Below are 56955 nucleotides of genomic sequence, written 5' to 3'. Positions count from 1 at the left end.
GTCGCTGGGCAACGGCGTGTACGACCTGGTGCTGCTGGACCTCGGCCTGCCGAAAAAAGACGGCATCGACGTGCTCAACGCGTACCGCAAAAGCGGCGGGGCGGCGCCCGTCATCATCCTGACCGCGCGCGACGCGGTCGACGAGCGGATTCGCGGCCTCGACGCCGGCGCCGACGACTACCTGATCAAACCGTTCGACCTCGACGAACTGGCCGCGCGTATCCGCGCCTTGCTGCGTCGGCGCACCGGTCAGAAGCAGCCGGTCTACGCGCACGGCGAACTCACGCTCGACCCTGCCGCGCACGAAGTCACCAAGGCGGGCGAACTGCTGCCGCTGGTGCCGCGCGAATTCGCGCTGCTGCAGGCACTGATCGAAGAACCCACGCGCGTGTTCACCAAGGCCGAGCTCGAGGAGAAGCTGTACGGCTGGGGCGAGGAAGTGGGCAGCAACACCATCGAAGTTCACGTGCACAGCTTGCGGCGCAAGATCGGCGCGGACCAGGTCGTGACGGTGCGCGGCGTGGGCTACCGTCTGAAGAGGTGCTGATGACGTCGATTCGCCGCTGGCTGCTGGGTTGGCTGATCTTCGGCATGGCGGCGGCCTCGGGCATGGCCGGCTACGGCATTTTTCACACCGCGCGCGAGGAAGCCAGCGAACTGTTCGACTACGAACTGCGCACGGTCGCGCTGTCTTTACCGTCGAATCTGAGCGGCACGGGCGACGGCGAACATCGGCCGCCCGATCTCGGCGATCTGGCCGACGACCGTATCGTCATCGAAATCTGGGACCGCACCGGCGCGCTGATTTATCACTCGATGCAGGCGCCGGTGTTCGCGCGCCTGCCCGCGGGGTTCAACACCGTGGAGCGCGGCGAGTATCACTGGCGCACGTTCGGCGTGGCGCAGCCGGAGCGCTATATCCAGGTGGCGCAGCCGGTTTCCGTGCGTGAGGATCTCGCGCTGCGCCTCGCGTTGCATACGCTGTGGCCGCTCGCCGTGCTGGTGCCGGTAACGATCGTGCTGGTGCTGCTGGTGGTGGCGCGTGGGCTGGCGCCGATCGGCGGCCTGTCGCGCGCGGTGTCCACCCGTTCGATCGACTCGCTGGAGCCCTTGCATCTCGACGGCGCCGTGCCGGTCGAAATGAAGCCGCTGGTCGAGGCGCTCAACGATCTGCTGCATCGACTGCACATCGCGTCGCAGGCGCAGCGCACGTTTATCGCCGACGCCGCGCACGAATTGCGCTCGCCGCTCGCGGCGCTCAAGCTGCAATTGCAGGCGGCCTCGCGCGACGGCTCGCTGAAGGGCGAAGGGCAGACGCTCGAACGCCTCGAAGGGCGCGTCAACCGGATCATTCACCTCGTGCAGCAACTGTTGACGCTGGCGCGCGAGGACGCGCAGCCGGTGACGTCGCGCGCGCCGGTCAGCTTGCGGCGGATCGGCGAGCAGGCGGTGGGCGATTGCTCGCTGCTCGCCGAGGCGAAGGAGATCGATCTCGGTCTCGAATGCGAGGGCGCGCGTTCGGCGACCGACCCCTATACCGTGCTGGCCGAGCCGCACGGCATGAGCGTGCTGCTGGCCAATCTGATCAACAACGCGATTCGTCATACGCCGCGTGGCGGGCGCGTCGACGTGATCCTGAAGCGCGCGGGCGAGCAGGTGGGGCTCGACGTGGTGGATAGCGGCACGGGCATTCCCGAAGCCGAGCTGGAACGGGTGTTCGACCGCTTTTACCGGGGCGAGGAGGCGCAGGGCGAGGGCAGCGGGCTGGGGCTCGCGATCGTGTCGCGGATCGCCGGGCGGCATCAGCTCGAACTGTCGTTGCGCAACAATCCGGGTCGCGCGGGCCTGTGCGTGACCGTGTCCGGCCTGCCTGCGCACGAGGGCGAAATCGCCGCGCCGGCGCGGCGATGAGGGTGCCGGACCGACCTGTCCGCAGGCCGTGTGTACCAACCGCTGAGCGTTGTCACGAGCGGGTTTCCACACGCTGCTACAATCTCGTCTTTCTCGATCGATTGTGCGCTATGGGTTTCGAACAACTTGCCGAACTGAAGAAGCAACTGGCCGCGGCGCGAGCCGAAGCGGCGCCTGCCGCCAAGCCGGATGCAAAGCGTGGTTCCAGGCCTGGCGCGAAGCCCGCTGCCCAGGCTGGCGAACGGCATCACGCGAAGCCTGCGCAGCCGCCGCGCCGTCACGCGCCCGACGCTGCGCCGAACGCCAATGCGGAGGCGAACGCCCAGGCGCCGGCGCGCGCGCGGCCGTCCGCGCACGCCAGGCCGGCGGATGCGAAGCCGGTGGACCCGGTGGTGAAATCGATCGGCCGTCTGCAGAAGCGTTTTCCGAATGCGTTCCCGAAGAACCCGGCGCCGAAGCTGCCGCTGAAAGTGGGCATTTTCGAGGACCTCGTGGTCCACTCGAAAGAGCTGTCGCTGAGCGAAGCCGAATTGCGCGACGCGATCAAGACGTGGTGCCGTGGCAGCCGCTACTGGAAGTGTCTCGTCGAAGGCGCGGCACGGGTGGATCTGACGGGCGGTGAAGCCGGCACGGTGAGCGCGCAGGAAGCGGCGGGCGCGCAGCGCCTGCAAGCGCATCGCGCGAATCGCGGGGCGCAGAAGGCGGCGGCAGCGGCTGCGGCCGAAGTTAGCGCCGACAGCGCGCCGCCAGCCGGCGCGGCAGACACAGCGGTCCATCACGAACCGGTTGCCGAAGCGGCGGAACCGGCCGCCGAACCGACACCCGCAGCCGAGCCGACGCCCGCAGCCGACACCCCGCCGGCCACGCCAGCTGCATAAAAAGCTCACGCCACCCCGCCTAGGGGTGGCTGTGCTCCCGCGCCGCGGCCGCCAGCCGGCCGCGCACGAAGCCGACGTGCTCCCGCAGCACATAAAACGCATCCGCATAAGCAAGCGGCATACGCAGCCGGTTCAGCGACGCCTCGATTTGATCCAGCTCAACGAATAGACGTTGTCGTTCCGCATCGGTCAAATCGGCGAGCGCGCCGCGTTCAATCGCAATCAGCGACCCGTAATACCGATAGATGCGCGAGCGCACCCGCCACCGGTACAGCGCCGGAATCAGCCGCATCGCGGGGAACAACAGCACGGCCATCGGCAGCAGCAACACCAGCGTGCGGTCGCCGATACTCGCCAGCCAGAACGGCAGCGTGCGGTATAGAAAGCTCTTGCCGGTCTTGTAGTAGCGCTGCGCGTCTTCGCTGATCTGATATTCGCGCGCCACCGGATTCGGAAACTCTCCCGCGTGTTGCAACAGCCCCGGCATGCCGTGCACTTCCTGCGCGGCTTCGATCAGCAGATCGGAGATCGCCGGATGCAGGCTGGTGCGCGCCACCAGTTCCACCGTCGGGCTGATCAGATGCACGGTCTCGGGCGGAATCCGGTGTTTCAGATCCAGCACGCCGGGTGGCAGATCGATCTCGTCCAGATACGGGAAGAGACGCGTATAGGCGGCAGCCTCGTCGAAATTCATCACCGAGACGCCGGGCACTTTCAGCAGGCGCAGCATCAGCCCACGGGTGGCCGAATCGCCGTTCAGAATCGCCGCGTCGACCTCGCCCGCCACCAGTTGGGTGGCGGCTTGCATGCCGTCGCTCGGCACCAGCACCGTGCTGCCGCCGGGTTCAATGCCGTTCGCGTCCAGCAGTTTGAGCGCCAGCATGCGTGTGCCGCTACCTTCGCGACCCACCGCGATCCGCTTGCCTTCCAGTTGTGAAAGCTCGCTCACGCCGGAGCCGCGATAGAACACCACCACCGGAATGTAGAACACGCTGCCGAGCGACATCAGCGAGGACGTGTCGGAGCCGTCGGCGACGCCGCCCTGCACGAGCGCGACGTCGACATGCTGCTTCGGGTCCAGCAGACGCCGCAGGTTCTGCACCGAGCCGTCCGACTCCAGCACGTTCAGCTTGATGCCGTTGCGGGCGAGGATTTTCCGGTACTGATCGGCGGCGACGACGAACGAACTGTCGTGCGGACCCGCGCTCATCGTGATGGTTTTCGGCGGCGCCGGATCGATCAGCCAGACGCCCAGCGTCACCAGCAGGATGATGAGCGCGGCCACGATCACGTAGGAGAGCGTGTGATCGCGCCACTCGGCATGCGGGTGATCGTCGGGAAAGGACGGGGAAGGCGGGCGCTGCGCTTTCATGAACACTCCGTGCCGGGAGCCGGGATGACCGCATTGTCCCCTGTCTGTCAGGGGTTTGCCGTCGGCAGTTTGCTCTATTGACCGGGTGGCCGGAAGAACCTGCCGGGGGGGGCAAATATCCGGCATCACGGCGCCTGGGGAGGTCGGCCGACGGGGGAGGCCATGGCATAATTCGCGATAGCTTGTCATCGTGTCGTCGGGCGTATCTTGAGTCGTTTCTATCGGAAGATCGGCAGTTGGCTGGGATTGTTGGCGATCCTGATGGCCACGCTCGCGCCGACGATCTCGCATACGCTCGCCGCGCGCGGCGCAGCGGCAGGCAGGATGCCCGAGCATTGCATGATGGCATCGATGGCGTCCATGCCGATGGCTTCAATGCATGCCATGTCGTCCACGCAGCACGCCTCCGCCCCAATCGACCCCAGCCAACACCCGCCGCACACGTCGATGTCCGACGGCGACGCCTGCGGCTACTGCAGCCTGCTGGCTCACATGCCGGCCGTACCGAGTGTCGGGACGCTCTTCACGGTCGCCGTGCGGGCTCGCCAGCACACCATCGCCACCCGCTTCGAGAGCGTTCGCCGCGTCGAGCCGCTCACATTCGCGCAGCCCCGCGCGCCGCCGTTCAACGCCTGATTCAAGTCATCACGTCGCGATGCGTCCAGACGCAGCGCGACGGCCGCCGCACGTCGGTTCGACGCTGCGCGCCGGCCTCGTCACGACCCATGAAACAGGATGAACCATGCCGACCCCCACCACGCGCAAAACACGCGCAACGCGCCAACCGCGCAGCGGTCGCCCGCTGCGCGCCGCCTCGCTCATCGCGGCCGCCACGAGCGTTCTGCTCGGTGCACCGTCGCCAGCTCACGCCCATGCCATTGCCGGCGACCGTGTCTTTCCGGCGACCATGGCCGTCGACGATCCCGGCGTCGGCGATGAAGCCGACTTCCAGTACGGCCACCAACGCGTGCCCGGCGACAACGGCGATCAGAGCATCAACACCTTCAACGTCGAGTACGACAAGCTGATCACGCCGCGCCTCGCGGTGTCCGTCAACGGTAGTTACGTGATGCAGAACAATCCGACCGCGCGCGGCTTCGACAATTTCGGGGTCGGCCTGAAGTACATGCTGTACGTCAACGACGCCCACGAGTTCATGACCTCGGTCGGGGTGGATGCGGACCTCGGCGGCACCGGCAGCCGCGCGATCGGCGACAACTTCTCGACCATTTCGCCGACCGTCTACGCGGGCAAGGGCATGGGCGATCTGCCCGACGCGCTGGCGTATCTGCGCCCGATCGCGATCACCGGCGAGGCGGGTCCGGCCCTCACCACCGGCGCGGGGCAACCGAACGCGTTCAACTACGGCTTCACGTTCCAGTACAGCCTGCCGTACCTCCAGCAGCACGTACACGATGTCGGCCTGCCGCAGCCGCTGTCGAATCTGATTCCGCTGGTGGAGGTCCCGCTGTCGCGCAGCCAGGGGCAAACCACCGGCACGGTCAATCCGGGTTTCATCTGGATCAACCGTTACGGTCAGTTCGGTGTGGAAGCGCAGATCCCGATCAACCGCGCCAGCGGATCGCATGTGGGCATTCTGGTGCAGGCCCACGTGTTCCTCGACGACGTCGCGCCGACCACGATCGGCAAACCGCTGTTTCAGTAACCTCGATAACTTCAGTCACGCAGGAGAAGCACGATGAAAAACGATCGACTGCCAGGCGCATACAAAACCGCGAAATTGACCACGCTCGTGGCCGGCCTCGCATTTGCAAGCGCTGCGTTTGCGCATGTGTTTCCGCAGAAGCAGGAACCAGGCGCGGGCGCGACGGTGGCCTCGCCCGCGCAGGTGCGGGTGATTTTCGACGGCCCGCTGGAGCCGGCCTTCAGTTCGCTGACGGTCACCGACGCGGCCGGCAAGCAGGTCAACACGGCGAAGTCCGCGGTCGACGCGCAGCAGGCTGCGGCGATCGCGGTGCCGTTGCCGACGCTCGCCGCCGGTCACTACACGGTGCACTGGGTGGCGGTGGCCGACGACGGCCATCGCACGCACGGCGACTACGGCTTCAATGTGAAGTAAGCGGCCGCGGTAAAGCGCTGCGGCGTCGTTCGCGCGATGCCGCGGCGCACGATGGTCCGGGGCCTCGCGAAGCGTGCGAAACGTACTATTATCAAAAGACACGTGAAGCACGGCGAAGGCGCGTGCGGATGCCGCCGCGTGCCAGTCGATCCCTGTGGCGCGCCGACCGGCAGGGTCGGTTCGCATACGGGTCGGCGGCCTCGGAGGACATATCGTGAACGCGGTCGAAAGCGTGGTCCAGACGGTGCTGTACGACGGCTTTCTGCCGGAGTCATCGCGGCGGGGCGCGTTGAAAAACCGTCAGCGCTGGCCCCTTGGCGGCGTGTACCCGCGCGCCTATGCCGAGGTTTCCGGCAACGATCCCTGGGTGGCGCAAAGCGAATGCCTGCTGCGCGGTAGCGAGCAGACGCGCGTGGCGGTGCGGCCGGCCTTCTTGCAGATCGTCGAGCGGATTGCGCCGGCGGCGGAAAACGCGGCGCCACGGCCCGCGTCGGGCGAACCCGGGTGGCGCGCGGTGCCCGTGCCCGATCTCGACGGACGGCGCGATATGCCGCGACAGGACGCGCTCGAACGTCATATCGCGGTGCCTGTGCTGTTGCTCGGCGACATGCTGGCATCCGCGCGGGAGATTGCCTTTTCGTTCGACGCTTCCGGCGAACTGGCACCGCTCGCGGACCGGCTGGGCGCCGTGCATGGCGCGGTGTTGCAAGGGCGGGTCGAATTGAGCGTATCGCGCGTGGCCGACAGTATTTACCGGCTGAGGGCTCGCATCGTCAACGAAACGCGGCTCGATCACGTTCGCGGCATGTCGCACGATACGGCGTCGCTGCATGCGCTGATGGCGTGTCACACGGTGCTCACGATCGAGCGCGGCACGTGGCTCTCGTCGCGCTATCCGCCGGACGAACTGGCCGCATGCTCGGCCGCGTGTCGCAACATCGGCGTCTGGCCGGTGCTGATCGGCGACGAGCAACGCCGCGACACGATGCTTGCCGCGCCGGTTGCGCTCGACGACTTCCCCCGTCTCGAACCGGACCGCGCCGGCGCGCTGTACGACGCGCGGCCGTCGCTTGCGTGTGTGCGGGTGGCGGGCGGCGAGGTCCACGTCGGCGATCAGGTGCGTCTGCGGCCGCGCGGCCGTGCGGATATCTTCGATATCGCGCTGAGCGGCATGATCGCGACCGTCGAATCGATCGAACGCGATGCCGACGATCATGTGCACGTCGCCGTGATGTTCGACGATGGCCCGGCCAAAGACGTTCGCATGCCGCACATGCCCGGGCAGCGCTTCTTCTTCGGCGCGGATGAAATCGAACCGCTTGAACCGGCTCCCGGCGGCAAGCGAGCTCACACGTCATCGGCAATCCGCACCTTCTAGACGACGGGCGCTGCAGGGCGTTGGCTTGGTCCACCTTGTGACGCGAACGTCGCCTCAGCCCTTTCTGAACAGTTCGCGCGCAAGCGAACAGAGCAGCGTGGTCGCCGGCGATTCGTCCTGCAGGCGGCGGCTCATGATGATGGGCGAGACCACGTTGGCCGCCGGAATCGGTCGATACACCACGCCATGCGCGCGCAAGCCTTCCACGCTTTCCGGCACGAGACACACGCCCACCTGCGCGGCCACCAGGCCCAGAGCGGTCTGCAGTTCACGCACCTCGTGAATCGCTTTCGGCTCCAGCGCGTGATCGTGCAGCGCGGAGAGTTGCTGGTCCGCGTAGCTCGGCCGCGGCGTGCTCGGATAGACGATCAGGGTTTCCGCCGCGAGCGCGGCGAGCGTCACCGCCTTCTTCTGCCTCGCAAGCGGATGGCCCTGCGGCAGCGCGGCGATCATCCGTTCCTCGACGAGTACCTCGCGCGCCAGTTGCGTGTCGTCGAACCGCAGACGGCCGAAGCCCACGTCGATCCGGCCGCCCTTGAGCGCGCCGAGCTGCTCGATCGTAAACATTTCGATCAGCGACAACTCGATATGCGGCGCGGCCTCGCGAAACGCGCGGATCACGGCGGGCAGCGCGCCGTATAGCGTCGACGGCACGAAACCAATCACGATGCGTTCGGCCAGTTGCGCGAGACGCCGGGTGAGCGGCGCGAGTTCGTCGGCGTCGTCGACGAGGCGTTTGGCTTGGGCGTAGAAAATCCGTCCGGCTTCCGTGAGCCGCAACGGCCGCGCGCCGCGTTCGAACAGCGGCAGCCCGACGCTTTCCTCGATCTGCTGGATCTGGCGGCTAAGCGGCGGCTGCGTCATATGCAGACGATTCGCCGCCCGCGTGATGTTCATTTCTTCCGCGACCGCGATGAAGTAACGCAACTGACGAAGTTCCATGCCGGTCCCTGAGGGAGAGGAGCGCCGCATGACCCACCGTCGCCGCCTATCCATCACAATGTGATGGATGTGCGCGCTGCCGGGTGCCGTCACGCGTGCCTGAATTTCAACCGCTACACACGCGACAGCGACACCTTGTTGCGCCCGCTTGCCTTGGCGTCGTAGAGCGCCTCGTCGGCGGCCTTGATTACGGCGGTGACTTCGTCATCGCGCTCCGGTTCGCAGCTAACCGCGCCGATACTCGCCGTCACGCGTCCATATTCACTGCCGGCGTGCTCGATCGCGCATTCGGAAATGGCGTTGCGAATCCGCTCCGCGATCTCCGTTGCGCCTTCCGGCGGCGTATCGGGCAGCACGACGATGAATTCCTCGCCGCCGTAACGCGCGGCGGTATCCGCCGGCCGCCGGATGCTGTCGGTAATGCAGCGCGCCACGGCGGCCAGCGCGTCGTCGCCGGCCTGGTGGCCGTAGGTATCGTTGTACGACTTGAAGCGGTCGATATCGACGAACAGCAGCGACACCATGCAGCGGTTGCGTTTGGCGCGGCGCCATTCCGTGTCGAGAATCTCGCCGAGACTGCGGCGATTGTTCAACCCCGTTAGACCGTCGGTGCGCGCCAGCAGGCGTAATTCCGACTCCGCGCGCATGCGCCGCCGCAACTGGATGCCGAGTAGCGAGGTCAAGCCAATGAACACCGAGCCGAACACGACCATCAGCGAACCGATCGTCAGCGCTCGGCGGCGCCAGTTCGCGTAGATGTCGTCTTCCGCGGCGGCAGCCATGATGATGAGCGGCGTGGTGGGAAAGTTGCGGAACCAGTAGAGGCGCCGAACGCCGTCGATCGACGCGGTGTCCTCGAAACTGCCTTCGTTGGCGGCCATGAAATGACGGAAGGTGCTGGCGTTACGGATATCGCGACCGACGATCTTGTGATCGTAAGGCTGGCGCATCACCATCACGCCGTCCTTGCCGATCAGCGACAGCGAGCCGTGCGGCCCGAGCGAAAGCCCCGCGAACAGCGCGTGGAAATATTCGAGGTTGACCGCGAGCAGCACGATACCGCCGAACGAGCCGTCCGGATTCGAAATGCGCCGGGTCAGCGCGATGCTCGGCGAACCGCCTCTCAAACGCGACTCGTAAGGATCGCTGACATAGGTGCCGATATGCGGATTGTCGCGGTGAATCGTGAAGTATTTTCTGTCGGAGAAATTGCCCTGGCGCGGCACGTCGCTGCCGGAATCGATCAGGATAGTGCCGTGCGCATCGAGCACGAGGATCGAGCCCAGATATTTGGCACTGGCCGCGCGGTCGAACAACACCTCGCGGCGCATTCTCGGCGACAGCGCCATGACCTCCGGGTCCTTGACGTTGTCGACCACGGCTTGCAGCGACAGATCGTAGAGTTCGAAATTGCGCTCGATGTCGCGCTCGGCGATCAGCGCGATATCGCGCAACGTGTCGCGCGTGTGATCGAGCGTGTCCTGGCGGCTCTGGTAAAGCACGATTCCGCATAACCCGACCATCACGATCGCGATCACCGCGCCGCATGCCGCCACGAGCAGCGACGACGACGCGAATTTCCGCGTGACGAGCTCCCGGAAGCTCGCAAGCAGATCGTTTTCCGTTCTTATCATCTTTATCGGACCACGCAAGCCCGGCTTTGGCGACGCCGGGTCGATCGTCAGGAGGACACTGCTGCGGCAGGGTCTGCCGGGCATCCCGCTTCACTGATGCGGTGCTCATGGTATCAGGCTTAAACCGCCTGTTCGCGTTTGTTTAAGGCGGTCGTCGGCTAACGGTAAACGTGCTCCTGAATCATCTAACAAGTTCAGGGTATACATCGATTAAAGGGCAAAAGTTCGTGATATAGCATTTTGTTCGGGGTTGTCTGGCGCACGCGCATGCACACGGATTTTGTGGGTGTGGTGGAGCCCGGCACCGGCGCTTTCCTGGCCAGCGCCGTCATGCACACAGCGAGTTATTCCATAACTGAACGACTGGAGACTGACATGGCGGACGAACAGGGCGACAAGCACGACCACGGCGACGTACAACCTACACGCCGCGGACTGCTGCAAGGCGCGGGCCTCGGCGCGGCGCTGGCGCTGCTTGGCGGCGGATTGACCGCGACCCAGACGGCGCGGGCGGCCGAAGGCGGACCGTTTCCGGATCACAAGCGCTGGAAGATCGTTTTCGTCAATCACGTCACGACGAATCCTTTCTTCGTGCCGACGCAATACGGCATTCAGGACGCCACGGCGTTACTCGGCATGGACTACCAATGGACCGGTTCCGCGAATGCGGATATCGCCGAAATGGTGAACGCGGTCAACGCGGCCATTGCCGGCAAGGCGGACGCGATCGCCGTGCCGATCGTCGACCCGAAAGCCTTCGACAAACCGATCCAGGCCGCGCTCGACGCCGGCATTCCGGTGTTCGCCTATAACGCCGATGCGCCGCAAGGCACCTCCAATCCACGACTCGCGTATATCGGCCAGGATCTGTATCTGTCCGGGTATCAGATGGGCGAGCGTATTGCGAGCCTGATCGATAGCGGCATGGTCGCGCTCTTTATCGCCACGCCGGGACAACTGAACATTCAGCCGCGACTCGACGGCGCGGTTGCCGCGATCAAAAAATCCGGCAAGAAGATCGACGTGCAGACCATCGCGACCGGCGCCACAGTCAACGAAGAACTCTCCAAGATCAAATCCTTCTATCTGGGACATCAGGACTTGAAGGGTATGTTCGCCGTCGACGCGGGCAGCACGCAAGGCGTGGCCGAAGTGATGAAGGCGTCGAATCTGCCGTCCAAGGGCGTGCATGGCGGCGGCTTCGATCTGTTGCCGCGCACGGTCGAGCTGATCCACGACGGCTTTCTCGACTTCACGATCGACCAGCAGCCGTACGTGCAAGGTTTCTACACCGTGGTACAGGCCTTCGTGTTTCTCGCGTCCGGCGGGTTGGTGGGGCCGGCGAACGTGAACACGGGTCTGAAATTCGTCACCAAGGGCACGGTCGATCCGTATCTGAGCACCGCGACGCGTTACGAAGGCAAGAGCACCAAGCCGCAGATCGTGCCGCATACCGGCGGGATCAAAGGGTGACGTCGTCCGCGACGGACGCCTCGGCTTCGCGCGAACGCCGGCGCTTCGGGTCGAGGCGCATCTGGCGTTCCAGCGAGATACGCATTCTCGCGGTGGCGCTGATTCTGTGCGCCTATTTCGAAACCGCGAATCATGACTTCCTGCTGACCGGCGCGAGCCTGGAAAACCTGTCGCAATTCATCGCGCCGGTGGCGCTCATCGCGTTCGGCGAAATCATGCTGATGATAGGCGGCGAGATCGATCTGTCCGCCGGCATGGTGTTCGCGTTCGCGCCGTTCATCATGCACTTCGCGGCCGAAGCCGGTCTGCCGGTGTGGGCCGCATTGCTTGCCGGTCTGCTGGCGGCGTCGCTGGTGGGGTTGATCAACGGTGCGGTGACGGTGTATCTGCGCATTCCTTCGTTCGTCACCACGCTCGGTACGCTCTTTTTCGTCAACGGCTTCACGTTGACGATCTCGCGCGGCACGCCGGTATCGCCGCCGGACAGTGCGAATTTCGCGGCCTTCATGGGCGCGTGGGGCTACAGCGAAATCATCTGGACGGTCGCGATCGCGGCCATCATGCATGTGCTGTTACGTCATACCCGTTGGGGCTTGCACACCATTGCCGGCGGCGCGAATCCGCTCGGCGCGAGCGAGGCCGGCATTCACGTTCGGCGCCTGAAACTGGGCAACTTCGTGATCGCGGCGGTGCTCGCGGGCTTCACGGGGATTCTCGAAGGCTTCCGGATTACCTCGATCGATCCGCAGGCGGGTGGCAACCAGATCATGTTCCTCGCGGTCGCCGCGGCGGTGATCGGCGGCACGCCGTTGGCCGGTGGCTCGGGCACGATCATCGGCGGTCTGATCGGCGCGGCCGTGCTGGGAATTCTCAACGACGGCTTCACGCTGATCGGCATCAATGCGTTTACGTTCAACATGATTCTCGGCGCCGCGATTCTGGCCGCGATGATTTTCAATATCCACGTGGTTCGGCTCGCGCGCAAAGGAGACTTGTGATGGCGACGCCGCCCGAAGTGCCACCCGAAGCGCTGCGCGGCGAGGACATCGTCAAGCGTTTCGGCGCGGTCACGGCACTCGACGGCGTGGGCCTGACGCTCAGGCAGGGCGAAATACTCGGCGTGCTGGGCGACAACGGCGCGGGCAAGTCGACACTGATCAAGATTCTGACCGGTTTTCACCAGCAGACCAGCGGCAAACTCTTCGTGCATGGCGAGGAAACGCTGCTTCGCTCGGTCGACCACGCGCGCTCGCTGGGGATTGAATGCGTGTATCAGGACCTCGCGCTGGCGAACTCGCTGAGCATCTATCACAACATGTTTCTGAATCGCGAGATCATCCACCGGGGTCCGTTCCGGCTGTTGAACAATCGCGCAATGCGCGCGCGTGCCGCCGAATGTCTCGACGAGATCGGCGTGCACGTGCCTTCGGTGGATCTGCCGGTCGAGCAGCTTTCCGGTGGGCAGCGCCAGGCGATCGCGGTGGCGCGCGCGGTCAATTCCAATGCACGGATTCTGCTGCTCGACGAACCGCTCGCGGCCATGGGCGCGCGCGAGGCCGGGCTGATCATCGACCTGATTTTACGGTTGAAGGAGAAGGGCGGCCTCTCGATCGTCATGATCATGCACAACTACGCGCAGACGCTCGATATCGCCGATCGCGTGATGCTGATGCAGCGCGGCCGCGTGACCTATCAGCGGGAAGCGGCCAGCACGTCGGTGGCGGAACTGATGGAGATCGTGCGGCGCGAGTATCGGGAAATGCGCGGCACTGCGCAGTGATTCCGGCTTGCGGGTGGTGCCAAACGCAGTTCTAAACGCTGCGCCAACGTGGCGTCATTCCGTCATCCCGTCATTCGGCCTGAAACGCTCTCTCGTCAGACGCTTCGCCTTCCATACCGCCAAGGTATGAAAGTAGTCGGAATCGGTGTTGGACGGCTGCACGGATTTGTTTCTACCATGGTGTCCTCAGTTGCACGATTCAGGAGGACAACGCATGACAACCGCACCCGTGAAGATCGACAGCGTGGAGACGATCCTCGTCGACGTGCCGACGATTCGCCCGCACCGCCTCTCGGTCGCGACGATGAATTGCCAGACCCTCGTGCTGGTGCGCGTTCGTTGCGCGGACGGGATCGTCGGCGTCGGTGAGGGCACGACCATTGGCGGCCTCGCGTATGGTGAGGAGAGCCCCGAGAGCATCAAGATCAATCTCGACACCTATTTCGCGCCCCTGCTCAAGGGGCTGGACGCCACGCGCCCAGGCGCCGCGATGGCAACCGTGCGCACGCTGTTTCAGGGCAACCGCTTTGCGAAATCCGCGCTCGAAACCGCGTTGTTCGACGCGCAGGCGCAGCGCCTCGGCGTGCCTTTGTCGGAACTGTTCGGCGGCCGCGTGCGGGATGCCGTCGAAGTGGCATGGACGCTCGCGAGCGGCGACACGCAGCGCGATATCGACGAAGCCGCGCGCGTCTACGAGGCCAAACGGCATCGCATTTTCAAACTGAAGATCGGCGCGCGCGCGTTGGCCGACGACGTCGCGCATGTCGTCGCGATCGGGCGCGCGCTCGAAGGCCGCGGCGAAGTGCGGGTCGACGTGAATCAGGCATGGAGCGAAACCGAGGCGATCTGGGCCGCGCGCCGTTTCGCCGACGCAGGCGTGACGCTGATCGAGCAGCCGATCGCGGCACACAACCGCGCCGGCCTCAAACGCCTGACCGATCTCGCCATCGTGCCGATCATGGCCGACGAAGCGCTGCACGGTCCCGCCGATGCCTTCGCTCTCGCAAGCGCGCGAGCCGCCGACGTCTTCGCGGTGAAGATCGCGCAGTCGGGCGGTCTGGCCGGCGCGGCGCAAGTCGCCGCGATCGCATCGGCCGCGCATCTCGACCTCTACGGCGGCACCATGCTCGAAGGCGCGGTGGGCACGATGGCCTCCGCACAACTCTTCAGCACGTTTGACGAACTGAAGTGGGGCACCGAACTGTTCGGCCCCTTGCTGCTCACCGAAGAAATTCTCACCGAACCGCTGCGCTACGAGAACTTCGCGCTGCATCTGCCCGATGGTCCCGGTCTCGGCATCGCGCTCGACTGGGACAAGATCGAGCGCCTGCGGCGCGCTACGTATTAGCGCCCCGGCCGGCGCGACCCGCACCCGTCCGCACGGAAGGCTCACCCGCTAGCCATCCCGACCATCAAACGAAGGAGATACCCCATGAACCCGCAAGCCATCGACGCCCTGCTGCAAAAGATCAACGACAGCGCCACCCGCGAGGGCAATCCGCGCGCGAAGCAGATCGTCCACCGGATCGTGCGCGATCTGTTCCATACGATCGAAGACCTCGACGTGCAGCCCGACGAATTCTGGACCGCACTGAACTATCTCGGCGAAGCCGGCAAGAGCGGCGAACTGGGTCTGCTAGCCGCGGGTCTCGGCTTCGAGCATTTTCTCGATCTGCGTCTGGATGAAGCCGAGGCGAAGGCGGGTATCGAGGGCGGCACGCCACGCACGATCGAAGGTCCGTTGTATGTGGCGGGTGCGCCGCTGTCGGAAGGCCATGCGCGGCTCGACGATGGCACGGATCCGGGCCAGACGCTGGTGATGCGCGGCCGCGTGCTCGGCGAAGGTGGCCAGCCGCTGGCTCATGCGCTGGTCGAGGTGTGGCACGCGAACCATCTCGGCAATTACTCGTACTTCGACAAATCGCAGCCGGCCTTCAATCTGCGCCGCTCCATTCGTACCGACGCCGAAGGTAAGTACAGCTTCCGCAGCGTCGTGCCGGTAGGGTATAGCGTGCCGCCGCAAGGTCAGACGCAATTGCTGCTCGACCAGTTGGGCCGGCATGGGCATCGTCCGGCACATATCCACTTCTTTATTTCCGCGCCGGGTTTTCGCAAGCTGACCACGCAGATCAATATCGACGGTGACCCGTATCTGTGGGACGACTTTGCGTTCGCCACGCGCGAGGGTCTCGTGCCGGCCGTTAAACAGGCCGAAGGGGCGGACGGTCAGGCGTATGACGTGGCGGGCCGGTTCGCGCTGATCGATTTCGACTTCACGCTGTTCAAGGAACGCGACAACCTGCCGGATGCCGACGTGGAGCGTGTGCGCGCTGAAGCGTGATGCGTTGAAACGTGTGATGCGCTAGAACGAGCGGCCTCAAAACGAGCGGTCTCAAACGTGCGCCGTCAAAGCCCCGCCAGATGCTCCACCAGCGCCTTCTCCGCGCGCGGCATCGCGTCCCGGTCGCGCATGCAGATCAGCAACTGGCGGGTCGCCCAGCTATCGGCGAGTTCGATCGTGCCGATGCCGGGCGTGCCGCGATAGCGCTGCGCCGCCGCGGCCGACACGATGCCGATGCCGGCGCCTTGCTCGACCATGCAGCAGACGCCGTCGAAGGTCCGCATGTGGGCGCGGAAACTGAGCGTGCGGCCGGCCATCAGCGCGCGCTCGCCGAGATAGGCCTGTAGTGCACTGTCCGCGCTCAGGCCGATGAATTCCCGCCCGGCGACCTCCGCCAGCGTGGTGCTGGCCAACTGCGCGAGCGGGTCGTCGCGGCTCGCGATCAGCACCAGTTTGTCGACCGCGAACGGCAGCGTCTGCAACGCGCCATGCTCGACCGCATCGGAGATGATGCCGATCTCCGCCACACCGGTCAGCACCGCTTTCACCGTCTCGCTGCTTTGACGTTCCTTCAGATCGATCTGCACGTTCGGGTGATCGCGCAGAAAGCGGCCGATAGGCGACGGCAGGAATTCGGTGATCGCCGCCGAGTTGGTCCACAGGCGAATACAGGCCTTGCGGCCTTCCTGATGTTCGCCGAGTTCGCCCTGCATTCGCTCGATCTGGCCGAGCACGAGCCGTGCGTGATGCGCGAGCGTGTCGCCGGTCGGCGTGGATTCCACACCGCGCCGGCCGCGTTCGAGCAGGGGCATGCCGAGCGTGTCCTCCATGCCGCGCAGCCGCGCGCTCGCCGACGGCAGCGACAGGTTCGCGCGCGCCGCGCCGTGGGTAATGCTGCCGGTTTCGAGGATGTAGAGAAACAGCCGTAGGTCGATGAGATCGAAGCGCATGGAGGAGCGTGGTAATCGAGGACGGGCGGCCAAAGTTCAGCCTTAGTCCTAGCCTAAGTCACGGTACGTATCTTACGCATTGTGGACGGTTTTGAGGCAAGCGAAAATCGCCGACATCGCTTCCCGGACACTCTCCGATGATCTCTTCGTTTGCGATGCGTGCGGGCGTGGTGGCCGCGACGTTCGTGTTGGCCGGCTTCGTCAAGGGCGTGACCGGCATGGGGCTGCCGACCGTCGCGATGGCCGTGCTCGGCACGCTGATGCTGCCCGCCCAGGCGGCCGCGATGCTGCTGTTGCCGTCGTTCGTCACGAATGTCTGGCAACTGGTCGCGGGGCCGAACGTCGGCGTGCTGCTCAGACGTCTCTGGCCGATGATGCTGGGCATTGTCGCCGGTACGATCGCGGCCTCGTCGTTCATTGCGGGCGGTGGCGGGGTATGGGCCGTGGTCGGGCTGGGCGCCGCGTTGTCGCTCTATGCGGCTGCCGGTTTGCTGGCGTGGCGGTTCTCGGTGCCGGCACGGCACGAACGCTGGCTGTCGCCGGCTATCGGCGCGGTGACGGGGGTGATCACTGGCGGCACCGGCGTGTTCGTGGTGCCGGCGGTGCCTTATTTGCAGGGTCTCGCGTTGAAGAAGGAAGACATGGTGCAGGCGCTTGGGCTCTCCTTCACCGTATCGACCATCGCGCTCGCAATCGGTCTGGCACGCGAGCACGCGTTCGCCGTCGACGATCTGCGCGAGTCGCTGTTCGCGGTGGTCCCCGCGCTGCTGGGCATGTGGATCGGGCAGCGGGTGCGTGGGCGCATCAGTGCGGAGACCTTCCGCCGATGTTTCTTTATTTGCCTCCTCGTGCTCGGTATTCAACTCATGGCACGCGCGCTCGTTTAACTCATAACCCATGGTCAATGCAAAGGCGAGGTGTGAACGTGTGGCCCATTATTCTGGATACGTTGGGCGCGCTGGCGGTGCTGGCTAGCGTGGCCGCGCAGATTGCGTTTCTGCGCGGGAAGCGGTGAAGCGGTGAAGCGGTGAAGCGGTGAAACGGTGAAGCGGGAAAGCGGGAAAGCGGGAAAGCGGGAAAGCGGGAAAGCGCCGAAGCGCCGAAAAACGCTGCAACAGCGCGCAGTTTTCGCTCAACGCGGCGCGAGCCGCTCCGGCAGCGCATAGCGCTGCATCGTGCGCTCCATCCCATCGAGAAACACTCGCTCGGCCGCATTCATCTTGCGCGCGCGCAGCCACAACAGATCGATATCGACATCGACCAGACCTTCGTCGGGCGGCAGCCGCCACAGCCGCTGTTGCGCGAGATCGTCGCGCACGATGTGCTCCGGCAAGCAACCGATACCATAGCCCGCGAAAATCAGCCGCCGCACTTCGTCGAGGCTCGGCGACGCGGCCACGATGCGCCCGGTAAAGCCGCGCTGATCGCGAAACACCGTGAGCGGCGACAGGCTGTCGCCGATCTGGTCGCTGGTGAACGACACGAAATTTTCCGCCAGCAACTGATCGACCGACAGCGCATGCCGCCCGAACAGCCGATGATGCCGGCCGCAGAAAAGCGCATACCGTTGCCGCAGAAAACAGCGCTGTTCGAGTTTGTCGACCGGCGTACGGCACAACCCGAGCCCGGCGGTCGCGGTCTTTTGCAGCAGCGACGAGATGATGTCGGACGAACGCATCACCTCGATCTGCAAATCCACGCGAGGATAGCTCTTGTGGAATTCCGCGAGGAATTCGTCGTAGACGCCCGAGTCGATCCGGCTCACGGTCAAGAGGCGAATCGAACCGGTGATGTCGTCGCTTCGGTCGTCGAGTTCGGTTTCGAGCCGCGACATGTGACCGTAGATATCGCTGGCGATGCGATACACCTCCTCACCGGCGCGCGTGGGTTCGAAATGCGGGCCACGGCGCTGGATCAGCGTGCGTCCGAGCGTGTCTTCGAGCCGCTTGAGCGCCTGGCTGACCGCGGGTTGCGTGAGATGCAAACGCGCTGCGGCACGGCTCACGCTGCGCTCCTGCATGATGACGAGGAAAGTGCGCAACAGGTTCCAGTCGAGCCGGTCGTTCAGAAAACGCGTCACGTCCGCGCGCAATTGGGTCATGGGTGACTCCCGGCGAGCCGGTTAGGTATTAGCCAAATTTATAGTCAAGATAATAAACCGAAATTTGACTAATGTTTTATGGATGGCGATAAAAGCCCTCGACAGATACCCATCCGGTAACAACTGAGGAGCCGCCATGAACCCTTCGACCGCCCCGACTCGCCAGCCCGTGCGAGCGGCCAGCGCCGCTTTCATCGGCACCATGATCGAGTGGTACGACTTTTATATCTATGCCACGGCCGCCGCGCTGGTATTCGGCGAGTTGTATTTCCCGTCGCACGATCCGTTCGTCAGCACGATGGCGTCGTTCGCGACCTTTGCGGTCGGCTTCTTCGCGCGGCCGCTAGGCGGTGTGATTTTCGGCCACCTGGGCGACCGCATCGGCCGCAAGAAGGCGCTGATGACCACGCTGATGATGATGGGCGTGGCGACCGTGTGCGTCGGTCTGCTGCCGTCCTATACGAAGGTCGGCATGCTCGCGCCCGTGCTGCTGGTGTTGCTGCGGGTGGTGCAGGGCGTCGCGGTGGGCGGCGAATGGGGCGGTGCGGTGCTGATGGCGGGCGAGCACGCGCCGCAAGGGCGGCGCACGTTCTTCGCGTCGTTCGCGCAATTGGGCAGCCCGGCCGGTCTGATCCTGTCGCTGATCGCGTTTCGCGCCGTGACCTCCATGCCGCACGACGATTTTCTGGCCTACGGTTGGCGCCTGCCGTTTCTGGCGAGCGCGGTGCTGCTCGCGGTCGGCATTTTCATCCGGATGGGCGTGAACGAGTCGCCCGAATTCGCACGCGAGAAAGCGGCGAAGCGCACCGTCGAGTTGCCGATCGCCGAAGTGTTCCGCTCGTCCGGCGCGCTCGTCGCATTGTGTATCGGCGCGAATACGATCGGGATTGCCGGCGTGTATTTCACCAACACGTTCATGATTTCGTACACCACGCAAAACATCGGCGTGTCGAAATCGCTGATTCTCGATTGCCTGTTCGCGGTGGCCATCATCCAGTTTCTGGCGCAGCCGCTCGCCGCTTTGCTCGCGGAAAAACTCGGCGCCGCGCGTTTCCTGAAGCTCGCGGCGTTTGCGGCGATGCTGTCGCCGTATCCGATGTTTACGCTGGTGCAGAGCGGCAATCGCGGCGCGATGATTATTGGCATCGCATTGGCGGTCGTGTGCATGGCGAGCTTCTATTCGGTGATTGCAGGTTTTGTCAGCGGTGTGTTTCCGGTGCGCGTGCGCTATTCGGCGATTTCATTGTCGTACCAGGTGTGCGGCGCGATAGCCGGTGGTTTGACGCCGCTCGCGGGCACCTGGCTCGCGCACCGATTCGTGGGGCAATGGTGGCCGCTGGCGGTGTTTTATACGTGTCTCGCGGGCATTTCACTGTCGTGCATCGTTGCGCTGGACGCGCTCAGGCACCGGCGCGCGGATGCGCCCGAAGCGCTGCCCGCACGTTGAATCGAAGAGGAAAACGCAATGCTGAAAGTCGATGGACAACGCCTGTGGGCGAGTTTGATAGAGATGGCGCAAGTGGGCGCGACCGCGCGTGGCGGCGTGCGCCGGCTCGCGCTGACGGACGAGGATCGCCGCGGCCGCGCGCTGTTCGCCGAATGGTGCGTAGCCGCCGGTATGACGATGCGCACCGATGAGGTCGGCAACCTGTTCGCGCGTCGTGAAGGTACCGAGGCGGATGCGAAGCCGATCCTGATCGGCAGCCATCTGGACACGCAACCGGAAGGTGGCCGTTTCGACGGGGTATATGGCGTGCTGGCCGGTCTCGAAGTGGTGCGCTCGCTGAATGAGCAGGGGATCCACACGCAGCATCCGATCGAGGTCGTGTCGTGGACCAACGAAGAAGGCGCGCGCTTCACGCCCGCGATGCTGGGCTCCGCCGTGTTCGTCGGCGCGACGCCGTTGGCCGACGCGTTGCGCACGCAGGACGCGCAAGGCGTGACGCTCGCCGAGGCGCTCGACGCATGCGGCTGTCGGAGTGACGCCAAAAAACTCACGACAGACGATGTCGACGCCTATTTCGAAGCGCATATCGAACAGGGGCCGATTCTCGAAAGCCACGCTCATCCGATTGGCGTCGTCACCGGCGGGCAGTCGATCCGCTGGCTCGATGTCGACGTGACCGGCGTCGCCGCCCATGCGGGCACCACGCCGATGCCTTACCGCAAGGACGCGTTCTTCGCGGCCTCGGCCATGGCGCTAGAACTCGAAGCGCTCGCCGGGCGCTACGCGCCTCACGGGCTGGTGACGATCGGCCAGATCAACGTGCCGAATTCGTCGCGCAATACGATCGCGGGCAAGGTTTCGTTCACCGTCGACCTGCGTCATCCCGACGACACCAGGATCGACGCCATGGCACGCGACGTGCGCGCGGCTTTCGAACGCATCGCTGCGCAGCGGGGTGTGCAAGCGTCGATCTCGACCTGCTGGACGAGTCCCGCCACGCCGTTCGATCCGGCGTGCGTGGCGCTTGTCGAGGACGCCACGCGGCAATTCGGCTACACGTATGAGCGTATTGTCAGCGGTGCGGGGCACGATGCGATTCATCTGGCGCGCCACGTGCCGACCGCGATGGTCTTCATTCCGTGCGTGAATGGTCTCTCGCACAACGAAGCCGAAGACGCGTTGCCCGCCGATGTCACCGCCGGCGCGAACGTGTTGCTCCATGCGGTGCTGGCGCGCGCGAAAGTCGCCGCGCCAGTGGCCGCCTGAGCCTGAGACATCTGAAAGCGTGAACCCGCTTGAACCAGGGAATCGAACGATGCAGACATTTTTTCATCCGACGCAGTTGAAGCATCATCCGCGCAGCTACCTGTCGCGCGGCCAGATGCGTACGCCGCAAGAAGTCCCCGAGCGCGCCTTGCGGCTCGTCGAGGCAGCGAAAACACTCGGCTTCGACGTGCGCGAGCCGGCCGATTTCGGCAGCGCGCCACTCGCTGCCGTGCACGGCATGACCTATCTGCGCTTTCTCGAAGAAGCGCACCGCGAGTGGAAAAAGATGCCCGCGGAGTGGGGCGACGAAGTGATGTCGAACGTGTATATCCGCGAGAACAATCCGCTGCGCGGCGTGCTCGCGCAAGCCGCGCGTTATCTCGCCGACGGGAGTTGCCCAGTCGGCCAGCATACGTATGAATCCGCCTACTGGTCCGCACAAAGCGCACTGGCCGGCGCGCACGCGCTACTCGACGGCGCGGGCGAAGCGTATGCGCTGTGCCGTCCGCCGGGGCATCACGCGCGCGCCGAGGCGGCCGGCGGTTTCTGCTATCTGAACAATGCGGCCGTGGCAGCGCAGGCGCTGCGCCGGCAGTACGCACGCGTGGCGATTCTCGATACCGACATGCATCACGGGCAGGGAATTCAGGAGATCTTTTACGGCCGCGACGACGTGCTGTACGTGTCGATTCATGGCGACCCGACCAATTTCTATCCGGTGGTCGCGGGTTTCGAAGACGAACGCGGCATGGCGCAAGGCGAGGGTTACAACATCAATCTGCCGATGCCGCACGGCTCGCCGGAAGCGGTGTTCTTCGAGCAACTCGACACGGCGCTGGGCGCGCTCGCGCGTTTTCAGCCGGATGTGCTGGTGCTCGCGCTCGGTTTCGACATCTACAAGGACGACCCGCAAGCGATGGTGGCGGTCACGACCGAAGGTTTCGGCGAACTGGGCCGCAAGCTCGGCGGATTGAAACTACCCACGCTGATCGTGCAGGAAGGCGGTTACCACATCGAAACGCTGGAGGCGAACGCGCGCTCGTTCTTCGGCGGCTTCGCTTCGACGCGTTAATGTAAGCGGATCGATAACATTTTTCCGGGCGCGGCGAATAACGCCGCGCCATCCCCATTCCGATTCCAATTCCGATTGTTCGGCTCAACCGACGTATCTGTTCGTCCGCAGCCGCTTTATCCCCGAGCCCAACCTTTCTACATTGTCTCCAGTGACAGCGCCACGGCATTTCAGGCTTCATCGGCGTCAGTGCCGCGACTCTTCGCGGCATCTGGCCGGCGCGAAACCCATTCAAAGGAAACGATCATGAGCAGGCTCACAGGTAAGGTTGCAGTTGTTACGGGCGCATCGAAAGGGATCGGCGCGGCGATTGCGAAAGCGCTGGCTGCGCAAGGCGCTTCGGTGGTGGTGAACTACGCGTCGAGCAAGGCGGGCGCCGATGACGTCGTCGCGTCGATCACCGCGGCGGGCGGCAAGGCGGTGGCGGTGGGCGGCGACGTGTCCAAAGCGGCCGACGCGGAAAGTATTGTCGAGACGGCAGTCGAAACGTATGGCCGTCTGGACATTCTGGTCAATAACTCGGGCGTGTACGCGTTCGCGCCGATCGAAGAGATCACCGAAGAGCATTTCCATAAGCACTTCAACGTGAACGTGCTCGGTCTGCTGCTGGTCACGAAGGCGGCCGTCAAGCATATCGGCGAAGGCGGCAGCATCGTCAACGTCAGTTCGGTGGTAAGCCGTATCACGCCCGCGGGCAGCGCGGTTTATACCGCGACGAAGGGCGCCGTGGATGGCCTGACCGGCGTGCTCGCGCGCGAACTCGGTCCGCGCAAGATTCGCGTGAACTCGGTGAATCCGGGCATGGTCGCGACGGAAGGCACGCATAGCGCGGGCATTACCGGCACCGATTCCGAATTCGAAGCGTGGGCGCTCAGCACGACACCGCTGGGCCGCATCGGCCAGCCGGACGATATCGCCGACGTGGTGACGTTCCTCGCGTCGAACGACGCGCGCTGGGTGACGGGTGAAAGCCTGATTGCGAGCGGCGGCTCGCGTTAAGCGCTGGCAGCGCTGAGACGTTGAAGGGCTAAACGTTTCAGCGCCTCTGTTCTATCCCGCCAGATGCGGCGCCGGTGTCCGGCAATTCGACCGCGAACAACGCATCCAGCAGATTCGATCCCGGCCGCTCGGCGAGCCGGGTTAGCGATTCGATCATCTGCACCTGGCAATCCTGCAGCGGGACCATGCGGATGCGGCGCGATTCCTTGAATTCCGCGCGCGCGATTACCCCCACGCCCATGCCTTGCGCAACCGCTTCTTCAAGCGCCTCGCGGCCGTCCACATACATGACCGGTTCCACCTGCAACGATCCACGCACCAGTTCGATTTCGAGTAACTGTTGCGTGACGGATTGCGGCTCGCGGAAAATCATCGGCTGCCGCACCAGTTCCGCGTAGCTCAGCTTGCGCTTCTTCGCCGCCGGATAATGCGCCGGCACCATCGCCACCAGCGGATCGCGACGCAACACCCGCGCCTCCAACCGGCTGTGCACCTGCGGCGCGGCGGTAATGGCGGCGTCCACCGCGCTCGACAGCACGCGCTGCATGCAATCCGCCGCGTTGGCGATCGACAGCGTCACGACGATTCCCGGATGCAGCTTGCGAAACGCGCCGATCAGCGCGACCGCCAGATCGGGTGCGTCCGCAACGATCGACAGCGAACCGGATTCCAGCCCGCCGGCCGATTCGAGCAGTTGCCGCGCGTCGCGCTCGCAACTCAGCATATGGCGCGTCACCGCGAACAGACGCAGACCGAGTTCCGTCGTGTCGACGCCGCGCGGCCCGCGCTCGAACAGCTTGACGCCGTAATCCTGCTCCAGCCGCCGCACGTGGTCCGACACCGCGGGTTGCGTGAGCGACAGCGCCTGCGCCGCCTTCGAAAAACCGCCATGTTCCGCGACCGCATGAAACGCCCGCAATTGCGCGTATTGCACGTGTGCCTCGCTGGGTGATAAGTTTTTACGATACCTGCATCGATTATATCGATTTTACCGATGAGTCATGTTTCGCTACTGTGTGAGCTATCGAAACAGCGTTATCGGAGCTTCCGACCATGCCTTGCGTGATCGACCGTCGCACCACAGTGTCCCCGGCCGCGACCTTTACGTGTGCGGCGCCGGCCAAAGGCGAGCCTTATCTGTTAACGCCGGGTCCGCTGACCACGGCGCTCTCGACCAAGGAAGCCATGCTGCGCGACTGGGGTTCGTGGGACGGCGACTTCCGCGTCATGACCGCGCAGTTACGCGCCGCGCTGCTGGAGATCGCGGGCGACACGGCAGGCGACTACGATTGCGTGCCGCTGCAAGGTAGCGGCAGCTATTGCGTCGAGGCCATGCTCGGCAGCCTGATTCCGCGCGACGGCCATGCGCTGGTGCTCGCCAACGGCGCGTACGGCAAACGCATCGCCACCACGCTCGGCTATCTCGGCCGCACCGCGACCGTCCTCGATAAGGGCGATTATTTGCCGCCGCGCGGCGCCGAAGTCGAACGTCTGCTGGCCGCCGATCCGGGTATTACGCATGTGGTCGCGGTGCATTGCGAGACCAGTTCGGGGATTCTCAATCCCATTGAAGAGATCGCGGCGGCCACCGCGAAGCAGGGCCGCAAGCTGCTGATCGATTCGATGAGCGCGTTCGGCGCGCTGCCGCTCGACGTGCGGCGGATTCCGTGCGAGGCCTTCGTTTCGTCGGCGAATAAATGTATCGAGGGCGTGCCGGGGTTCGGCTTCGTGATCGCTCGTAAAAGCGCGTTGCAGGAAGCGAAAGGCCGCAGCCATTCGCTCGCGCTCGACGTCCACGACCAGTGGGACGTGATGAACCGCACCGGGCAGTGGCGCTTTACGCCGCCCACGCACACGGTGGCCGCGTTTATCGAGGCGCTGCGCCTGCACAAGATCGAAGGCGGTCAGGCTGGACGCCTCGCGCGTTACGCGAACAATCGCGACGTGCTGGTGGCCGGCATGAGCCAGCTCGGTTTCGAACCGCTGCTGAACGCGCGTTGGCGCTCGCCGATCATCGTGACGTTTTTTGCGCCGGCGCATCCGTCGTTCCGCTTCGAGCGCTTTTACGAGTCGATGAAGCAGCAGGGTTTCATCATCTATCCGGGCAAATTGACGGTGGCGGACAGCTTCCGCATCGGCTGTATCGGTCAGGTGGATGAGCACGTGATGCAGGCCGTGGTGCGGGCTTGCGCCGTCTCGCTGCGAGAAATGGGCGTGCCGGGCGCCGAGCCGCCCGCCGCCGCGCTCGAAGAACGCAAGGCGTTGGCGGACGCGGACTGAATGCGCCGGATGTCGGCGGAATACTCTGGCAAGACCAAAGGATCGAACTGAAATGAAACACGTCAAAGCGGTGATTTTCGACTGGGCCGGCACGGTGGTCGACTATGGTTCTCTCGCGCCGATGGGCGCCTTCGTCGAGACCTTCGAACAGTTCGGCGTGTCGATTTCCATCGACGAAGCGCGCGGTCCGATGGGCATGGCCAAGCGCCCGCATATCGCGGCGCTGATGGCGTTGCCGCGCGTCGCGCAGGCGTGGGCGGACAAGTATGGTCACGCACCGGGCGAAGCGGATATCGACGCCGTGTACGACGTCTTCGTGCCGAAGAACATCGCGGTGGCGGCGAGCTACAGCTCGGTGATTCCGGGCGTGGCGGCCGTGGCGAGCGCGCTGCGCGGCGACGATATCCGCATCGGCACGACCACCGGCTACACCCGCGAGATCATGGCCGAGATCGTGCCCGGCGCGGCGGCGCAGGGCTTTTCGCCCGACAGCATCGTGTGTACCGGCGATACGCCGGAAGGCCGGCCGTCGCCGTACATGATCTACAAGACCTTGCCGGCGCTCGGCGTGTGGCGCGCCAAAGAGGCGATCAAGGTGGACGACACCGAAGTCGGCATCGAAGAAGGGCTCAACGGCGGCACGTGGGCGGTCGGCGTCGCGGTGAGCGGCAACGCGTTCGGCATGGCCGAAGAGGACGTCAAGGCGCTCGCGCCGGCTGAATTTGCGTCGCGGCGCAAGGCGGCGATCCAGAAGCTGCGGGCGGCCGGCGCGCATTACGTGATCGACAGCGTCGCGGATCTGATGCCGGTGGTCTATGACATCGAGGCGCGGATGGAGCGTGGCGAGCGGCCCTGAGTGGTTTGTGTCGCGAGTCGGGCGCCTAGTTGAAAAAACCCACCGCCAGATCGATGAACTCGCGAATCTTGCGCGGCACGAACTCGCGGCTGGGGTACACGAGCGACACGGCCACATCGCCGTTGGTCACCGCGTAGTCGTCGAGCACACGCACGAGGCTGCCGCTGCGCAATTCGTCGGCGACCATTTCGAGCGGCAACAGCGCAATGCCCATCGCGCCTAAGGTGGCCTGCTTCTGCATGATCATGCTGTTGACGGTGAACGAGGCGTCGAGCGCGACGCTTTCTTCGTCGCCAACGTCACCGTTGCCGCTACGGCTGAACACCCACGTCTGCGGACTGGTGTCGAGCGCGGCGGCAATCACGCGGTGCCGTGCCAGATCGGCGGGCGTTTTCGGCTGACCGGCCTGGGCCAGATACGTGGCCGCCGCCACCGGCACCGCGTGCGAATTGATCAGCCGCCGCACTACCAGCGACTCCGAGCGGATCATATGTTCGGTGACGATCCCCACATCGAAGCCCCCTTCAAGCAGGTCGACCCGTTTCTCGGTGAGCGTGACGCGCAGATTCACCTGCGGAAACTTCGCCTGATATTCCGCGAACAGCGGCGTGAGCCGAAACAGCGAGAAACTGCCGAGCGCCACGATGCGCAGATCGCCCGCGACTTCCTTCGACGTGGTGGTCGCGCGCGATTCGACTTCTTCCAGTTCCGACATCACCACGCGACAACCGTCCGCGTAATCCGCGCCGGCTTCGGTCAGCACGACCTTGCGCGTGGTGCGTTGGAACAGCCGGATACCGAGGTGTTTTTCGAGGCTCGACACGTGGCGTGTCACCACGGAAGTCGAGACGTTGAGTTGCTCGGCGGCCTGCGCGAAGCTGCCCGCGTCGGCGACCTTGACGAAGGCCTGCATGGCCTGAAAGAGATTGATCATGTGAGTGCGAAAAGCGGTGTCGTTTAAGCGTGTGCGGCGTGGCGCGCGACGATCCGGCCATTCGCCACCACCAGTTTGCGCGGCGGCCGCGCGACGATGGCGTGGGCGAGCGTGTCCGCGTCGACCAGCACGAGATCGGCGCGGGCGCCGACATGCAGCCCGTAGTCGTTGAAGCCACAACCTGACGCTGCCGTCGTGCTGACGCAATCGAACGCGATAGCCAGCTCGTCGTCGCGCCGCAGGCCGTAGCGCATCGCGATCAGCATCGCGCGTTCGAGCATGTCCGGCGAGCCGTAAGGCGTCCACGTATCGCGTATGCCGTCGTTGCCGCCGAACAGCGTGACGCCTTTTTCGAGGCAGGTTTTCAGCGGCGGCACCGGCGTGGAAGCGGGGGCCGTGGTCAACAGCGCGACGCGCAGATCGGCGAGGCGCGCGAGCAACGCGTCGCGTTCGCGCTCCGGCAGCGCGCCGAGACAGAACGCATGGCTGACCACCACGCGCCCTTGCATGCCGAGCGCCGCGACTCGCTCTAGTAGCAGCCCGAGCGTGAACGCGCCCACTTCGCCGGGCTCGTGCAGGTGAATGTCGATCGGCTTCTGATAACGCTGCGCGAGTGCGAACGTCAGGTCGAGCGACGCCACCGGATCGCCGTCGATCAGCGCGGGATCGAGCGCGCCCAGCACGTCCGCGCCGGCCTCCAGCGCCTGCCCGAGCAACGCGCCGGTTCCGGGACGGCCAAGCACGCCCGACTGCGGAAACGCGACGATCTGCATCTCCAGCACATCGCGCAGCGCGTCACGCGTGGCGAGTACGCCTTCCAGATGACGCAACCCCGCGTCGGTATCGATATCCACGTGTGTGCGCAAACGCGTCGTGCCCGCCTGCACGAACGCACGGGCGAGCGCGAGCGACTGCCTGCCCGCGTCGTGATCGCCTTGCGCGCGAAAGCGTCGTTCGTTCTCGATCCGGTCGGTCAGCCTCGGGCCGACCTCGTTGCGATACCACGGCAAGCCCCAATGCGTTTTATCCAGATGCGTATGACCTTCGACGAAACCGGGCAGCAGCAACGCGCCCGCGCCGTTTTCCAGCGTCACACCGGGCTCGCGCGGCAGGTCCGGGCCGAGCGCCGCGATGCGGCCGTCGGCGATCGACACGTCGACACGGGTGCCGTCCGTCAGACGGACGTCGGTGATGAGCAAAGCGTGGGTGGTCAAGGTCATGGGAGCGGGTCGGCTGCGATGCGCGTGATCCGGGGCGCGCGTCGGCGATAAGCAATGGTCTGTTGAAAGAGTGCGCTGCCTGTTTGTTGAGCAGACGAGGGCGGCGCACGTCCGGCGGGTGAATTGTACTTCCTGGCGCAGCCGGCCTATCGGCCGGGTGGCGTCGCTGTCGACCCGCGAAAACCCGTTGCAAACCGTTACAGGCGCTCAAGTTTCGTTGATCGATGCCGTTGACACACATGCAAATCAAATTCGGGAACCCAGCCGTGCAACTCGCTTACAGTAACGACCGTTTGTCCAGCCGGATGTCGGTCGACCCGTCCGTCGCGGGCGAACCCGAGGTGGAATCGTCGGTGATCGAGTGGTTGTTGCATGACGATCAGGTCATGCGCGAGTGCTTCACGCATGCCGCGGAAATTCTGAAGAGCGTGACCGGCGCGGCGATTACCGCGATCACGCTGCTCGACGAGGAACACCAGCATTACCGCGCCGAAGTCGGCATGGCGATGCCGCTCGTCACGCGTGCGCGCTCGCTCGCGGACTACGCGGTGCGCGACGCGGAGCTGTTCGTTATAGAAGATGCGCACGACGACGCCCGCTTCGGCGAATGCATGCTGGTGCAGCGTCATCCGTTCGTGCGCTTTTACGCGGCGATCGCATTGCGCGCGCCGAACGGCGAGATCGTCGGCGCGTTGTGCGCGATGGACCCGTCGCCCGGCCGCCTCGACGAAGGCCAGCGCGGCGTGTTCTACCACTTGCGCGCGATGATCGAAAACGATTTGAAGATGCGCACGGCCACCGCGATCGATCCGCTGACGCAGTTGTATAACCGTCGCTTCCTGCTGGAAAGCATTGCGCGCCGCTGGAAAGAAGCACGCGACGGCGACGTGATGGGTTCGGTGGTGGTCGACGTGGACTGGTTCAAGCAATACAACGACACGTATGGGCATCAGGCGGGCGATCATTGCCTGCGCAAGGTGGCGTCGGTGATGCAGGCCGCGTCCGATGGCGAAGGCATCATTGCCGGGCGCATGGGCGGCGAGGAATTCGGCCTGCTGGTGTTGCACGCGGAACCGTCGGCGCTGCAGGGCACGCTGGAAACGTTGCGCCAGGGCGTGGTCGATCTGGCGATCGAACATCGCGCGTCGCCGTTGGGCGTGGTGACAGTGAGCGTGGGCGGCGCGATGACGCGGATCAACGAAAGCTCGCGGGCCGCGCATCGGGATGGTTTCGCGAGCGCGGACCAGGCGCTGTACCGGTCGAAACATGCGGGGCGGAATCTGGTGACGATGGCGTAGGGCGTTGCGCCTAACGCCTAACGGCTTACGCTTTACGCCTTGCGCGACTCGGGCAACGCGATCCGCGCTGAACGCCGCGCTTCTCCGCCGCCGCGCTCAACTCTCCTGCACGTCCGCATAAACCTGTTTGACCCAGTCGGCGAACACCCGCAGTTTCGTGCTGTAACGCCGGCTCGGCGGATACGCGAGATACACCTCCAGCGGCGGACGCCGGTAGTCCGCCAGAATCGGCACCAGCTCGCCTCGCGCGATGGCGGGCCGCACCATGAAATCCAGCGTATGAACAATGCCGAGGCCAGCTAGCGCAGTGGCGAGGTGCGCATTGCTTTCGCTCACCATCACCGGACTGCGCACGTTTTCGAGCACGAGGGGCTCGCGGTCGGCATCCGCATCGGTATCGCCCGCGCCGGCGAATTGCAGCGGCTGGACCAGCCCGGTGCTCGCGGAAAAATAGCTGACCACCGCATGACGGTCGTCGACGATCTGTTGCGGATGCAACGGTGTGCCATGTTCGGCCAGATACGCCGGACTTGCGCAGGTGACCCAGCGCAGCGTGCCGATTGCCTGCGTGACCAGCGCGGGGTCGTTTGCCGTGCTGCGGATCGCGCAGTCGATGTTCTCGGCGATCAGATCCGCCGTGCGGTCCGTCACGCTCAATTGCACCTGAATGTCCGGATAACGCGCGCAAAACCCGGGCAGCGCCGGAATCAGAATGCCGCTCGCGGTCGAGCCGCCGCTATCCACCCGCAACGCGCCACGCGGACTCGCGCGATCGCGGCCGAGCGTCGCCTCGATATCGTCAAGTTCGCTGAGCAGGTGGCGGGTGCGCTCGTAGTACGCGGCGCCGTCGGTCGTGACATTGACGCTGCGCGTGCTGCGTTCGAGGAGTTTCACGCCGAGGTGATCTTCGAGCGATTTGACCCACTTGCTGACCGTGGCGTTGGGCATGTGCAGCGACTGCGCCGCGCGGCTGAAGCCGCCGGTTTCCACCACGCGGGCGAAGATGCGGATTGCCTGCAAATGATCCATGAATGGGTTCCGATTAATTATCCACAACGGTGGATAAAGAAACCACAGCATAGCTATTTATCTCCATGGGCGCATCAAATAAGCTGACGTCAAGGGTCAAGCGACCTCAGCGAACTTAACGAACTCAATCGATGTCACCAGGAGCTTTCCATGAACCAGTCCAGACTTGAAAACGTCAACGCCCGCAAACACGCCGGCAAGATCGCGCTCGTGACCGGCGGCAGCAGCGGGATCGGCCTCGCGGCCGCGATCCGTTTCGCGCAGGAAGGGGCGAAGGTCTTTATCACCGGCCGCCGTCAGGCCGAACTCGATGCCGCGGTCGAACAGATCGGCCACGGCGCGGTGGCGATTCGCGCGGATATCGCGTCGGCCGCCGATCTCGACCGTATGTTCAGCACGGTGCAGGCCGCGCATCAGCGGCTCGATATCCTGTTCGCGAATGCGGGCGGCGGCGAGTTTTCCCCGCTCGGTGCGATTACCGAAGAGCAGTTCGACAAGTACTTCGATATCAACGTCAAAGGCACGTTGTTCACGGTGCAGAAAGCGCTGCCGCTAATGAAGCCGGGCAGTGCGATCGTGCTGACGGGGTCGATCACGTCGATTCAGGGCGTGCCGGCCTTTGGCGTGTACGCCGCGACCAAGGCCGCCTTGCGTTCGTTTGCGCGGACGTGGGCGTCGGATCTGAAGGGGCGCGAGATTCGCGTGAACGTGGTCGCGCCGGGCGTGGTGGTGACACCGGCATATAAAACCGAGCTGAAGATGAGCGACGAGCAGATCGAAGGCTACCGGCAGCACGTCAGCGACACGACGCCGCTGGGCCGCGTCGGCGAAGCGGATGAGATCGCCAAGGCGGTGTCGTTCCTGGCGTCGGACGACGCGAGCTACATCACGGGGATCGAGTTGTTCGTGGATGGCGGCATGGCGCAGGTGTAAGGCGAGCGGCAGCGGCTGCAAAACGAAGCCCGTCGATCGGCAACGATACGACGGGTTTTTTATCTGGCGCTGGATGCGAACATCGGTCTCATGGTTTTTCGCCACCGCGATGGCTAGCATGGACGCCTGCTATCCATGCGGTAACGCGGAGCATCGAGATGTTCGATTGGTTTGATCCGGGCAGCGCACGGTGCGGCGGAAGATGGGCGAATACAGTCCGGTGCACAACACGCTTCGCCACGGCGCGCGCCGGCGTTCTTCTCGCCGCGTTCCTGCAAGCGGGCACCGCCGGCGCGTTCACTGGCTCGATCCGATTTCCGGGCCATGGCACGTCGCTGTCCAGTCTCGCGTTTGCGCCGACGATCCCGGTGCCGAACAATCCGGCGGTGGGACAGGTCGTGCAATCGGTTTCGCACGAGGTCGGTCTGGGCACGCCGCAAGTGCTCTGCCGGATAGCCGAAACGGTCGCGGTGAACGGGACGCTGGCCTCCGGTTCCGACACACTCTTCGCGACCAATGTGCCCGGCCTGGGCGTGCGTTATTCCATCAAGCGGCAAGCGAAAGGTCAGTTCAGGAACGCGCCGTATGCCACGGTTTTCTTTCCCCCTGTCAGCCATGCTGCCGAGTATCACATCATGGCTGAACTCGTGGTGACCGGCCCGCTCGGCAGTGGCACGCTGACGACGATCCCGAGCCTCACCATGACCTTCGCCGGCCGCTGTTTCGAGACGGTGAGCGGAACGCAGCACATCACGCCGGGCAGCCGGTTCGCGGCGGGGACATGCAGCGTCGGCACCCGGGCGATTCAGGTTGCGTTGCCGCCGCGCGTGTCGCCGTCGAATCTGATGCGTAGCGGCGCCACGCCGTTTTCCATCGGGCTTGATTGCGCTGCGCCCGTGAGGGCCTATCTGTCGCTCGACGATGCGGCGAACCCGGGCAACCGGTCGACGATCCTGAGCGCTGCCGCGGGCTCGACCGCGAAAGGCGTGGGGATGCAGATCATGTCGGAGTCGAGACCCTTGTCGTTCGGCCCGCATGATCCGGAGAGCGGCAATCTGAATGTTTCGTTCGTGGGAAAAATGAGAGCCGGGGCGAACCTGATCCCGTTGAGCGCGCGATACGTGCGCACGGGGCCGGTGAGTGGCGGCACGGTGAAAGGGCTCGCGACGTTCACGATGAGCTATCAGTAGATCGCGCGCCTCTCACGCCCCGATCAGCTTCAACCCCGCCGGCAACGACTCGCCGAATACGCGGCCTTCGTCGACGTTATCGAGTTCGACGCTCTCACTCACCATCGTGATCCACGCGCGCGGCGCGTTCGTCGCCTCCAGCCGCCGCACGACCGCACGACGTAAATCGTCGGCGATGTCGCGGGAGCGGTCGCCTGTCATCCGTGCGATCTGCACGGCGGCGAATGCGGCCTGATCAACCTTCTTCCAGTCGAGCGCGAGTATCGCGTTCAGCCATTGCGCCGCGATCTCCGGCGGCACGACGCCATGCGCGCTGCCGTAGAACGGTCGACGCGCACCGATCCGGCCGACCGCCCACCAGCCTTGATGATGGTCAGCTGGCTTTTTGAGCCGCGTCAGCACGGCTTCGCCGAGGTCGATCTTGCGTTCGACAGGAATCCGTTCGAGCGACGCGCTCAGCCGCGCCATATCGGCAATGCCGGTTTTCGCGACGTCGAACGGCAGCTTGTGACGCGCTTGCGCGGCGTTCTGCAGATACGCCATCGCGTCGAGCACGCGCAGTTGCGCGCTTTCGTCGAGACCGCCCGCCGCGCGCCGCCACAGCGTCCACCATTCGGACCAGACCTGGCTGTCGTTGATGTACTGGATGCCGTCGTCGAACAAGGTCCAGAGTTGTTCGACGCGCCATTCGTCGAGGGGATAGCCGAAGCCGGGGCGCAGGCAATAGCCGGCCAGATTCAGCCACAGTCGTTCGTGATCCGCCGAGCGCCGCCGGCGCCGCGCGCGTTCCCACAGCGCGCCGAACAGTTCGCGCAGCAACGCGCTGTTCCAGCCTTCGCGCGGGCCGAGCAGATGTTCGAGTTGCGCGCGCAACCGCTTGACTTCTTTCGGGTCGATTTTTTGCGCGCGGGTGCCGAAGCTGCGGTCGATCTGTTCGATCGCTTCGTCGAGACGCGGATGCCGCGCTTGTGCCGGATCGGCGGAGAGGTCGACCTGGGCGGTTTCGCCGCGCAACTGGAATTCGAGCCGCCAGCGTTGCGCGGGATCGTCGAGTTCGATGCAGTGCACGTCGAGCGTGCCGACTTCGGTGAGCGAGGTAGCGATCCGCACGGCGGTTTCGCGCGCGGTGCGGGTGCCGCGTGGTTGAACGACGGTGGCGATCGGCGGCAGGCGCACGAAGTCGCCGTCCGCGAGATCGATCAACTCGCCGGCGCGATAGACCGTGTCCGCACTCGACGACACCAGATGGAAACGCACCGGATGGCCGAGGCGCAGTGCGAAGGTGCGCTCGGCGATCAGGATTTCATGGCCTTCCTCGGTGCCGCGCGGCAGCAGGCAGACGCCGCGTTGCGTGGGTTCGCCGCTGTCCTCGAGCACGAGGAAGTAGCTGCGCGGCGAGCCGCCGCCGATCTTCGGCGCGGCGCCCGCGCGTGCCAGCGAATAGGCGACCGCGCCGCGCGCGACGGCGACGTCGGGGTTGTCGTTGTGCAGCACGTTGAGCGCATGGCCGCGCCAGCTGCCGAGGGTGTCGGCGAGACGCCGCGTGAGTGCTTCGGCGCGGAATACGCCGCCGTTGAGCAGCAGCGTGTCGGGGATCGGCAATGGAGCGGGCGTATCCGCCGCGGCCGAAGTCTGCACGGCATCGACGCCATCCAGCGCCTGCCGCGACTGCGCCGCGAACCGGCTCAAAAACGCCGCGATATGCCGCGTCACCGCCGCGTCGGTCGCATAGGGCAGGCCGAACTCGACGATCGCGCCACGCGGTCTGCCAGGCCGTTCATGCGACGCCACCGCCGGGAAAAAACCATCGACGATGATCCGCTCCACTTCCTCCCGCGTGATCCGCGCACTACGCGCGCCGCCGATCAGCTTCGAGCCCGCGCCGAGCAGCGTGATCGACGCCGAGTCGGGGGCGTGCGGCCCGAGCAACTGTTCCTTCGCGGCGCGGCAACGCTCGACCAGTTGCGACAAACCCGCCGCCGACAGCCGCGCGCGTTCGCTGCCGCCCGGCAACCGCGCTTCCACCAGATGCGCGAGCGCGAGATCCATGTTGTCGCCGCCGAGCATCAGATGATTGCCCACGCCGATACGCGTCAACTGCGGCTCGCCGTTGCGCACGTCGACGGCGATCAGCGTGAGGTCGGTCGTGCCGCCGCCCACGTCGCAGATCAGCACGAGACGGGTGTCCGCCAGCTCGTCGGCGAGCCGCTCGCGATGATGAAACAGCCAGTCGTAGAAGGCCGCTTGCGGCTCTTCCAGTAATTTCAGTTTGGGCAGCCCGGCGAGGCGCGCCGCGGCGACGGTCAACGCGCGTGCGCCTTCGTCGAACGAAGCGGGGACCGTGAGCACCACGTCCTGCTGTTCGAGCGGCGCGTCCGGGAAACGCTGATTCCAGGCCGAGCGCATGTGCGCGAGATAACTCGCGCTGGCGTCGACCGGCGAGACCTTGCGGACGTCGTCGGCGGCGCCCCACGGCAGGATCGGCGCACTGCGATCGACCGAGGCATGCGACAACCAGCTCTTCGCGCTGGCCACCAGCCGTCCCGGCACCTGAGCGCCGAGCACGTGCGCGAGGCGGCCGATCACGACCGGCGGTGTGGAAACGTCGGCAGCGGCCCACGGCAGTTGCACATCGCCCGCCGCCAGTTCACCTTCGGCGGCGTGATACCGCGCCGACGGCAGCAAAGGCCGCGCCGCCACTTCACCGGGGCTGACCAGTTGCTCGACCTCGAACAGGTGGATCGACTGCGATCCGACCTGCGCATAGGCCAGCACCGTATTGCTGGTGCCGAGATCGATACCGACGCTATACCGCTTCATCTTACTCATGCATTCGCGTTGCCGCGCACGTCGAATTCGACTTTCCAGCGCGCCTCGGTGCCGCGCGGGATCGCTTCGAGTTCGAGCGTGCCCGCTTCGGTGACGCGTGCGTGCAGCTTCACCGGTACGACTTCACCCGCGGTGCGGCCGGCGGCCGGCAACGTGGCCTGGATCTCCTCGAGTTCCTGCAATTCGTCGGGGCCCCAGAAGTCGAGCAGCGTGCCGACCTGATCCTGACGACGCACCGACGACCCGAAGAAACGGAAATGCACCGGCTCGCCGACCACCAGCCCAAACTCCTGCGCGGGCAACTCGGCGTCGGTGCCTTCTTCCATGCCGAAGGGCGCCACGCACAACGCCTGGATCGGCGGTTCGAGACCGGGCACGGCGGGCATCGCCGATTCGATCGCGATGTAGTACGCCCGCGCGGTGCCGCCGCGAATCCGCACGCCCTGGCCGCGCCGGACGTAGCCGTAGTAGGCCGCGCCGCGCGCGACCGCGAGGTCGAGATCGGCGCCTTCGAGCAGTCGCGCCGGCGCCGCGCTTTCCGCCGCGAGCCAGCTGTTGAGCGTGCCCATGATGCGTTCGACCAGCAGCGGCGACTTGAACACGCCGCCGTTGAACAGCACCGCGGTGGGATGCAGGAAGCTCGCGCCTGGCGCGGCGGCATGGGCCGCTGTCTCGCCGAGGCCTTCGAGTTCGGCGAGCGCGCCGACCTGGCGGCCGAGGAACGCCGCCAGATGACGCGTAATGCCGGCGTCCTGCGCATACGGCAGACCGAGTTGCGTCAGACCGGCGCGCGCGCGGCTGACCGGACGTGCGGCGCTCTCCACCTGCGGGAAAAAGCCCTCGAGGATCGTTTGCGTCAGTTCCGCGCGCGTGAGTTCGGTGCGGATCGAACCGCCGATCAGCTTCGAGCCGCGGCTCGGCACGACGAGCGGCACGGTGTCGGCGGCGGGATCGCTGAGCAGCGTTTCCTTGGCCGACCGGCATGCGTAAGTGAGGGCGCGCAATTGCCATGCGTCGGCCTGGGTGCCTTGCGCCGCGAGCTTACGGGCGACGACGTGCGCGAGCGCCAGGTCCATGTTGTCGCCGCCGAGCAGAATATGTTCGCCGACCGCGACGCGATGCAGTTCGAGATTGCCTTCCCGCTCGATCACGGCGATCAGCGAGAGGTCGGTCGTCCCGCCGCCCACGTCGACCACGAGGATGATGTCGCCGACCTTGACCTGCTTGCGCCACTCGCCGCCGCTCTTCTGGATCCAGCTATACAGCGCGGCCTGCGGTTCTTCGAGCAGGGTCATGCGGGCGAAGCCGGCCGCTTCGGCGGCTTCGGCGGTCAGTTCGCGCGCGGCCGGATCGAACGAGGCCGGGATGGTTACCGTGACGTCCTGCTGGCTGAACGGCGCCTCCGGATGAGCGTGGTCCCAGGCTTCGCGCAGATGCGTCAAATAGCGCACCGAGCTTTCGAGGGGCGAGACGCGCGCGACTTCCGGCGGCGCGTCGTTGGGCAAAATCGCCGCGCGCCGGTCCACGCCTGGGTGGCACAACCAGCTCTTCGCGCTCGACACCAGCCGGATCGGCGTGGCCGCGCCGCGAGTGCGGGCAAACTCGCCCACCGCGAATTCGCGCTGGCCGGTCCACGGCAGGTACAGGTCGCCGGACGCCAGTTCGTCCGGATGCGGCAGGTACAGGAACGAGGGCAGCAGATCGAGATTGTCGATCGCGCCGGGGCCGGTGAGTTGCGCGACCGGCAGCACGCCTTGCGCGGTTTTTTCGCCGTCGCTGGCGCGGGTATCGACGTACGACAGCGCGCAGTGCGTGGTGCCGAGATCGATCCCGATCGAATAGCGGGCGTCGCTCATAGCTCCACCTCGGCCGGTGCGATCACGTTCGCGTTGTGGCTGTCGGCAAGCTTCGGCAGACGCACCTCGTCGACGCGCCAGCCGCGGTGGCTGATGCTGCCGTTGAACGGCGCCTTGCCGACCACGTTGCCGGTCAGGCGCACCGAGCTGGCGTCGAAACCTTCGGCCAGCGTGACCCGGCTGCCTTCGGCTTCGTCGCGCACCGGACGGATCGTGAAATGCTCGCGCAGCGTCGCGCGGCAACCGTCGTGCACGAGGCGCGCGGCCGCGCCGATGTCGGCGTCGCTATAGCTCTTGATGTCTTCCTCGACGAAATCGATGAAGCGCGCGTCGCGTTGCAGCAGGCCGAGCAGTTGCAGCGCGGCGTCGGGGCTGGCGGTTTTCAGCGCGGGGGCGGGGGCGGCGGCGGGCGTGGGTGCAGGCGCAGGCGTGGGAGCCGGAGCCGGGGCCGGAGCCGCCGCGGCGGTCGTGCCGCCCTGGCGCAGACGCAGTACGCCGGCAGCGAATTCGCCGTCGCCGAGAATGCTGAAAAACGTGCCGACGGCAAGTGAAATCCTGCCGAGGAAGGATGGGTTCGAATCGGTCATCAATGCTCCTGAGGGGCTCTGTTAAAGGACGAGCTGTCCTGACTGTGGCGCACGCTGCGTGGCCGCGGCGGGCGTGCGCGAAACCCGTATTTTGCCTTGCGGCGCGTCCGACGCGGGCAAAGCCGGGCATTCTAGCGTTCGGCGCGCGTAATTTGGCGGACTTTGGAGAGCCGGATTCAGGCGCTGTCAGGTCGTTTCGGGTCGGCCGTCCGGCACGGTGTCCGGGCCGAATTCGGCGACCACCTGGTCGATGAAGGCGCGCAGTTTCGGCGTCGCGCGACTCGCCGGGAAGACCAGATGCATCGGCCGGGCGGGCGTTTCGTAGTCGCGCAGAAGGCGCACCAGACGGCCTGCAGCAAGATCGTCCCGCACGGCCACCTCGGGGGCGAGCATCACGCCCGCGCCGTGGAGCGCGGCGGCGCGCAGCGCTTTCACGTCGTTGGCGTGAAACGGGCCCGAGACCGGCACCACGTAGTCGCCGCGCGCGTCGGAGAAATGCCATTCCATCGCGACCGGCCGGGTCATGTAGACGAAGCTCAGGCACGCATGATCGGCCAGTTCCTGGGGCGTTCGCGGCTCGCCGCGCTCCGCCAGATAGTCGGGCGAAGCGCATACGAGCAGCCGGTACGGCATCAATTGCCGGCCGATCAGCGACGAATCCGTCAGCGCGCCGAGCCGGATCGCGGCCTCGTAGCCCTCGTCGATCAGATCGACGAAGCGGTCGGTCAGCGTCAGATCGACCCGCACATGCGGATGGCCTTTCAGATAGCGGGCGATCAGCGGCGCGAGGCAGTTGGCGCCGAACGTGACCGGCGCGGTAATGCGCAAGCGCCCGCGAGGCGAGGCCGACAGTTCCTGCGCGACCGATTCGGCCGCTTCGGCATCCGCGAGCAGCGACTTGCAGCGCTCGTAGAAGATCTGGCCGATTTCGGTGAGGCTCTGGCGGCGTGTGGTCCGGTTCAGCAGGCGCGCGCCGACGCGCTCTTCCAGCGTGCTGACGTGCTTGCCGGCCATCTGCGACGAGATGCCGAACGCAAGCGCGGCCGCGGCGAACGAGCCGCTGTCGGCGGTTTTGACGAACACGGCCATGCTGGTCAGACGGTCCATGATTCCCTACTTGTGGTTTCGACAATCGTCAGATTATGCGTGTTTATCATGCTGAAGTTTTGAATCATAGTGTTTCTCACCGACAGGGCGCGCGCCATGGCGCGATCCTCAACCCGTGAAGGAGCATGAAACATGAAGATAGGCATTCTCGGCGCAGGCTTTATCGGCCGCGCGATGGCGACCCTCGCGAAGCAGGGCGGGCACGACGTGATGATCAGCAATTCGCGCGATCCGTCGACCTTGACGAGCACCGCCGCCGCGCTCGGGTGCGCGCTGGGCACGGCGCAACAGGCGGCGAGTTTCGGCGAGGTGGTCGTGCTGGCGGTGCCGTTTTCGCAGATCGGTGCGCTGCCGGTTGGCGCGCTCGACGGCAAGATCGTGGTGGACACGTGCAACTACTATCCCGAGCGCGACGGCCCTATCGCGGCGCTCGACGATTTGACGACCACCACGAGCCAGATGCTGGCCGCGGTGTTGCCGGGCGCGAAGGTGGTCAAGGCGTTCAACGCGATTCTGGCGGCGGATCTGCACACGGACGGTCGGCCGGTTGGTACGCCGCAGCGCCGCGCTTTGCCATTCGCGGGCGATGACGCGGCGGCGAAACAGGTCGTAAGTGGGTTGATGGATCAGTTCGGCTTCGATCCGGTCGATGCCGGGGCGTTGCGGGACAGTTGGCGTTTTGAACGGGCGAAACCGGTGTATTGCATTCCGTTCGACCGTGCTGGGATGGTGGCGGGATTGGCGGCGGCGCAGCGGGACGTGGAGTTGCCGCATGGGTCGTGGCGCAAGTGAGGGGCGGTTGCGGCGAGGGAGGGAGCGACGGGTGAAGCGGCGCGGTTTGGTCTAGCGCGGTCTGGAGAGCGGATTCGGCGCCGCGCTCTCGACTCATGCATCGCTCGATGCTTTGATCCTTCGCATCATCAGGCGCGGACACAGCCACCTGAGGCCGCGCCACGTGATCCCGTATTCGCGGATCGTGAAGAACCAGCGGTTCGGATCGTCGGCGAACGTCGCGATGAAATGCGTGGTGTCCGTCCACTGGATGTCCTCCAGCCAGAACGAACAATACGGCGCGCCGATCTGACGGACGGCGAGCGCGCGTTGCAGGCCCTTGCTGACCAGCACGAACGCCGCCGCTTCTTCGAACGGGCAATCGAAATCGGTGGCGAAAAGGTAGCCGGATGGCGTGTCGAACTGGAACAGCAGCGTATAGCCGGGAATCGCCAGCGGCAGCGTCCGCCCGTCGACGATAAGGCGCGACGCGGGCGGCCATGATTCGTACGGGCCTTCGTGTTTTTCAAGCGCGAAGCGCTGGATGGGCGTCACGCTTGAAGCACGGGTCGGCTCATCGTTCAACGCCGCGCTCCCTCACCGGCATATGACGCGCGATCATGCGTTCGATCGCCGCGAGCTGCGTCGGCAGCAAATCGCGGCGCGGCAGCGCGACGAACGCGGAGCCGCCCGCGAACAGATAGATGCGCTCGGCGTCGTCCGCGCGTGAGGTCAGGCTCGACCAGTTCAGACGCAGGCTTGATAGCGTCGACTCGCCGGTCACGCCAGTTGCGTCGAAGGTGACCTGCTGCGGGCCGAGAAAAGGCACTGCGCCGCGTTTCAGCCGTGCTTTGAGACCGGCGCGCGCGATGCCGCGCAAGAAGAGCGGCGAGAAATACGCGTCGTTGCAGAACGCCAGTGCGCCGGCCGCAATCGCGCAAGCGGCGATGCTTGTTGCGATCGATATGTCGACATGCGTTGCGGACCAATACCAGCCGAACAAACCGCCAACTGCCGTGGCAATCCCGATCGAACGCAACCGCTTGTGCAGCGTGCGTTTTGCCGAATAAAGCACGACATGCGCGGCGATAAAGTCCTCATCCGTCAAGTTGACGGACACCTGAAAGGGAAGCTGCGTGTCCGAGTTGGTCATACCTTGAGCCGCGCATCGGTTTTGTGAGACTCGAATACTACAAGAGCGGAAGGGGCGTCATGCGCGTGATCTGACGGCGGCGCATGTCGAACCCCGGCGCACCCTCACGCCGGGGCTTGTCCCATCCTCACCCCCACACAATCGACCCCGCCTCCGGACACGTCCACGACGACTGCAAGCGCTCGCGAATCTCCGCCAGCGACTGCTTCACCAGCAACTCGCCATTCCGGAACACCGGCACCAGCGCACCGCCTTCCGCCTGCTCGACCGTCTGCTGTTCGTACAGCACGAAGCGATCGCCTTCCTTCTCGACGCGCGGCAGGCCCTTCGCCGATTTCTTGGTGCCGTCGTCGGTGGCCGGGTCTTTATAGATGTCGACCGCTTCGCCATCCACTTCGGCGTAAATCGCCTTGAGCGCATAGCCGAACGTGTCGCGCGAGTTCATCCCATACACGTAGCTGCCGATGCCGAGCACCACGTTGCACGACGCGAATCCCTTGGCCGCCATGCGCAGCATGATGTCGCGCGCGCGCGTCAGCGTGATCGAGTCGCCGTAGATCAGCCCGACGTGCGAATCCAGCACCTTGTAGCCTTGCTCCGTGGTGGTCCCGCCATAGATGTTCCACAGACACTCCACCGCGCCGGTACGCTCTGCCGCGCTGATCGTCTCGCCGCTCGCCTTCACCGTGTAGCGGCCCGATTCGCTGACGGCGGGCGTGCCGTCGTTGCCCGGCACGAGTTCGTCGTCCGTATAGCCGGTGAGGATTTTCACCGGATCGCCGGAGTCGGGGCGGAACACCACCTTGGCGTTGCCCAGCGCGTCCGGCCGGCGGGCGAGAATATCCGCCTTCAGTTCCTTCGCGATGACCGTCATCACGTTCCAGAAGTCGAACGTGTCGCTGACGAGCGAGACCATCCCTTGCGGGTAGCCTTCGGTGACGAACTCGCGGATCACTTCCAGTTCGGCCTTGCGGCGCAACGCCTTCGGGTCGAGCATGGCTTGCGCCGGATCGCGTTCGAGACGTTGCTGCGTGAGCAGAATGCGCAGCGCCATCACGCTGTGTTCCGACGCCGGAATCGACCCGCCGACGAGCTCGCGCTCCGCATTCGCGTCGTAGTGGTCTTCGAGATAATCGATCGCGGGAATCGTGTCCGTGCCGGTGAACGACAACAGGTGGCCCGCGCCACAGCGCATCGCGTCGTGCACGCCGCTCATGCCGCGCATCGAAAAATCGTGACCTTGCCAGTTCACGAAGTCGAGCGGCGCGCCGGTCAGATTCGCGAAGTAGGTCAGCAGTTTGCGGAATTCGAACGCAATCGTGGCCACCGTGGACGGCTTCCAAGATTCGCAGCTCACCACCGTTTCGAAGTACGTCGACACCCACGGAAAATCCGGGTGCGTGTTGATGAAAATCACCGGCGGCACCTTGATGTCGACCCGCGAGCCTTCCGGCAGCGAACGGATTTCGAGCGGCAGGTGGCCGAGGTCGTGCAGCGCCTCGAGGCTCGCGACCGGCACGGCATCAGGTCCCAATGCCGTGTCCATGCGCCGCTTGTACTTGCGCACGGCCTGCGCCTTCGACTTCTGGAAGAACTCGGCGCCGAACAGGTCGATCAGGAATTCCTGAATGAAGCCTTGCAGGCCGAACCAGACCACCTTGTCGTCGAACAGCTCGCGCAGCACCGGCGCGTACTTCGCCGAACGGGGCGTGAAGTTCGCGACCAGTTTGGTGGTCGCTTTCGGATACATGGACGGGTGGCCGGTCTTGTAGAAATCGGCAAGATTGAACGGGACGAGCTGGTTCTTTTCGAGGACTTCCGTGCGGTCGGGGGCGTTCATCAACATCTCCTGGCGAGTTCGGATTCAGAGTCGTGTCCGGTGTGGATTCGGGTTCAGTTCAGACCAGCTGGCAGCGCGTGTCGCTGGTCCAGTTGTTGCGCGTGAAAACCGTCTGGTAGTGTTCGAGCAGCGGCGCGAGGCCCTTGCTGAAAATGCCGTGCGTGACATACAGGTACAGCGGCTGGCTCTGGCGTTGTTCCGCCTGACGGGTGCGCAACGCAGCGGCGAGTTCGGTGAAGGTGCGACCGCCGTCGCAGATATCGTCGACCACCAGCAGCGGCGCGTCGGGCAAGTCGCCCACCACCTGGGTGCCGGTGATCTTGCCGGTCTGCGTGTTGCGCACTTTTTCGGCAAACACCACGTCGAGTTCCAGCGCCTGCGCCAGATGCATGACGCGTTTGCGGGCGCCGGCGTCCGGTGCGACCAGCGCGGCGCGGCGCGAACTCAAGCCCGGATTCAGGCTTGCCAGCGCACGGCGCAACGACGGCAGCGGATCGGCGATCGTCACGCGGTCGAGCAGGGCGGTCACGACATCGCTATGCGGGTCCTGCACTTCGACCTGCGCATACTGCTGCGCGTTGATCAGGTCGCAGAAGACGCGCGCGCTGAGCGCTTCGCCTGGGTTCGCCACGCGGTCCTGGCGGGCATACGGCACGTACGGCAGGGACAACAGGATCGGCGTGCCCGGATAGCCGCGGCGCAGCGCGTCGGTCGCGAGGAGCAGTGTCATGACCGCTTCGGCGTTGGGCAGATGCGCCTGAATGCACAGCGTGTGCGCGGGCTTGCCCAGCTCGACGCTGACGTTGACCTCGCCGCCGGGGAAGACCAGTTTGCGGAGTTCCAGTGGCACTTCACCCCGGTCGCTCGATACGGCAAAAACCTGAATCATTTGCTATGCTCCGTCTGGCTTCGTCGGGATATCCGACTAACTTGTTACCAGTATAAGGCCACATAGTTGAGAATTGCAACTATGTGGATGAAACGACCCGCGACGCCTATTTGGTCCACGTACAGGAGTGATCCATGAAACAGAGCTACACCACGCCGGACGTGAGCGTCGACATTGTCTTGCTGACGCTGGACGAGGGCCTGCTGAAGGTGGCCTTGCATCAGCGCGAGCGCGCGCCCGCGAAGCATAGCCTGGCGTTGCCCGGTGGCTATGTTCATGTGGGCGAAGACGAGTCACTGGAAGCGACGGCGAGGCGCGTGCTGCTGGAGAAGACCGGCTTCGCGCCGCGCTATCTCGAACAGTTGCGCACCTTCGGCGGTCCGGCGCGAGATCTGCGCGGCTGGTCGGTTGCGGTGTCGCACGTCGCGCTGATTCCGCACGCGGAATTGAGCGCGGCCGGCGCGGGCGTGTTTCAGTTCTACGACGTGGACGACCTGCCGGATCTGGCCTTCGATCATGCGGAGCAGGTGGAGGAGGCGGTGCAGCGGGTGCGCAACAAGGCGAGCTATTCGACGTTGCCGTGCTGGCTGTTGCCGGAATTGTTCACGCTGACGCAATTGCAGGCAATCTACGAACAGATTTTTGGCGAGACGGTGTCGCGCGGCACGTTCCGCTCGCGGCTAGGGATCAAGGTGGCTGATCTGCAACCGGGCGACGCGGCGGATGACGCCGATATCCTGATCGCCACCGACGAGTTTCAAGGCGGTAATCAGCGGCCCGCGCGGTTGTTTAAGGTGAATCGGTTGAGTCTGTTCAAGCGGGCGTTCTGGTAGGGCGGGAGGCGTGACATGCAGCAGCGTGCGGCGCGTGTAGAGCGGCGTGCACGCCATCGCACCGCACATGCCACACATGCGACACACGCCACACCACAAGCGCCACCCACCTCAAAACAACGTCCGCATCCCCACCCGAACCGCCGTCGACGAACTGCCGGTGCCCACATACATCCCATTGGTAAACACCGGCGCCGCCCCCCCGCCGAGGAACACTGGCGCGGCGCCCCCCGACGCGCGCAGATAGGTTGCGCTGGTGTACACATCGGTGCGTTTCGACAGCGCGTAATCGAGTATCAGCGTACCGTTCTGCCACTTCTGCGAGCCGAGCTTGCTATACCAGTAGCCGCCCATCAACGTGGTGGCCGGGGTGAGTTGCAGTACCTCGTTCACTTCGTACGTGGGCATCGAGCCGTTATCGCGGCCGATGCGGAAATGCGTGTCGGTGAACAACAGCCGCGTCAGGCTGGTACCAAAACGATAACTGCCGCCCACGCCAATACTACTGACGCTGTTCGCCAGCACCGGCGTGGCCGGCAAATCCGGAAAGAACGTCGTGCCGGCCTGGCTCGGGCCATTGAGACCGAGATTGTGCGTGTCCGTATAAGCCGCGCCGAGGTTCAGCGGACCATTCGAATAACGCAGCCCGAACGCGATCACGCGCCCCGTTCCGGCCGAAACGGATTGCGACGGAAACGCGTACAGCGCGCCCGCCTGCAGACCCGCATAGTTCGGCGATGTGTACTTGATCGCATTGTTGATGTGCAGGGTGCCCGCCAGGTGATCGAAGTCGCCCGGATGCCACGAGTACTGACCAGCCACCTGGCCCATCGCGAACTGCGTGAGGTTGTCCCAGAAGAAGTCGTACTGCTTGCCGAGCGTGAAGCGGCCGTAGGTCGGATTGTCGAACCCCAGCCACGCCTGGCGACTGAACAGCACGCCCGACTGAACCATCGTTCCCGTGTACAGATTGAAGCCGTTCTCGAGATCGAAGATCACGTGCGTGCCGCCGCCGATGTCTTCCACGCCGCGCAGCCCCCAGCGATTCGACTGGATCGAGCCGTCGTTCGCGACGAAGGTTTTGTGGCCGTTCAGATTGCTGAAGTAGGTGATGCCCGCGTCGATAATGCCGTACAGCGTCACGCTACTCTGCGCCGACGCGATCGGACTGCACAGGCCTAAAACAGCGCTCGCGCCCAGGCTCAAGGCAAACTTTTTCATTGCATGTCTCCGTGTTTTATTTTTTAAAGGCAAAGCGGGGCCCTCCCTGGCTGGAGGGATCGTGGTTCCTTTTGAATTCGCCCGGCGGCCGCCGGGCATCGATAACGCCGATGAACCCGCTATCCGTCGAAGCGGTAAAGCATCGAATCGGTGCGGAAGCGGATGTCTTCGCTCAGGCTATTGCTGATCACCAGATAACGTTCACCGTCGACGACGAAACTGCTGGCGTCGGTGGCCGCGGACGTCGCAAAGCTGTCGACGAGTTCGAAGCAGTCGCCGCGCCATTCGAAGAGTTGCGATTGCGGCACGACCACCGGTGCTTTCGGTGTGCCGGTAATGAAGCACACCCGCACCAGATACCGGCCGTTTGCGCCGTCGATCAGACACAGCTCGCGCCCGCCCGCGTCGCCGAGTGCTTGCGTGGCGACGAACTTCCGCCCGTCGAAGCGATACAGTGTGGTGTGCGCGAGCAGATTCGCGTGAACCATCCACAGCGTGCCGTTGGCCTCGAAGAAGCGGAACGCGCGGCCGCCGTTTTCCGCAAGCGTCTGCATTGTGTCGAAGCGCACGCCGTTCCAGCGGTAGATCGGCGAGCCGCTAACGTGATCGGCGTACGCAAGATAGTGTTCGCCGCCGTACGAGGTGAACGCAAAGTTGTAACCCCACAGTCCTTCGAGCGTCTGAAACGGCATGAAGCGTTCGCCGTCCCATTCGACGATCAGCGACTGACGCGGATGGTTCGGCTCGACGCCGTCAACGGTCACGCCCTGCGCGAGCGCGAGAAAATGTCGTCCGTCGAATGAAAACGCGTGCCACTGCTTGGCGGCGAAGGTCGCGAATCGTTGCAACGCTACCCATTTGCGCTCGATCCGTTCATACACGATTGATTCGCAATCGAGCGAGTAGGGTCCTTTGCCGGTGCGAATTCCCGCAGTCGCCATAAAGTGCCGCGCGCCGATCTCGAAGTACTCGATATCCTCGCCACCCGGCAACGGCAAAGTCTCGTGCTCGACAAAGCGGCCGTCCTGCCAGCGATAAATCAACGCGTCGATATCGCTGTCGCCGCCGTTCATATACGGCGGTTCGCCGGCCACATCGCGCGCGAGTTGCGGGACGCCGAGGAATAAACCCTCGTCGTTCGCGAAGACTTCCACGGCGCGCGCGCCGCTCGTCGGCAGGGACTGCAAGGGAACGAGCCGCGGCCCGCCTGATTCAATGCCTGTCCGCTGTTCAATGCTTGCCATTACCGAACTCCGAACCCGTGAGTGAAAAAGACGGCTGCGTGACGGCGGGCTCGCCGTCGTCGCGTGGTCGCCAGAAATTCGCGAGGCCGATGCCCAGGGCGCCGCCGGCCGCGAGCAGCGCGGCGGTCATGAACAGCGTGTCGAATGGCAGATGCCGCGCGAGCAGGATGCCGCCCACCAGCGGCCCGATGATCGAGCCCGTGCGCCCGATCGCCATGGCCCAGCCGATGCCGGCCGCTCGCACGTCGGCGGGAAAGAGCCGGCTCGCGATGGCCGGAAATGTTAGTTGACCGCCGACCAGACACGCGCCGACGGCGAACAGCATGGCGAACGCCAGGTTGCCCGCGCCGATGATCTGCCCGAGCGCGCACGTCAGCACGCCGCCGCACAGAAACGCGATCGTTACCGGCACGAAGGGGCCACGCTTGCCGACCAGCATGGAAATTACCAGCGCGCCGACGATCGCGCCGATGTTCAGCACGACCGCGCCGAGCGCCGCTCGCGCCGGGGCCACGCCGTTCAGGTTGAGAATCGTCGGCATGAAGCTGACGAGGAACCCCGACAGGATCATGCTGGACAGCACGCCGAACCATAACGCGAGGGTGGCCGCGAGCCGGCCGTTGGCGAACAGATTGCCGAATAGCTTGCCGACGAGGCCGGCGGGCGGGACTGCGGCTGCGGCTGCGGCTGTGGCTGTGGCAACGCCAGCGCCCACACCCGCATCGCGTTGCCAAGCTACCGACCGTCCCGCACGCACCACGCTCTGCCGTGGAATCACCAGCAACACCGGCACCAGCGCGATCAGCGCCGACGCACCTCCCATCACAAACACAAGCGGCCAACCGAAGCGCGTCATCAACGCGGCGGTAATCGCGCCGCCCACCACGGCGCCGAGCGGAAAACCGATGAACATCAGAATCACCAGCGACGAGCGCCGTTGCGGCGAACTGCTCTCGGCGGTAATCGCGGCCACCGGCGGAATCGCGCCGCCCATGCCGAGCCCGCCGATAAAGCGCAACAACGCCAACGTCTCGGCCGACGTGGCGAACGCACAAGCGAGCGTGAACACGCCGGTCACGGCGAGCGCGAGCAGCAGCATTGGCCGCCGTCCGAAGCGATCGGCCAGCGGCCCGACGATCAGCGAGCCGAGCACGGTGCCGACGAAACCCGCACCGAACACACGCCCGAGCGACGCGTGATCGATCTGCAACGACTTCGCCAGCAAGGGCGCGACGAACGACAGCATCAGCGTGTCGAAGCCGTCGATCATCGACACGGCAAAACAGACCAGCGTGATGCGCAGCACGCGACCGGTGAGCGGCGGCCCGGCGGACGGCTCCAATTCGAAAGCGTTCATGACTGTCTCCTTCCATTGAGGGCATGCTTGTTATGGCCGACGCGGGTGCCCTGCCGCGCCGGTCTTTTTCGTCACCGCGTCGAACGTTACGCGCGCGCGGTGTCGGGGAACGTCACGTTTGAAAAGCCCGGAATCACGACCTGGTGCGGCTGATTGCCGTTCTCATGCAATTGGTCGACGACATAATCGGCGACGCAGTTCGACAACAGTTGCGCCGGGTCTTCCATGATGCGGCGCAGGCGCGCGGCGGTGGCGTCGCGATCGTCGGGCGAAGTGATCGGCGGCATGGTGTCGGCCGAGGCCGGATCGAAACGATAAGGCTGCTGATCCGGAAACAGCCGCCGCGCGACGTCGATGCTGGCTTGCGTGTTGAGCCATAAGCCGCGGTAATCGCGTTCGAGTTCGGCGAGACCCGCCGCGTCGGGCAGCGCCGCGACCGAGAACGACGGCGCGTGCGGCGCGACCAGAATGCGTTCGGGCGGCAACACTTTTTCCGACGCGCGCCACACGAGATAGCACATATTGTTGGATGCCCAGGTGGCGCCCGCCGTCGGCCGGCCGGATTGCCCGCTGACCAGCACCATCAGACGCGACCAGTCGAGTTGTTGCGCGCGCAGCCAGTTGCCGATGCGGTAAACAATATCGAGGAACGCGAGGCCGAAGGTTGCGAACATCACTTCGTTCATCGAGACCGGTAACGCGTCGCTGGGTGATGCGGCGAAGTACTCGGCATTCAGGCGCTCGAAACTGAGCAGCCCAAAGTCGTGTTGCGCGCGATCGAGTCGCTCGATCGTCACCGCGCAGGTGTAGTCGACCAGGTTCGCGATCTTGCGCTCATGACCCGCGAAGCTCGCGACCGCGACACGATCGCGCCACAGCGAGAGCGAATTCGCGTCGCGTGTTTGCTGCGCGTGCTCGCGCAAACGCGCGGCGTCGGCGAGCCAGCTCTCGTCGTGCGGCGACAATTCGCGCAGGCGGGCGAGGTAAGCCAGCGCGAGCGGCAAATGCGACACCGCCGTCAATTCGATGAAGCCGCGTGTCGACTTGCGAAAACTCTCGATCGACGGCGCACGTCCCGCGCCGGGAAACAGCACGATATCGCTGCCGGTCGAGACCAGCAGCGGCGCATCGGCGGCGAGGGTGGCCATGGTCTGCGTGGTGCGCGCGCCGATGCTGCCGGGGTCCGACGTGAACGCGCGGAACAGACCGGCAAATGCCGGGTCGGGTTGATAGGACATGAGTGGGTCCGTACCTCAGTAGTCGAACAGACGTGCGGGATTGTCCGACAGAATCAACTGGCGAATCGCCGCGTCGTCGGTCCATGCGCCGAGCAGATTCAGCAACTCACCGGTGTCGCGCGTGGAGTCCGGAATGTGCGGCCAGTCCGAACCCCAGATCACTTTGTGCGGCGCGGCGGCGACGATCGCCTCGGCCATCGGCGCGACCGCTTCATAGCCGCGATGTTTGGCGATCCGGTATGGCGCGCTCAGTTTCAGCCAGCAATTGCCGTCCTTCAGCAGGCTCAGCAGGCGCTCGAAATCGGCGGGCGTCAGGCCGTCTTCCTCGAGCATGTACCCCATATGGTCGATCACGAAATCGCTCCGCACGTCGGCGAGAAACGGAATCAGGTTACGCACCACCCAGCCCGGCGCGTAGAACTGCACGTGCCAGCCGAGGCTCGCGCAAAGTCGCGCCATACGCGTGATGTACTGCTGGATCTCAACGGTCGGCAGCGCCGAGCGCGCGAACAGATCGAGCCGCACCGCGCGCACGCCGCTCGCATGAAAGCCGTCGAGCGTGGCCGCGTCCGTGTCTTCGTCGATCATCACGACGCCGCGCGCGATCGATCCGGCCTCGTGCAACGTGTCGATCAGGCAGCGGTTGTCGGTGCCGTAGAAACTCGGCTGCACGATCACGAAACGCTCGAGTTGCAGCACGTCCATGAGTTGCAGGTAGTGCGCGAGCTTGCCGTCGGGCAGCGTGTAATGCGGATGCTCGACCTTCGGATACCGGTGTTCGGGGCCGAACACGTGCATGTGCGCGTCGCAGGCGAGCGCGGGCATCGTGAACGACGGACGCGACAAGGTTTCGTAGTCGCGCATTGGAGTGGAAATCAGCGGGGTGTCGGCCATGGTTCGATAGGCTGCAGAGTCAATGGGTGTCTGGATCAGAGGCGCTGGGCCTGCTCGACGCGCTCGCGCAGCGCCGTCAGGAAAATATCGGTGTCGATGCCGGCGAAGATGAACGGCGCTGCGCCCGCTTCGCGCAATCCACGCAGCGCATCGCCTTCCGGCATGCCGCCCACGATCGCCACCTTGCCGTGCCGCTGGGCCGCCTCGATGACGCGCCGGCAGGCGGCCACCACCTCGGGGTGCGCCGATTCGCCGGCGTAGCCCATATCCGCCGAGAGGTCGTTGCAGCCGAGCGCCAGAATGTCCACGCCGTTGAGCGCGGCGATCTCGTCGGCGGCGTCGACGCCCGCGCGGCTTTCGATCAGCACCTTCAGCGCGGTCGCCGCGTTGATTCGCTGATTGAGTTCGCGCGCCGGGATTTTTTCAAAGCCGACGTAGGGCAGTGTAGCCAGTTGCGAGCGCTGGCCGAGCGGCGGAAAACGCGTCGCGATCACGGCGTCGCGCGCCTGCGCGGCGCTCTCGATCCGTGCCACGATGATCCCCAGCGCGCCGCCGTCGAGCACCCGGTTGATCGTGCCGTAGTCGCGCTCCGGCACGCGCACCCACGGCATCAGGCCGAGGTCGACCGCGCACGAACACAGTTGCGACACGGTGTCGACCGGCAGCGTGCTGTGTTCCATGTCGATCCAGATAGTGTCGTAGCCGGCGGCTTTGGCCCAGCGCACAGCGTCGGTGGTGCGCGAGGCACGCATGCCGAGCGCGATCACCGTGTGGCGTTTGCGCAGGCGTTCGATCTGTTCTGCTCCGTTCATGCTGTCTCCGGTCTCATGCCTGTAGCGGCGGTGGTGTGGGTCTGTTGGTGGAAGACAGTATCGCCCGGCAAACAGTTTTGATTTATTCTCTAAACCAAGCTTATTGATTTGCGGAGTAAATCAGTGAATATCCGGCATCTGGAGTTTTTCGTGGTTCTCGCGCAGGAATTGCATTTTCGGCGCAGCGCCGAGCGGCTGGGCATCACGCAGGCGCCGCTCAGTCTCGCGATTCAGTCGCTGGAGGCCGAATTGGGCGCGCGGCTGTTCCACCGCACCCGTCGCACGGTCGTGCTAACCGAGGCGGGGTACGCATTGCTGGACGACGCACGGGCCATCCTCGCGCGTATCGAGCATGCAAAAGAAAGCGTGTGGGAGACGGTCAGCGGCGAGGTGGGGCGCTTGCGGGTCGGGTTTACGAACGCGTCGTCGCTGTCGCCGTTTTTTCCGCGGCTGATTCACGCGTATCGCACGCAGCGGCCGAAGGTGAATATCTCGCTGCTGGAGTTGTCGTCGTCGCGGCAGATCGAGGCGATCGAACAGCGCGAACTCGACGTCGGCCTGCTGCGGCTGCCCGACAGCACGCCGCCCGCCGAGCTGGTGTTCACGCCGCTGATGGAAGAGCCCTTGCTGGTGGCGATGCATGCGGGGCATCGGCTGGCGAAGGTGGCCTCGCTCAAGCTGAAGGATTTACGCGGCGAGCCGTTTATCGCCTATCCGCGCCAGGCGGGCGTGGCGATCTCGCAGCAGACGCTCGCGTTGTGCGCGAAACGCGGCTTCGAACCGGAGGTCGTGCAGGAGGCGCAACAGGCCTCCACGTTGATCGGGCTGACCGCGACGGGGCTGGGTATCGCACTGGTGCCGGCCACCTTGCAAAGCATCGTGGTGCCCGGCGTCGTGTTCCGCGCACTGGACGAAACCGACACCACCACGACGCTGTATATCGCGCATCGTTATGGCGATGCCAATGCGCGGGCCATGCAGTTCGCGGCGCTGGCGAAAAGCTGCGCGGGGCCGTTGCCGTCGGAAGGCGCGGCGGTGGCGCCGGCGCGCCGGGTCAGAGCGCGCTCGTCGGCTGCGGCGCGCTGACGAGCATCTGCACCGGCCGAACGCATTCGACGATGCGGCCTTGTTCGAGCCGGATATAGCGATCGGCGGCGCTGAAATAGCGGTCGTCGTGCGAAATCACGATCAGTGTGGTGCCCTGGCGTTTCAGGTCGGGCAGGATCTCGGTGTAGAAGATGCGGCGGAAAGTCGGGTCCTGATCGGCGGCCCATTCGTCGAGCACCATCACCGGTCGGCGTTCGAGATACGCGTGTACCAGGGCGAGCCGTTTGCGCTGGCCGGTGGACAGGTCGGTGGTCGTGAACGCGCCGTCGCGGATCGATACCTTGTGCGCAATGTCGAGGCGCGCCAGATAGTGTTGTGCTTCGGCAGTCAGCGTGGCCTCGCCGGGAATCAGCGTGTCGAACAGGTAGTAGTCGGAAAACACCGCGGAGAATAACTGCCGGTAGTCGTCGAGATGGTCTTCGCGGATCGGTTCGCCGTTTAACTGCAGTTGGCCGGCGTCGGGGCGGTAGAGACCGAGCAGCAGCTTGATCAGCGTGGTCTTGCCGCAGCCGTTTTCACCGACGATAAACAGCGTTTCGCCGCGCTCGATCGTGAGGCTGAGCGGGCCGAGTTCGAAGCCGCTGGCGTTGCCGCTGTCGTCAGCGTGACCCTCCACCCCAGCCTGCGCCGCGTCATTGCGTTCATCGCGCGATGTTGCAAAGCGATAGCGAACGTCAGCCAAGGTGATCGTCTCGAACACCTCGGCGAGACGCGTGGGCGCCGAGTCGTCGCGCTCACCGATCAACGAAGGCTCCCGCGTCGAAAACCGCGCCGACAATTCGGCGATACGCTGAAACGCCACCTGCGCGCGGCCGACCGACGGCAGCGCGCCGACGATCTCCTGAATCGGCCCTTTCATATACAGCAGTACCAGCACGAAACCCGTCATCACCGCGCGGTCGGTGCCGGGCTGCCACGTCTGCAGCGCGAGCATCAATCCGACCACGACGAAGAACAGCAACGAGCCGAACGCGTTCGCGCTGACGAACACATTCGCCGCGCGCACCCGCAAGCGGAAGATCGCGTCGATCGTGCCGGACAGCTCGTGCTCGTAGACGAAGCGACGGCGCTGGCCGTTCAGGCGCAGTTCTTTCGCGCCGTCGGTGATCGACCGGTAGTGCTTCTGCAGGCGATCTTCCGCCGCACGCGCCGCGCCGAAGCGGCGAATCCCGACGCGCCGCGCCAGCGTCTGCGCCAGCGAGCCGAGCGCGATCGCGACCAGCGCGATGCTCAGCAGCGCGGGCGACAGCACGAACAGATAAGCGAGGCAGCCGACGATCGTCGCGGTCGCGATCGCGAGGCTGGAAAACATGAAGGAAAACGCGCTGATCGTGTCGATGTCCTGATTCAGCGCCGCCACCAGCCGATGGCTGCGAAACTGTTCGATCTGGCCGATCGGCGCGGCCATGATCTTGCCGCACAGATCTTTGCGCAGCATCGCGATCACACGCTGGCCGACAAAGCTGTTGCCGATGTCGGACAGCACTTCGCCCGCGAGCGCCAGCACGCACAGACCGGCGAAGCTCCCTAGCAAGGTTGGCAAGGCCGCCGCGCCGTCGTGCAGCGTGCGATTGGTGACCGCCAGCAGCGCGGCGGTGGCGATGCCGCTCGCCGCGCCCATCGTGGTGGCGAGCAGGGTGATCGGCCAGAGTCGCTTGAGCAATCTGAACAGTTCCGCGAGCATCGTGGGTTTTCCAGGCATTCTAGTTTTCAGGTTTTACGGGCAAACGGCAAACGGCAAACGGCGAACGGCAAACGGCAAACGGCAAACGGCAAACGGCAAACGGCAAACGGCAAACGGCAAACGGCAAACGGCAAACGGCAAACGGCAAACGGCAAACGCTAGCGGCGTCGGCCGAGCAGCCACATCAGATAGGGCGCGCCGATCAGCGTCGCGACGAGCCCGGCCGGCAGCTCGCGCGGCATCAGCAGCGCACGGCCGAGCCAGTCGGCCACGACGATCGTCAGCGCGCCGATCGGCGCGGCCAGCAACACCTGCTGCAGCGGCCGGCGCGCGCCGAGCAGGCGGGCAAAATGCGGAGCGGTCAAGCCGACGAACGACAGCGGCCCGACGATCAGCGTGGCCGCCGCCGTCAACAGCGCGATCAATACCAGCAGCGCGAAGCGTGCGCCGCGCGTGGCGACGCCGAGCGCGCGCGCCGAGGTTTCGCCGAGCGGCAGAATCTGCAGCCAGCGGTTGCACAGCGGCGTCAACGCGCACAGCACGACGCACAGTGCCAGCGCGAGCGAGGCATCGGCCGGCGCGATCGTGTAGGTCGAGCCGGCAAGCCATTGCAGCAGCGCCGTCGCGCGTTCGCCGCCGCTCGAGATCGCCACCGCGACCACGGCCTGAAACAGCGCGCCGATCGTAATGCCGGCTAGCAACACGCGATCCGGCGCGAAGCGCGAACGCTGCGAGAACCAGAGAATTGCCAGCAGCGCGACGAGCGCGCCGGCCGAGGTCGTGACGATCCGCGCGATGTGTCCCACGTCGCCGCAGACCACGACCAGCGCGACCAGGCCGAGCGCCGCGCCGGCGCTCACGCCGAGCACTTCGGGGCTGGCGAGTGGATTGCCGGTCAGGCGTTGCATCAACGTGCCCGCCACCGCGAGCATCGCGCCGGCGGCCAGCGCCGCGAATGCGCGTGGCGCGCGCCAGATGAGCACGCGTGACAACTCGTCGAGGCTGCTGAGATGCCAGCCGTGCGAGCCCTGAAGACCCTGAGCGGGACCGTGGCCGAGAAACAGCGCCAGCGCCAACGCAGCAAGCGTCAGCAGCGCGATGCCGAGCACGCGCCGCCGCAGCGCCGCCGGACTCACCAGACGGTCGCGGCCAGCCTCGTCGCCGCTGGCGGGAAGCCGCGACGCGCGCTGCATCCGCGCGAGCAGCATCAGCATCAGCGGCGCGCCGAACAGCGCGGTGGCCGCGCCGGTCGGCAGCAGATCGCCCATCGCGCCGGACAACTGCTGCACTGCCTGATCCGCGAGCCACAGAATCAGCACGCCGCATAGCGGCGCGAGCACCAGCCGCTGCGACAGACGCCGCGCGCCCAGCAACTGCGCGAGCGCGGGAGCGGCCAGGCCGACGAAACCGATCACGCCGACCGCGCTGACGACCGCCGCGCTCAGCACCACGGCGAGCGCGAGCGCCGCGAGCCGCGTACGGCGCAGCGACAGGCCTAGGCTGCGGGCGTTGGCGTCGTCGAGGCCGAACAGCGTCATCGGTCGCAGCAGCAGATACGCGAGTACGCCGCCGATCACGAGCCGCGTGGCGAGCATCGTCACGTTGCTCCAGTCCTGTTGCACCAGCGAGCCGCCGCCCCAGATGAAGAGGCTGCGCAGATACGGCGCGTAGAACAGTTGCAGCGCGACGCCGATCGAGCCGCAATAGAGCGTGACGACGAGCCCCGCGACAGCGACCGTGACCGGCGCGAGCCCGCTGCGCCAGGACAGGCCGAACACGATCGCGGCGGCGCCGAGCGCGCCGCCTAACGCGATCCACTGGCTCGCGCCGCCGAGCAGCGCGGGCGCCCAGAGCGTCGCGATGGTCAACGCGAGTTGCGCGCCTGCCGAGACGCCGAGCGTCATCGGTTCGGCGAGCGGGTTGCGCAGCACCTGCTGGAAGATCGTGCCGGCGAGGCCGAGCAGCGCGCCTGCGAGCCAACTGACGACGAGTCTCGGCAGCCAGCTGTCATGCGCGATGATCTGCTGGATGTCGTGCGGATCGGGCGAGATCACAGCGCGCCACCAGAGCGACGGCGGCAGCACCGCGGTAAGACTGGCGATGCTGAGCGCGACGGCCGCGGCGAGCGCGAGCGCGATTAGCAGAATGGGCCGCCATGAGCGGAGCGCG

The 56955-nt window shown here is 65.3% G+C and carries 50 protein-coding genes (2 of these 50 only partly in view); 25 read left to right on the top strand and 25 right to left on the bottom strand.

Going from position 1 to position 56955, the window contains the following annotated elements; genetic code table 11:
- The 3 genes from B0G83_RS26805 to B0G83_RS26795 all read left to right on the top strand — a co-directional run.
- Positions 1 to 547 carry the 3' portion of a response regulator gene (locus B0G83_RS26805; RefSeq protein ID WP_105510393.1) on the top strand. Its footprint begins 113 nt before the window's first position, so 547 of the gene's 660 nt are visible here — the last part of the coding sequence; its start codon lies off the left edge, out of view; its stop codon occupies positions 545 to 547.
- Positions 547 to 1911: an ATP-binding protein gene (locus tag B0G83_RS26800; RefSeq protein WP_105510447.1), complete on the top strand. Its 1365-nt coding sequence runs from the start codon at positions 547 to 549 to the stop codon at positions 1909 to 1911. The genes B0G83_RS26805 and B0G83_RS26800 overlap by 1 nt, the downstream gene beginning before the upstream one ends.
- 110 nt (positions 1912 to 2021) lie before the next feature.
- Positions 2022 to 2789 carry a ProQ/FinO family protein gene (locus B0G83_RS26795; RefSeq protein ID WP_105510392.1) on the top strand — a complete coding sequence of 256 codons (768 nt, stop codon included), beginning with the start codon at positions 2022 to 2024 and terminating at the stop codon, positions 2787 to 2789.
- Between the two features lie 19 nt (positions 2790 to 2808).
- On the opposite strand, the gene B0G83_RS26790 is transcribed toward B0G83_RS26795, so the two are convergent.
- On the bottom strand, positions 2809 to 4161 hold the full coding sequence (locus B0G83_RS26790; RefSeq protein ID WP_105510391.1) for a TAXI family TRAP transporter solute-binding subunit: 1353 nt from the start codon (positions 4159 to 4161) through the stop codon (positions 2809 to 2811).
- A gap of 204 nt (positions 4162 to 4365) precedes the next feature.
- On the opposite strand from B0G83_RS26790, the gene B0G83_RS26785 reads away from it, so the two are divergent.
- The 4 genes from B0G83_RS26785 (at position 4366) to B0G83_RS26770 (ending at position 7619) form a co-directional block, all read left to right on the top strand.
- Positions 4366 to 4797 carry a DUF2946 domain-containing protein gene (locus B0G83_RS26785; RefSeq protein WP_105510390.1) on the top strand — a complete coding sequence of 144 codons (432 nt, stop codon included), beginning with the start codon at positions 4366 to 4368 and terminating at the stop codon, positions 4795 to 4797.
- Positions 4798 to 4903: 106 nt separating this feature from the next.
- Positions 4904 to 5827 (top strand): hypothetical protein, encoded by a 924-nt coding sequence (locus B0G83_RS26780; RefSeq protein WP_105510389.1) that lies wholly within the window; start codon positions 4904 to 4906, stop codon positions 5825 to 5827.
- 33 nt (positions 5828 to 5860) lie between these two features.
- Positions 5861 to 6241, top strand: coding sequence for a copper resistance protein CopC (locus B0G83_RS26775; RefSeq protein ID WP_105510388.1), 381 nt, complete (start codon positions 5861 to 5863; stop codon positions 6239 to 6241).
- A gap of 214 nt (positions 6242 to 6455) precedes the next feature.
- Positions 6456 to 7619, top strand: a complete 1164-nt coding sequence (locus tag B0G83_RS26770) for a hypothetical protein (protein WP_105510387.1) — start codon at positions 6456 to 6458, stop codon at positions 7617 to 7619.
- A gap of 54 nt (positions 7620 to 7673) precedes the next feature.
- Here B0G83_RS26770 and B0G83_RS26765 read toward each other — a convergent pair whose 3' ends face one another.
- Together B0G83_RS26765 and B0G83_RS26760 are read right to left on the bottom strand one after the other, a co-directional pair.
- Positions 7674 to 8561: a LysR family transcriptional regulator gene (locus B0G83_RS26765; RefSeq protein ID WP_105510386.1), complete on the bottom strand. Its 888-nt coding sequence runs from the start codon at positions 8559 to 8561 to the stop codon at positions 7674 to 7676.
- Between the two features lie 113 nt (positions 8562 to 8674).
- A complete protein-coding gene (locus B0G83_RS26760) occupies positions 8675 to 10195 on the bottom strand; it encodes a diguanylate cyclase (protein ID WP_105510385.1) in 1521 nt (506 codons plus the stop codon).
- 375 nt (positions 10196 to 10570) lie between these two features.
- Here B0G83_RS26760 and B0G83_RS26755 point away from each other — a divergent pair, with 375 nt between their 5' ends.
- The 5 genes from B0G83_RS26755 (at position 10571) to catA (ending at position 15789) form a co-directional block, all read left to right on the top strand.
- A complete protein-coding gene (locus tag B0G83_RS26755; protein WP_105510384.1) occupies positions 10571 to 11668 on the top strand; it encodes a sugar ABC transporter substrate-binding protein in 1098 nt (365 codons plus the stop codon).
- 59 nt (positions 11669 to 11727) lie between these two features.
- Complete coding sequence (locus B0G83_RS26750) at positions 11728 to 12666, top strand: ABC transporter permease (protein ID WP_258168306.1); 939 nt, start codon at positions 11728 to 11730, stop codon at positions 12664 to 12666.
- Positions 12666 to 13448, top strand: a complete 783-nt coding sequence (locus B0G83_RS26745; RefSeq protein WP_105510382.1) for an ATP-binding cassette domain-containing protein — start codon at positions 12666 to 12668, stop codon at positions 13446 to 13448. The genes B0G83_RS26750 and B0G83_RS26745 overlap by 1 nt, the downstream gene beginning before the upstream one ends.
- 214 nt (positions 13449 to 13662) lie before the next feature.
- Positions 13663 to 14796, top strand: coding sequence for a muconate/chloromuconate family cycloisomerase (locus B0G83_RS26740; RefSeq protein WP_105510381.1), 1134 nt, complete (start codon positions 13663 to 13665; stop codon positions 14794 to 14796).
- A gap of 84 nt (positions 14797 to 14880) precedes the next feature.
- A complete protein-coding gene (gene catA, locus B0G83_RS26735) occupies positions 14881 to 15789 on the top strand; it encodes a catechol 1,2-dioxygenase (RefSeq protein WP_105510380.1) in 909 nt (302 codons plus the stop codon).
- 65 nt (positions 15790 to 15854) lie between these two features.
- Here catA and B0G83_RS26730 read toward each other — a convergent pair whose 3' ends face one another.
- Positions 15855 to 16739 carry a LysR family transcriptional regulator gene (locus B0G83_RS26730; protein ID WP_105510379.1) on the bottom strand — a complete coding sequence of 295 codons (885 nt, stop codon included), beginning with the start codon at positions 16737 to 16739 and terminating at the stop codon, positions 15855 to 15857.
- 137 nt (positions 16740 to 16876) lie between these two features.
- On the opposite strand from B0G83_RS26730, the gene B0G83_RS26725 reads away from it, so the two are divergent.
- A complete protein-coding gene (locus B0G83_RS26725; protein ID WP_258168293.1) occupies positions 16877 to 17626 on the top strand; it encodes a sulfite exporter TauE/SafE family protein in 750 nt (249 codons plus the stop codon).
- Between the two features lie 245 nt (positions 17627 to 17871).
- On the opposite strand, the gene B0G83_RS26720 is transcribed toward B0G83_RS26725, so the two are convergent.
- A complete protein-coding gene (locus tag B0G83_RS26720; RefSeq protein WP_105510445.1) occupies positions 17872 to 18831 on the bottom strand; it encodes a LysR family transcriptional regulator in 960 nt (319 codons plus the stop codon).
- A gap of 145 nt (positions 18832 to 18976) precedes the next feature.
- Here B0G83_RS26720 and B0G83_RS26715 point away from each other — a divergent pair, with 145 nt between their 5' ends.
- The 4 genes from B0G83_RS26715 to B0G83_RS26700 all read left to right on the top strand — a co-directional run bounded on the left by B0G83_RS26715 (position 18977) and on the right by B0G83_RS26700 (position 23624).
- On the top strand, positions 18977 to 20287 hold the full coding sequence (locus tag B0G83_RS26715; RefSeq protein ID WP_105510378.1) for an MFS transporter: 1311 nt from the start codon (positions 18977 to 18979) through the stop codon (positions 20285 to 20287).
- An 18-nt stretch (positions 20288 to 20305) separates the two neighbouring features.
- Positions 20306 to 21553, top strand: coding sequence for a Zn-dependent hydrolase (locus B0G83_RS26710; protein ID WP_105510377.1), 1248 nt, complete (start codon positions 20306 to 20308; stop codon positions 21551 to 21553).
- 49 nt (positions 21554 to 21602) lie between these two features.
- Positions 21603 to 22625, top strand: a complete 1023-nt coding sequence (locus B0G83_RS26705) for a histone deacetylase family protein (protein WP_105510376.1) — start codon at positions 21603 to 21605, stop codon at positions 22623 to 22625.
- 246 nt (positions 22626 to 22871) lie between these two features.
- On the top strand, positions 22872 to 23624 hold the full coding sequence (locus B0G83_RS26700; protein ID WP_105510375.1) for a glucose 1-dehydrogenase: 753 nt from the start codon (positions 22872 to 22874) through the stop codon (positions 23622 to 23624).
- Between the two features lie 37 nt (positions 23625 to 23661).
- On the opposite strand, the gene B0G83_RS26695 is transcribed toward B0G83_RS26700, so the two are convergent.
- Positions 23662 to 24558, bottom strand: coding sequence for a LysR substrate-binding domain-containing protein (locus tag B0G83_RS26695; protein ID WP_105510374.1), 897 nt, complete (start codon positions 24556 to 24558; stop codon positions 23662 to 23664).
- A gap of 119 nt (positions 24559 to 24677) precedes the next feature.
- Between B0G83_RS26695 and B0G83_RS26690 the strand changes: the two genes are divergently transcribed.
- On the top strand, positions 24678 to 25904 hold the full coding sequence (locus B0G83_RS26690; RefSeq protein ID WP_105510373.1) for a 2-aminoethylphosphonate--pyruvate transaminase: 1227 nt from the start codon (positions 24678 to 24680) through the stop codon (positions 25902 to 25904).
- Between the two features lie 52 nt (positions 25905 to 25956).
- On the top strand, positions 25957 to 26760 hold the full coding sequence (gene phnX, locus B0G83_RS26685; protein ID WP_105510372.1) for a phosphonoacetaldehyde hydrolase: 804 nt from the start codon (positions 25957 to 25959) through the stop codon (positions 26758 to 26760).
- 25 nt (positions 26761 to 26785) lie between these two features.
- Here the strand turns inward: phnX and B0G83_RS26680 are convergent, their stop codons facing one another.
- Both B0G83_RS26680 and B0G83_RS26675 read right to left on the bottom strand, forming a co-directional pair.
- Positions 26786 to 27694: a LysR family transcriptional regulator gene (locus B0G83_RS26680; RefSeq protein WP_105510371.1), complete on the bottom strand. Its 909-nt coding sequence runs from the start codon at positions 27692 to 27694 to the stop codon at positions 26786 to 26788.
- A gap of 23 nt (positions 27695 to 27717) precedes the next feature.
- The gene (locus B0G83_RS26675; RefSeq protein WP_105510370.1) at positions 27718 to 28914 is read right to left on the bottom strand and encodes an amidohydrolase family protein; all 1197 of its coding nucleotides are present in this window, start codon (positions 28912 to 28914) and stop codon (positions 27718 to 27720) included.
- A gap of 266 nt (positions 28915 to 29180) precedes the next feature.
- On the opposite strand from B0G83_RS26675, the gene B0G83_RS26670 reads away from it, so the two are divergent.
- Positions 29181 to 30212, top strand: a complete 1032-nt coding sequence (locus B0G83_RS26670) for a sensor domain-containing diguanylate cyclase (protein ID WP_258168290.1) — start codon at positions 29181 to 29183, stop codon at positions 30210 to 30212.
- Positions 30213 to 30308: 96 nt separating this feature from the next.
- Here the strand turns inward: B0G83_RS26670 and B0G83_RS26665 are convergent, their stop codons facing one another.
- Positions 30309 to 31241 (bottom strand): LysR family transcriptional regulator, encoded by a 933-nt coding sequence (locus B0G83_RS26665; protein WP_105510369.1) that lies wholly within the window; start codon positions 31239 to 31241, stop codon positions 30309 to 30311.
- A 150-nt stretch (positions 31242 to 31391) separates the two neighbouring features.
- Between B0G83_RS26665 and B0G83_RS26660 the strand changes: the two genes are divergently transcribed.
- Together B0G83_RS26660 and B0G83_RS26655 are read left to right on the top strand one after the other, a co-directional pair.
- The gene (locus tag B0G83_RS26660; RefSeq protein ID WP_105510368.1) at positions 31392 to 32174 is read left to right on the top strand and encodes a glucose 1-dehydrogenase; all 783 of its coding nucleotides are present in this window, start codon (positions 31392 to 31394) and stop codon (positions 32172 to 32174) included.
- A gap of 158 nt (positions 32175 to 32332) precedes the next feature.
- The gene (locus tag B0G83_RS26655; protein WP_105510367.1) at positions 32333 to 33364 is read left to right on the top strand and encodes a fimbrial protein; all 1032 of its coding nucleotides are present in this window, start codon (positions 32333 to 32335) and stop codon (positions 33362 to 33364) included.
- Between the two features lie 12 nt (positions 33365 to 33376).
- Here the strand turns inward: B0G83_RS26655 and B0G83_RS26650 are convergent, their stop codons facing one another.
- From B0G83_RS26650 to B0G83_RS26635, 4 genes are all read right to left on the bottom strand, one after another.
- Entirely contained in the window at positions 33377 to 36193 is a 2817-nt protein-coding gene (locus B0G83_RS26650) for an Hsp70 family protein (protein WP_181157088.1), read from the bottom strand.
- Positions 36190 to 38049: an Hsp70 family protein gene (locus B0G83_RS26645; protein WP_105510366.1), complete on the bottom strand. Its 1860-nt coding sequence runs from the start codon at positions 38047 to 38049 to the stop codon at positions 36190 to 36192. The genes B0G83_RS26650 and B0G83_RS26645 overlap by 4 nt, the downstream gene beginning before the upstream one ends.
- On the bottom strand, positions 38046 to 38636 hold the full coding sequence (locus B0G83_RS26640; protein ID WP_105510365.1) for a DUF2760 domain-containing protein: 591 nt from the start codon (positions 38634 to 38636) through the stop codon (positions 38046 to 38048). The genes B0G83_RS26645 and B0G83_RS26640 overlap by 4 nt, the downstream gene beginning before the upstream one ends.
- Positions 38637 to 38822: 186 nt before the next feature.
- Positions 38823 to 39743 carry a LysR family transcriptional regulator gene (locus B0G83_RS26635; RefSeq protein WP_105510364.1) on the bottom strand — a complete coding sequence of 307 codons (921 nt, stop codon included), beginning with the start codon at positions 39741 to 39743 and terminating at the stop codon, positions 38823 to 38825.
- A gap of 132 nt (positions 39744 to 39875) precedes the next feature.
- Between B0G83_RS26635 and B0G83_RS26630 the strand changes: the two genes are divergently transcribed.
- Positions 39876 to 40535: an NADPH-dependent F420 reductase gene (locus tag B0G83_RS26630; RefSeq protein ID WP_105510363.1), complete on the top strand. Its 660-nt coding sequence runs from the start codon at positions 39876 to 39878 to the stop codon at positions 40533 to 40535.
- A gap of 93 nt (positions 40536 to 40628) precedes the next feature.
- On the opposite strand, the gene B0G83_RS26625 is transcribed toward B0G83_RS26630, so the two are convergent.
- From B0G83_RS26625 to prs, 4 genes are all read right to left on the bottom strand, one after another.
- Positions 40629 to 41099 (bottom strand): hypothetical protein, encoded by a 471-nt coding sequence (locus tag B0G83_RS26625; protein WP_258168289.1) that lies wholly within the window; start codon positions 41097 to 41099, stop codon positions 40629 to 40631.
- Positions 41089 to 41667: a YcxB family protein gene (locus B0G83_RS26620; RefSeq protein WP_105510361.1), complete on the bottom strand. Its 579-nt coding sequence runs from the start codon at positions 41665 to 41667 to the stop codon at positions 41089 to 41091. Before B0G83_RS26620 ends, B0G83_RS26625 begins: the two co-directional genes overlap by 11 nt.
- Before the next feature lie 127 nt (positions 41668 to 41794).
- Positions 41795 to 43507, bottom strand: coding sequence for a nicotinate phosphoribosyltransferase (locus tag B0G83_RS26615; protein WP_105510442.1), 1713 nt, complete (start codon positions 43505 to 43507; stop codon positions 41795 to 41797).
- Between the two features lie 58 nt (positions 43508 to 43565).
- Complete coding sequence (prs, locus tag B0G83_RS26610) at positions 43566 to 44396, bottom strand: ribose-phosphate diphosphokinase (RefSeq protein WP_105510360.1); 831 nt, start codon at positions 44394 to 44396, stop codon at positions 43566 to 43568.
- A gap of 134 nt (positions 44397 to 44530) precedes the next feature.
- Between prs and B0G83_RS26605 the strand changes: the two genes are divergently transcribed.
- The gene (locus B0G83_RS26605) at positions 44531 to 45229 is read left to right on the top strand and encodes an NUDIX domain-containing protein (protein WP_105510359.1); all 699 of its coding nucleotides are present in this window, start codon (positions 44531 to 44533) and stop codon (positions 45227 to 45229) included.
- Positions 45230 to 45340: 111 nt separating this feature from the next.
- Here the strand turns inward: B0G83_RS26605 and B0G83_RS26600 are convergent, their stop codons facing one another.
- From B0G83_RS26600 to B0G83_RS26575, 6 genes are all read right to left on the bottom strand, one after another.
- Positions 45341 to 46450 (bottom strand): porin, encoded by a 1110-nt coding sequence (locus B0G83_RS26600; protein ID WP_181157086.1) that lies wholly within the window; start codon positions 46448 to 46450, stop codon positions 45341 to 45343.
- 119 nt (positions 46451 to 46569) lie between these two features.
- Positions 46570 to 47694, bottom strand: a complete 1125-nt coding sequence (locus tag B0G83_RS26595; protein WP_105510357.1) for a hypothetical protein — start codon at positions 47692 to 47694, stop codon at positions 46570 to 46572.
- Positions 47681 to 49051, bottom strand: a complete 1371-nt coding sequence (locus tag B0G83_RS26590; RefSeq protein WP_105510356.1) for an MFS transporter — start codon at positions 49049 to 49051, stop codon at positions 47681 to 47683. Before B0G83_RS26590 ends, B0G83_RS26595 begins: the two co-directional genes overlap by 14 nt.
- 86 nt (positions 49052 to 49137) lie before the next feature.
- A complete protein-coding gene (locus B0G83_RS26585) occupies positions 49138 to 50289 on the bottom strand; it encodes a DUF5624 domain-containing protein (RefSeq protein WP_105510355.1) in 1152 nt (383 codons plus the stop codon).
- 15 nt (positions 50290 to 50304) lie between these two features.
- The gene (locus tag B0G83_RS26580; RefSeq protein ID WP_105510354.1) at positions 50305 to 51183 is read right to left on the bottom strand and encodes an amidohydrolase family protein; all 879 of its coding nucleotides are present in this window, start codon (positions 51181 to 51183) and stop codon (positions 50305 to 50307) included.
- A 35-nt stretch (positions 51184 to 51218) separates the two neighbouring features.
- The gene (locus B0G83_RS26575) at positions 51219 to 51995 is read right to left on the bottom strand and encodes an HpcH/HpaI aldolase/citrate lyase family protein (RefSeq protein WP_105510353.1); all 777 of its coding nucleotides are present in this window, start codon (positions 51993 to 51995) and stop codon (positions 51219 to 51221) included.
- A gap of 123 nt (positions 51996 to 52118) precedes the next feature.
- On the opposite strand from B0G83_RS26575, the gene B0G83_RS26570 reads away from it, so the two are divergent.
- The gene (locus B0G83_RS26570) at positions 52119 to 53081 is read left to right on the top strand and encodes a LysR family transcriptional regulator (RefSeq protein WP_146120299.1); all 963 of its coding nucleotides are present in this window, start codon (positions 52119 to 52121) and stop codon (positions 53079 to 53081) included.
- Here B0G83_RS26570 and B0G83_RS26565 read toward each other — a convergent pair.
- Positions 53050 to 54804: a cyclic peptide export ABC transporter gene (locus B0G83_RS26565; protein WP_258168288.1), complete on the bottom strand. Its 1755-nt coding sequence runs from the start codon at positions 54802 to 54804 to the stop codon at positions 53050 to 53052. The genes B0G83_RS26570 and B0G83_RS26565 overlap by 32 nt on opposite strands.
- 140 nt (positions 54805 to 54944) lie before the next feature.
- Positions 54945 to 56955 carry the 3' portion of a Fe(3+)-hydroxamate ABC transporter permease FhuB gene (gene fhuB / locus B0G83_RS26555; protein WP_105510351.1) on the bottom strand. Its footprint extends 32 nt past the window's final position, so the window shows 2011 of its 2043 coding nt (coding positions 33–2043); the start codon falls outside the window, past its right edge; it ends in the stop codon at positions 54945 to 54947.

It is taken from the genome of Paraburkholderia sp. BL21I4N1 (assembly GCF_002973525.1).
In the GTDB taxonomy this organism is placed as follows: domain Bacteria; phylum Pseudomonadota; class Gammaproteobacteria; order Burkholderiales; family Burkholderiaceae; genus Paraburkholderia.
Note: the sequence above shows the minus strand (reverse complement) of the source record. Positions and strands in the feature narration are given on the sequence as shown.

Excerpts from the sequence above, each read along its gene's own strand:
- B0G83_RS26800 (WP_105510447.1), top strand. The coding sequence starts at position 547 with ATGACGTCGATTCGCCGCTGGCTGCTGGGTTGGCTGATCTTCGGCATG.
- B0G83_RS26795 (WP_105510392.1), top strand. The coding sequence starts at position 2,022 with ATGGGTTTCGAACAACTTGCCGAACTGAAGAAGCAACTGGCCGCGGCG.
- B0G83_RS26790 (WP_105510391.1), bottom strand. The coding sequence starts at position 4,161 with ATGAAAGCGCAGCGCCCGCCTTCCCCGTCCTTTCCCGACGATCACCCG.
- B0G83_RS26780 (WP_105510389.1), top strand. The coding sequence starts at position 4,904 with ATGCCGACCCCCACCACGCGCAAAACACGCGCAACGCGCCAACCGCGC.
- B0G83_RS26775 (WP_105510388.1), top strand. The coding sequence starts at position 5,861 with ATGAAAAACGATCGACTGCCAGGCGCATACAAAACCGCGAAATTGACC.
- B0G83_RS26765 (WP_105510386.1), bottom strand. The coding sequence starts at position 8,561 with ATGGAACTTCGTCAGTTGCGTTACTTCATCGCGGTCGCGGAAGAAATG.
- B0G83_RS26760 (WP_105510385.1), bottom strand. The coding sequence starts at position 10,195 with ATGATAAGAACGGAAAACGATCTGCTTGCGAGCTTCCGGGAGCTCGTC.
- B0G83_RS26755 (WP_105510384.1), top strand. The coding sequence starts at position 10,571 with ATGGCGGACGAACAGGGCGACAAGCACGACCACGGCGACGTACAACCT.
- B0G83_RS26745 (WP_105510382.1), top strand. The coding sequence starts at position 12,666 with ATGGCGACGCCGCCCGAAGTGCCACCCGAAGCGCTGCGCGGCGAGGAC.
- B0G83_RS26740 (WP_105510381.1), top strand. The coding sequence starts at position 13,663 with ATGACAACCGCACCCGTGAAGATCGACAGCGTGGAGACGATCCTCGTC.
- catA (WP_105510380.1), top strand. The coding sequence starts at position 14,881 with ATGAACCCGCAAGCCATCGACGCCCTGCTGCAAAAGATCAACGACAGC.
- B0G83_RS26730 (WP_105510379.1), bottom strand. The coding sequence starts at position 16,739 with ATGCGCTTCGATCTCATCGACCTACGGCTGTTTCTCTACATCCTCGAA.
- B0G83_RS26725 (WP_258168293.1), top strand. The coding sequence starts at position 16,877 with ATGATCTCTTCGTTTGCGATGCGTGCGGGCGTGGTGGCCGCGACGTTC.
- B0G83_RS26715 (WP_105510378.1), top strand. The coding sequence starts at position 18,977 with ATGAACCCTTCGACCGCCCCGACTCGCCAGCCCGTGCGAGCGGCCAGC.
- B0G83_RS26710 (WP_105510377.1), top strand. The coding sequence starts at position 20,306 with ATGCTGAAAGTCGATGGACAACGCCTGTGGGCGAGTTTGATAGAGATG.
- B0G83_RS26705 (WP_105510376.1), top strand. The coding sequence starts at position 21,603 with ATGCAGACATTTTTTCATCCGACGCAGTTGAAGCATCATCCGCGCAGC.
- B0G83_RS26700 (WP_105510375.1), top strand. The coding sequence starts at position 22,872 with ATGAGCAGGCTCACAGGTAAGGTTGCAGTTGTTACGGGCGCATCGAAA.
- B0G83_RS26690 (WP_105510373.1), top strand. The coding sequence starts at position 24,678 with ATGCCTTGCGTGATCGACCGTCGCACCACAGTGTCCCCGGCCGCGACC.
- phnX (WP_105510372.1), top strand. The coding sequence starts at position 25,957 with ATGAAACACGTCAAAGCGGTGATTTTCGACTGGGCCGGCACGGTGGTC.
- B0G83_RS26680 (WP_105510371.1), bottom strand. The coding sequence starts at position 27,694 with ATGATCAATCTCTTTCAGGCCATGCAGGCCTTCGTCAAGGTCGCCGAC.
- B0G83_RS26675 (WP_105510370.1), bottom strand. The coding sequence starts at position 28,914 with ATGACCTTGACCACCCACGCTTTGCTCATCACCGACGTCCGTCTGACG.
- B0G83_RS26665 (WP_105510369.1), bottom strand. The coding sequence starts at position 31,241 with ATGGATCATTTGCAGGCAATCCGCATCTTCGCCCGCGTGGTGGAAACC.
- B0G83_RS26660 (WP_105510368.1), top strand. The coding sequence starts at position 31,392 with ATGAACCAGTCCAGACTTGAAAACGTCAACGCCCGCAAACACGCCGGC.
- B0G83_RS26655 (WP_105510367.1), top strand. The coding sequence starts at position 32,333 with ATGTTCGATTGGTTTGATCCGGGCAGCGCACGGTGCGGCGGAAGATGG.
- B0G83_RS26650 (WP_181157088.1), bottom strand. The coding sequence starts at position 36,193 with ATGAGTAAGATGAAGCGGTATAGCGTCGGTATCGATCTCGGCACCAGC.
- B0G83_RS26645 (WP_105510366.1), bottom strand. The coding sequence starts at position 38,049 with ATGAGCGACGCCCGCTATTCGATCGGGATCGATCTCGGCACCACGCAC.
- B0G83_RS26640 (WP_105510365.1), bottom strand. The coding sequence starts at position 38,636 with ATGACCGATTCGAACCCATCCTTCCTCGGCAGGATTTCACTTGCCGTC.
- B0G83_RS26635 (WP_105510364.1), bottom strand. The coding sequence starts at position 39,743 with ATGGACCGTCTGACCAGCATGGCCGTGTTCGTCAAAACCGCCGACAGC.
- B0G83_RS26630 (WP_105510363.1), top strand. The coding sequence starts at position 39,876 with ATGAAGATAGGCATTCTCGGCGCAGGCTTTATCGGCCGCGCGATGGCG.
- B0G83_RS26620 (WP_105510361.1), bottom strand. The coding sequence starts at position 41,667 with ATGACCAACTCGGACACGCAGCTTCCCTTTCAGGTGTCCGTCAACTTG.
- B0G83_RS26615 (WP_105510442.1), bottom strand. The coding sequence starts at position 43,507 with ATGAACGCCCCCGACCGCACGGAAGTCCTCGAAAAGAACCAGCTCGTC.
- prs (WP_105510360.1), bottom strand. The coding sequence starts at position 44,396 with ATGATTCAGGTTTTTGCCGTATCGAGCGACCGGGGTGAAGTGCCACTG.
- B0G83_RS26605 (WP_105510359.1), top strand. The coding sequence starts at position 44,531 with ATGAAACAGAGCTACACCACGCCGGACGTGAGCGTCGACATTGTCTTG.
- B0G83_RS26600 (WP_181157086.1), bottom strand. The coding sequence starts at position 46,450 with ATGAAAAAGTTTGCCTTGAGCCTGGGCGCGAGCGCTGTTTTAGGCCTG.
- B0G83_RS26595 (WP_105510357.1), bottom strand. The coding sequence starts at position 47,694 with ATGGCAAGCATTGAACAGCGGACAGGCATTGAATCAGGCGGGCCGCGG.
- B0G83_RS26590 (WP_105510356.1), bottom strand. The coding sequence starts at position 49,051 with ATGAACGCTTTCGAATTGGAGCCGTCCGCCGGGCCGCCGCTCACCGGT.
- B0G83_RS26585 (WP_105510355.1), bottom strand. The coding sequence starts at position 50,289 with ATGTCCTATCAACCCGACCCGGCATTTGCCGGTCTGTTCCGCGCGTTC.
- B0G83_RS26580 (WP_105510354.1), bottom strand. The coding sequence starts at position 51,183 with ATGGCCGACACCCCGCTGATTTCCACTCCAATGCGCGACTACGAAACC.
- B0G83_RS26575 (WP_105510353.1), bottom strand. The coding sequence starts at position 51,995 with ATGAACGGAGCAGAACAGATCGAACGCCTGCGCAAACGCCACACGGTG.
- B0G83_RS26565 (WP_258168288.1), bottom strand. The coding sequence starts at position 54,804 with ATGCCTGGAAAACCCACGATGCTCGCGGAACTGTTCAGATTGCTCAAG.